47 protein-coding genes, 1 tRNA gene and 1 pseudogene are annotated in these 54,369 nt (G+C 64.5%); 15 read left to right on the top strand and 34 right to left on the bottom strand.

What is annotated here, in order from left to right:
* The coding region (locus FV223_RS00925) for a peptidoglycan-binding domain-containing protein (RefSeq protein WP_246689558.1) at positions 1-826 on the bottom strand (826 nt) is incomplete at its 3' end.
* Between the two features lie 514 nt (positions 827-1,340).
* Between FV223_RS00925 and FV223_RS00935 the strand changes: the two genes are divergently transcribed.
* On the top strand, positions 1,341-2,426 hold the full coding sequence (locus FV223_RS00935; RefSeq protein ID WP_147724833.1) for a two pore domain potassium channel family protein: 1,086 nt from the start codon (positions 1,341-1,343) through the stop codon (positions 2,424-2,426).
* Between the two features lie 80 nt (positions 2,427-2,506).
* Entirely contained in the window at positions 2,507-3,376 is an 870-nt protein-coding gene (locus FV223_RS00940) for a Crp/Fnr family transcriptional regulator (RefSeq protein WP_147724835.1), read from the top strand.
* Here the strand turns inward: FV223_RS00940 and FV223_RS00945 are convergent.
* The 5 genes from FV223_RS00945 to FV223_RS00970 form a co-directional block, all read right to left on the bottom strand.
* The gene (locus FV223_RS00945) at positions 3,367-5,502 is read right to left on the bottom strand and encodes a PAS domain S-box protein (RefSeq protein ID WP_147724836.1); all 2,136 of its coding nucleotides are present in this window, start codon (positions 5,500-5,502) and stop codon (positions 3,367-3,369) included. The two genes, FV223_RS00940 and FV223_RS00945, sit on opposite strands and share 10 nt — an antisense overlap.
* Before the next feature lie 749 nt (positions 5,503-6,251).
* Positions 6,252-8,963, bottom strand: coding sequence for an excinuclease ABC subunit UvrA (locus FV223_RS00950; protein ID WP_348644775.1), 2,712 nt, complete (start codon positions 8,961-8,963; stop codon positions 6,252-6,254).
* Between the two features lie 327 nt (positions 8,964-9,290).
* Complete coding sequence (locus tag FV223_RS00955) at positions 9,291-9,623, bottom strand: hypothetical protein (protein WP_147724838.1); 333 nt, start codon at positions 9,621-9,623, stop codon at positions 9,291-9,293.
* Between the two features lie 359 nt (positions 9,624-9,982).
* Complete coding sequence (locus FV223_RS00960) at positions 9,983-10,549, bottom strand: type 1 glutamine amidotransferase domain-containing protein (RefSeq protein ID WP_147724840.1); 567 nt, start codon at positions 10,547-10,549, stop codon at positions 9,983-9,985.
* A 462-nt stretch (positions 10,550-11,011) separates the two neighbouring features.
* Positions 11,012-12,166 (bottom strand): glutathione-independent formaldehyde dehydrogenase, encoded by a 1,155-nt coding sequence (locus tag FV223_RS00970; RefSeq protein WP_147724844.1) that lies wholly within the window; start codon positions 12,164-12,166, stop codon positions 11,012-11,014.
* Between the two features lie 450 nt (positions 12,167-12,616).
* Between FV223_RS00970 and FV223_RS29965 the strand changes: the two genes are divergently transcribed.
* Positions 12,617-12,790, top strand: coding sequence for a hypothetical protein (locus tag FV223_RS29965; RefSeq protein WP_187276002.1), 174 nt, complete (start codon positions 12,617-12,619; stop codon positions 12,788-12,790).
* A 1,933-nt stretch (positions 12,791-14,723) separates the two neighbouring features.
* Here FV223_RS29965 and FV223_RS00975 read toward each other — a convergent pair.
* The 12 genes and pseudogenes from FV223_RS00975 to FV223_RS01025 all read right to left on the bottom strand — a co-directional run bounded on the left by FV223_RS00975 (position 14,724) and on the right by FV223_RS01025 (position 24,721).
* Positions 14,724-15,587, bottom strand: a complete 864-nt coding sequence (locus FV223_RS00975; RefSeq protein WP_147724846.1) for a zincin-like metallopeptidase domain-containing protein — start codon at positions 15,585-15,587, stop codon at positions 14,724-14,726.
* A 489-nt stretch (positions 15,588-16,076) separates the two neighbouring features.
* Positions 16,077-16,691, bottom strand: a complete 615-nt coding sequence (locus FV223_RS00980) for a DUF892 family protein (protein WP_147724848.1) — start codon at positions 16,689-16,691, stop codon at positions 16,077-16,079.
* 57 nt (positions 16,692-16,748) lie between these two features.
* On the bottom strand, positions 16,749-16,946 hold the full coding sequence (locus FV223_RS00985) for a hypothetical protein (protein ID WP_147724849.1): 198 nt from the start codon (positions 16,944-16,946) through the stop codon (positions 16,749-16,751).
* Between the two features lie 89 nt (positions 16,947-17,035).
* Complete coding sequence (locus FV223_RS00990) at positions 17,036-17,824, bottom strand: alpha/beta fold hydrolase (RefSeq protein ID WP_147724851.1); 789 nt, start codon at positions 17,822-17,824, stop codon at positions 17,036-17,038.
* Positions 17,825-18,350: 526 nt separating this feature from the next.
* On the bottom strand, positions 18,351-19,433 hold the full coding sequence (locus FV223_RS00995) for a catalase family protein (protein ID WP_210247487.1): 1,083 nt from the start codon (positions 19,431-19,433) through the stop codon (positions 18,351-18,353).
* Between the two features lie 24 nt (positions 19,434-19,457).
* Positions 19,458-19,688 (bottom strand): annotated as a pseudogene (locus FV223_RS31200) (cytochrome b/b6 domain-containing protein); the annotation flags it as partial.
* A 140-nt stretch (positions 19,689-19,828) separates the two neighbouring features.
* A complete protein-coding gene (locus FV223_RS01000; RefSeq protein ID WP_246686628.1) occupies positions 19,829-20,107 on the bottom strand; it encodes a hypothetical protein in 279 nt (92 codons plus the stop codon).
* A 467-nt stretch (positions 20,108-20,574) separates the two neighbouring features.
* The gene (locus FV223_RS01005) at positions 20,575-21,003 is read right to left on the bottom strand and encodes a hypothetical protein (RefSeq protein WP_147724855.1); all 429 of its coding nucleotides are present in this window, start codon (positions 21,001-21,003) and stop codon (positions 20,575-20,577) included.
* Between the two features lie 211 nt (positions 21,004-21,214).
* On the bottom strand, positions 21,215-21,481 hold the full coding sequence (locus FV223_RS01010; protein ID WP_147724857.1) for a hypothetical protein: 267 nt from the start codon (positions 21,479-21,481) through the stop codon (positions 21,215-21,217).
* A 77-nt stretch (positions 21,482-21,558) separates the two neighbouring features.
* The gene (locus FV223_RS01015; RefSeq protein ID WP_246689559.1) at positions 21,559-22,563 is read right to left on the bottom strand and encodes an ADP-ribosylglycohydrolase family protein; all 1,005 of its coding nucleotides are present in this window, start codon (positions 22,561-22,563) and stop codon (positions 21,559-21,561) included.
* 457 nt (positions 22,564-23,020) lie between these two features.
* Positions 23,021-24,220 (bottom strand): hypothetical protein, encoded by a 1,200-nt coding sequence (locus FV223_RS01020; RefSeq protein WP_147724861.1) that lies wholly within the window; start codon positions 24,218-24,220, stop codon positions 23,021-23,023.
* A 33-nt stretch (positions 24,221-24,253) separates the two neighbouring features.
* Positions 24,254-24,721: a hypothetical protein gene (locus FV223_RS01025; RefSeq protein WP_147724863.1), complete on the bottom strand. Its 468-nt coding sequence runs from the start codon at positions 24,719-24,721 to the stop codon at positions 24,254-24,256.
* Positions 24,722-24,869: 148 nt separating this feature from the next.
* Here FV223_RS01025 and FV223_RS01030 point away from each other — a divergent pair, with 148 nt between their 5' ends.
* Entirely contained in the window at positions 24,870-25,106 is a 237-nt protein-coding gene (locus FV223_RS01030) for a helix-turn-helix domain-containing protein (protein WP_246689560.1), read from the top strand.
* Between the two features lie 1,084 nt (positions 25,107-26,190).
* On the opposite strand, the gene FV223_RS01040 is transcribed toward FV223_RS01030, so the two are convergent.
* The 5 genes from FV223_RS01040 to FV223_RS01060 all read right to left on the bottom strand — a co-directional run bounded on the left by FV223_RS01040 (position 26,191) and on the right by FV223_RS01060 (position 31,401).
* Complete coding sequence (locus FV223_RS01040) at positions 26,191-27,126, bottom strand: patatin-like phospholipase family protein (protein ID WP_147724867.1); 936 nt, start codon at positions 27,124-27,126, stop codon at positions 26,191-26,193.
* 827 nt (positions 27,127-27,953) lie between these two features.
* Positions 27,954-28,322, bottom strand: a complete 369-nt coding sequence (locus FV223_RS01045) for a mCpol domain-containing protein (RefSeq protein ID WP_147724869.1) — start codon at positions 28,320-28,322, stop codon at positions 27,954-27,956.
* Between the two features lie 310 nt (positions 28,323-28,632).
* Positions 28,633-28,983 (bottom strand): DUF2958 domain-containing protein, encoded by a 351-nt coding sequence (locus FV223_RS01050; protein ID WP_147724871.1) that lies wholly within the window; start codon positions 28,981-28,983, stop codon positions 28,633-28,635.
* Positions 28,983-30,251 (bottom strand): hypothetical protein, encoded by a 1,269-nt coding sequence (locus FV223_RS01055; RefSeq protein ID WP_147724873.1) that lies wholly within the window; start codon positions 30,249-30,251, stop codon positions 28,983-28,985. The genes FV223_RS01050 and FV223_RS01055 overlap by 1 nt, the downstream gene beginning before the upstream one ends.
* A gap of 514 nt (positions 30,252-30,765) precedes the next feature.
* Entirely contained in the window at positions 30,766-31,401 is a 636-nt protein-coding gene (locus FV223_RS01060; protein ID WP_147724875.1) for a hypothetical protein, read from the bottom strand.
* Positions 31,402-31,564: 163 nt separating this feature from the next.
* On the opposite strand from FV223_RS01060, the gene FV223_RS01065 reads away from it, so the two are divergent.
* Both FV223_RS01065 and FV223_RS01070 read left to right on the top strand, forming a co-directional pair.
* On the top strand, positions 31,565-32,344 hold the full coding sequence (locus FV223_RS01065; protein ID WP_147724877.1) for a DnaJ domain-containing protein: 780 nt from the start codon (positions 31,565-31,567) through the stop codon (positions 32,342-32,344).
* 252 nt (positions 32,345-32,596) lie between these two features.
* Positions 32,597-33,568 (top strand): hypothetical protein, encoded by a 972-nt coding sequence (locus FV223_RS01070; protein WP_147724879.1) that lies wholly within the window; start codon positions 32,597-32,599, stop codon positions 33,566-33,568.
* Between the two features lie 316 nt (positions 33,569-33,884).
* On the opposite strand, the gene FV223_RS01075 is transcribed toward FV223_RS01070, so the two are convergent.
* Complete coding sequence (locus FV223_RS01075; RefSeq protein ID WP_147724880.1) at positions 33,885-34,337, bottom strand: MarR family winged helix-turn-helix transcriptional regulator; 453 nt, start codon at positions 34,335-34,337, stop codon at positions 33,885-33,887.
* Between the two features lie 85 nt (positions 34,338-34,422).
* On the opposite strand from FV223_RS01075, the gene FV223_RS01080 reads away from it, so the two are divergent.
* The 4 genes from FV223_RS01080 to FV223_RS29975 all read left to right on the top strand — a co-directional run bounded on the left by FV223_RS01080 (position 34,423) and on the right by FV223_RS29975 (position 37,654).
* Positions 34,423-34,710, top strand: a complete 288-nt coding sequence (locus tag FV223_RS01080; protein WP_147724882.1) for a DUF3861 domain-containing protein — start codon at positions 34,423-34,425, stop codon at positions 34,708-34,710.
* Between the two features lie 36 nt (positions 34,711-34,746).
* A complete protein-coding gene (locus FV223_RS01085) occupies positions 34,747-36,288 on the top strand; it encodes an MFS transporter (protein WP_147724884.1) in 1,542 nt (513 codons plus the stop codon).
* A gap of 141 nt (positions 36,289-36,429) precedes the next feature.
* On the top strand, positions 36,430-37,476 hold the full coding sequence (locus FV223_RS01090) for an HlyD family secretion protein (protein WP_246689561.1): 1,047 nt from the start codon (positions 36,430-36,432) through the stop codon (positions 37,474-37,476).
* Positions 37,477-37,516: 40 nt separating this feature from the next.
* The gene (locus FV223_RS29975; RefSeq protein WP_187276005.1) at positions 37,517-37,654 is read left to right on the top strand and encodes a hypothetical protein; all 138 of its coding nucleotides are present in this window, start codon (positions 37,517-37,519) and stop codon (positions 37,652-37,654) included.
* A gap of 489 nt (positions 37,655-38,143) precedes the next feature.
* On the opposite strand, the gene FV223_RS01095 is transcribed toward FV223_RS29975, so the two are convergent.
* Positions 38,144-38,854 (bottom strand): TetR/AcrR family transcriptional regulator, encoded by a 711-nt coding sequence (locus FV223_RS01095; protein ID WP_147724887.1) that lies wholly within the window; start codon positions 38,852-38,854, stop codon positions 38,144-38,146.
* A 90-nt stretch (positions 38,855-38,944) separates the two neighbouring features.
* Between FV223_RS01095 and FV223_RS01100 the strand changes: the two genes are divergently transcribed.
* The 3 genes from FV223_RS01100 (at position 38,945) to FV223_RS01110 (ending at position 41,571) form a co-directional block, all read left to right on the top strand.
* Entirely contained in the window at positions 38,945-39,433 is a 489-nt protein-coding gene (locus FV223_RS01100; RefSeq protein ID WP_147724889.1) for a DUF892 family protein, read from the top strand.
* Positions 39,434-39,586: 153 nt separating this feature from the next.
* Entirely contained in the window at positions 39,587-40,033 is a 447-nt protein-coding gene (locus FV223_RS01105; protein WP_147724891.1) for a hypothetical protein, read from the top strand.
* Between the two features lie 1,061 nt (positions 40,034-41,094).
* Positions 41,095-41,571 (top strand): hypothetical protein, encoded by a 477-nt coding sequence (locus tag FV223_RS01110; protein ID WP_147724893.1) that lies wholly within the window; start codon positions 41,095-41,097, stop codon positions 41,569-41,571.
* A 152-nt stretch (positions 41,572-41,723) separates the two neighbouring features.
* Here FV223_RS01110 and FV223_RS01115 read toward each other — a convergent pair whose 3' ends face one another.
* The 9 genes from FV223_RS01115 to FV223_RS01155 all read right to left on the bottom strand — a co-directional run bounded on the left by FV223_RS01115 (position 41,724) and on the right by FV223_RS01155 (position 52,794).
* Positions 41,724-42,602, bottom strand: coding sequence for a restriction endonuclease (locus FV223_RS01115; RefSeq protein ID WP_147724895.1), 879 nt, complete (start codon positions 42,600-42,602; stop codon positions 41,724-41,726).
* A 1,009-nt stretch (positions 42,603-43,611) separates the two neighbouring features.
* A complete protein-coding gene (locus FV223_RS01120) occupies positions 43,612-45,180 on the bottom strand; it encodes a site-specific integrase (protein ID WP_147724897.1) in 1,569 nt (522 codons plus the stop codon).
* 85 nt (positions 45,181-45,265) lie between these two features.
* Positions 45,266-45,357: transfer RNA gene (locus FV223_RS01125), tRNA-Ser, on the bottom strand.
* A 13-nt stretch (positions 45,358-45,370) separates the two neighbouring features.
* Positions 45,371-46,219: a glycosyltransferase family 2 protein gene (locus FV223_RS01130; protein ID WP_246689562.1), complete on the bottom strand. Its 849-nt coding sequence runs from the start codon at positions 46,217-46,219 to the stop codon at positions 45,371-45,373.
* On the bottom strand, positions 46,216-47,751 hold the full coding sequence (locus tag FV223_RS01135; RefSeq protein ID WP_147724899.1) for an AMP-binding protein: 1,536 nt from the start codon (positions 47,749-47,751) through the stop codon (positions 46,216-46,218). Before FV223_RS01135 ends, FV223_RS01130 begins: the two co-directional genes overlap by 4 nt.
* A gap of 71 nt (positions 47,752-47,822) precedes the next feature.
* Positions 47,823-50,048 carry a xanthine dehydrogenase family protein molybdopterin-binding subunit gene (locus FV223_RS01140; RefSeq protein ID WP_147724900.1) on the bottom strand — a complete coding sequence of 742 codons (2,226 nt, stop codon included), beginning with the start codon at positions 50,046-50,048 and terminating at the stop codon, positions 47,823-47,825.
* Between the two features lie 26 nt (positions 50,049-50,074).
* Entirely contained in the window at positions 50,075-51,046 is a 972-nt protein-coding gene (locus FV223_RS01145; protein WP_147724902.1) for a xanthine dehydrogenase family protein subunit M, read from the bottom strand.
* Between the two features lie 11 nt (positions 51,047-51,057).
* Positions 51,058-51,711 carry an aldehyde dehydrogenase iron-sulfur subunit PaoA gene (gene paoA, locus FV223_RS01150; RefSeq protein WP_147724904.1) on the bottom strand — a complete coding sequence of 218 codons (654 nt, stop codon included), beginning with the start codon at positions 51,709-51,711 and terminating at the stop codon, positions 51,058-51,060.
* Positions 51,712-52,041: 330 nt separating this feature from the next.
* Entirely contained in the window at positions 52,042-52,794 is a 753-nt protein-coding gene (locus tag FV223_RS01155) for a sigma-70 family RNA polymerase sigma factor (RefSeq protein ID WP_147724908.1), read from the bottom strand.
* Between the two features lie 396 nt (positions 52,795-53,190).
* Here FV223_RS01155 and nadA point away from each other — a divergent pair, with 396 nt between their 5' ends.
* Both nadA and FV223_RS31420 read left to right on the top strand, forming a co-directional pair.
* Complete coding sequence (nadA, locus tag FV223_RS01160; RefSeq protein WP_147724910.1) at positions 53,191-54,213, top strand: quinolinate synthase NadA; 1,023 nt, start codon at positions 53,191-53,193, stop codon at positions 54,211-54,213.
* Positions 54,210-54,369, top strand: a 160-nt coding sequence (locus FV223_RS31420; protein ID WP_147724912.1) for an FAD-dependent oxidoreductase, incomplete at its 3' end; no start/stop codon positions are given. The genes nadA and FV223_RS31420, both read left to right, overlap by 4 nt.

Here is a 54,369-nt window from a genome sequence, read left to right on the forward strand (position 1 = left end):
TGCCCTGATCCGGGACGTGTCGGTGCGCTTCCGCGCCGCCGGCAACCGCGGCACGGTGGTGGCTCTGCACGTCAGCCTCGATCCGCCCGGCGGCATGCTCGGCCGGATCGCCACCCAGATGCTCGGCCGAGAAGATCGGGTCGGTCAGGCCGAGGGCGGCGATCAGGCCGACTTCGAGCCGTCCCGTCGGCTCCAGCCCCTGCGACTGCTGGTAGCTGCGCGCGGCCTGCACGGTCGCCGGCCCCCATCGGCCGTCCACCTGCCCGGTGTTCCAGCCCTGCTGGTTCAGCGCCTGCTGGATCTGCCTGACGCCGGCCGGGCTGACATGGAGCGGCGTCCCGCGGCTGTCGGCGCGCTCGACCACGATGCGCTGATTGTCGACCTGCTTGGTTCCCTGGTCGCCGGCCTGGCCGCCGCCCTGGCCGTTGCGTCCACCGGCGTTGCCGAGGATGATGTCCTGCTCCAGGCCGAGACCATAGACGAGCGGGATGGTAAGGGACCCGGTCGGCTCCATGTTCTGCGCCTGCTGGAAGCTTCGCGCCGCCGAGGCGGTCTGCGGGTTCCAACGGCCATCCACGGTGCCCGTGCTGTAGCCCTTCTGGGTCAACGCCTGCTGGACCTGCCGCACGCCCGCCGAGCTGACGTAGATCTGCGTGCCCTGACCATCCTGCTGGTCCTGGGCCACGCGCTGGTTGCTGACCGCGGATTGTTGAGCCTGAGCATGGCCGCCCGCCACGGCGGCGAGGACAGTCGTCGTGAGAAAGAGATGCTTCAGCACCATGATGAACCTCCTTTCATGGACGTAGGGACGAACCAGGGCGGCCACGCCCCGTTCCTGCGGACGATCCCCTAGGGAACCTCCGATGCTGGCAGGTTTCTCGGGATGGAGGGGTACGACGGCGGGGCACGCGAGGGCCGTGTCCGAAAGGTCCCTAAGGGAGTGCCCGGATCGTCCTGCGAGGCGAGGCACGTCACACTGCCGGCTGCAGGGGTGGCCCCGCCGCCCTCGACGCGGAGGATCGACGTGAGCGACGGGCATTTCCAAGCCGACACGGATGCCTGCGCACGCGAGGCTCGGGCGGCCATCGAGGGTGTGCTCGAGCGGCGGTGTCCCGAGCTGAAGATCGCCTTCTGGACCGCCGTCGACAGACACTATCGGCGGGACGCCCCGTCCGGCCCTCGGCAGGGGGCACCCGCAAGCCCGAGCCCCGATCTCCGGGCGCCGACGCAGCCGCGATAGGCATCGTCCTAAGGACGTATCCGCGGAACGACGCCGGCAGCCCCCGGTTCGCGATGGGAACGGCGTCCTCGCCACGCAGGGCGGCCCGAAAGGTTCGCGCATGCTCCCCGTCCTCGAAGGCACGGCCGGCGCCGTCGTGATGGGGATCGTCCTCCTCGATGTCTTCCTCACCGTTCTCTACGCCCGCATCGGCACCGGGCTGCTCGCCGAGCGGGCCGCGCATCTCGCGTGGCGCGTCCTGCGCCGCGTCGCGGAGGCGGCCGGCCCGCAACGCGGCATCGTGCTGTCCTTCTGTGGGCCGACCATCCTCGTGCTCTACGTCCTGCTCTGGGCCGGCGGCCTGACCCTCGGTGCGGGCCTCATCATCCACCCTGGGCTCGGCACTGGAGTCCAGGCGAGCAGCGGCCCGACGCCGACCAACCTCGTCGCCGCGCTCTATGCGGGGGGCAGCAGCATCGCGATCGTCGGCGCCAGCGACTTCCGGCCGACGACCGACGCCTATCGCCTCGTCTATCTGGCGAATTCCCTGGTCGGGATGTCGGTGACCTCGCTGGTCCTGACTTACGTCATGCAGGTCTACGGTGCCCTTCGAGAACGCAACGCGCTCGGGCTGCAGCTTCACCTCCTGTCGGGGGAGACGTCCGACGCGGGCGAGATGCTGGCGCGGCTCGGGCCGTGCGGGCAGATCAGCGCCGGCTACAGCCATCTCGTGGCGCTCGGCGGGGCGATGGGCGCCATGAAGGAGGCGCACCACTTCTATCCGGTGCTGTTCTACTTCCGGTTCCGGCAGCCGTACTACTCGGTCTCGGCCCGGGCCCATCTCGTGCTGGACGCGGTATCGTTGATCCGGAGCACGCTCGCGGACGAGAACGCATCTTGGCTGAAGGAGGCTGCGGCGGTCGAGGCGCTGTGGCGGGTCGCCCGGATGCTGGTCGTCACGCTCGAGACAGCCTTTCTTGCAAGCGATCTCCCCGAGGCGATCCCGACAAGCAGCGTCGAGCGTCGACGGTGGCGTGCCGATTGGGAGAGGTCGGCCGCCCGGCTCGCCAGAGGAGGCATCGCGGTCGTTCGGGACGAGACGGCTGCTGACGCCTACCTCGAACTGCGCGCACGATGGTCCCCGCACATCGCGCGGCTCGCCCTTGCGATGGCCTACCGCCCCACGGACATCGCGGCACACGGATAGGAAACGCCCTAAGGGTGTGGCCGGATGTGCCTTCGCCGAGGCAGCGGGAGGGTAGGGCCGGCCGTTCCGAAGGAAGCCCGATGAATATCCTCGCCCAAATCACCTCGTTCGATCCCGTCGTAACTCCGGCGGCTCGTGTGCCGCGGCATTCGCGCGAGGAGGAACATGACAGCGGCCCCTGCACCTTCGCCAGCAGGCTCGCGGGTCTCATCCCCCTCACGCTGCAGGATCTGGCGGCGATCGACGGGCTGATCGGTTATGCCCGGCCGGTGGAACGGCACACGATGCTGCTCGATCAGGGATGCGTCGCTGACCACGCGCTCGTCATCCTCGACGGGTTCGCATGCCGTCACAAGCGGCGCATGTCCGGCCGCCGCCAAATCGTCTCCTTTCTCCTCCCCGGCGATCACTGCGATCGCGGTGCCGTCCACGCCTATCCGCTCGACCACGCCATCGAGACCCTCACCCAATGCCGTGTCGCCAAGATCCCGCGTGCGACGTATCTCGACCTGCTCGGGCAGCATCCCCGGCTGGCACTCGCGCTGCAGCGCGCGAAGCTTGTCGAGGAGGCGATGGCGCGCGAGTGGATCGCCAGTCTCGGCATGCGCTCGAGCATCGAGCGCATGGCGCATCTCCTGTGCGAGTTGATGGAGCGGCTCGGATCGATCGGGCAGGCATCGGACGGCCACTACGACCTGCCGCTGACACAGGTCGATCTCGCGGACGCTCTCGGTCTGTCGAGCGTGCACGTCAACCGTTCGATCCAGTTCCTACGCCGGGATGGACTGATCGCGCTGAACAGGCGTCATCTGCAGATCCTTGCACCCCGACGGCTGTATGAGCTCGCGGAGTTCGAAGCCGCGTACCTTTCGCATTCGCCGCTCGTCACCGGCCGGCCCACCGGTGGCCCGGTCGCTCCATACGAGCCGGGCCATCGAGCTTATTCGTGAGGCTTGTCGGCGGGCTGCACGCCGGCGGCCGATGCGATGAGAACCGCTTCCGGCAAGGTGCGCGCGCCCAACGCCTCCATGACCCGGGCGCGATAGATCTCCACCGTCCGCGGGCTCAAGCCCATGGAGCGGGCGATGGTTTTGTTGGTGCCGCCCGCAAGCAAGCCCTCGAGCACGGCATGCTCTCGTCGCGACAGCGCTGCGATGCGAGCCCGCGCTTCGTCGCGCGCATCCGTGCGTTCCTCCGTGACGCGGATTCCGGCCAGTGCCGTCCTGACCGCGAACGAGAGCGCCTCCGGCACCCAGGGCACTTCGAGAAAATCGACGGCACCCGCCTTCATGACGCGCACCCCCAGGCCGATGTCTCCACCACTCCGGCCGATCGCCACGATGGGCAGGTGCGAACGCGAGGATCTGAGCGCGTTCGCTACGGCCAGATCGTCGACATCCGTCAGGTCGATCACGACGCAGCCCGGCAGGAGAGCGCCCGCTACGCTGAGGAAGGCTTCGCCGTTCGCAAAGGCCCGGACCTCGTATCCATCGGCTTGCAAAGTGCCGACAAGGTCGTGTCGCGTGTGGTCCTTGGGTGCAATCACGTAGACGCGCGAACCGACGTCGGCCGTGATGTCCTGGGCGATGCCGCCTGCAAACCGTATGTGCCCGTCGATGTTCGGTATGGGGAAGAAGGTATCACGGATGCGTCGGACGGCGTGGTCCGATGCGCGCACGATGCGGTACTTCAGGACCGTCATCTCCCCACCGCCGGCCCGCTCCAATCCCCGTGCTGCTCCGTCGCGATCCTCGGGATGAACGCTGGCGAGCCAGCTCGCGACATCCTTCATGCTCTCGATGGGCATGCCCCAGACTTGCGAGAAAGCCGGGCTGAGGTAGTCGAGCTGTCCGCTTTCGAGATCGGCGAGCCAGAGCACGTTCGTCGAGTGCTCGGCGAAGCGCCGGAACCGTTCCTCGCTGATCCGCAGATCGGTCTCTGCGCGCTTCTCCCGATCGACGTCCTGCACCACGACGATGGCGCCGTTGATCGCGTCATCGACATCGTTGAACGGCGCTGCGCTGACACGCGTCCAGCACTCCCGACCATCCGGGGCCGTGTAGATGAAATCGATTCCGGGAACGACGGTCTCACCGCGCAGGGCTCGGCTCCCCGGATACTCCACCGGCGTCATCCGTCGTCCATCCGGTGCGTAGGCCCGCCAACGCTCGCTCGATTTGGGATCCGCGGAGGGTATCCATTCGAGCGTGTAGCGCCCGAGTGCGCGGTTCGCCAACATGATGCTGCCGTCCTGCTTCACGAGGCCGACCCCGATCGGCAGTTGCGCCAGCGTCGCCGAAAGCCGGTGCTCGCTTTCCAGGAGTGCCGCCTCGGCACGCATCTGATCCGTGATGTCGACGACCGTACCAATGAACGACACCGGCCGACCGTGCTCGAACCCGGTCCGGCCATGCGTCGAGACCCAGCGCTCGACGCCGTCGCGGATGCCGATGACGCGATACTTGATGTGGTAGACACCGTCGCCGGTCGGGTCCGTGCAGCGCGCCACCGCCGCCTCGACGTTCAGGCGATCGTCCGGGTGGATGGCGGAGAGCCAGATCTCCTCATCGACAGGCGCATCCGGCGGCAGTCCCCACACCGCCTTGAGGCGCGCATCCCAATCGAGCGCACCGGTTCGTGGATCCCAGGAGTAGGGCGAGAGCTCGACGAGGTCGATGGCGGACTGAAGCCGTGTTTCGCTGGCGCGCAGGCGCGCTTCGGTCAGCTTCCGGGCGGAGATATCCAGGCCGGTCACCGCCGCACCGATGAAGATCCCGCGCTCGTCGTAGAGCGCGAAGGCACGGCATTGAATCGTCGTTCCGACGTCGTCGCTCAAAGGGCGAGACCGAACCTCCCCCTCCCAATCTCCGTCCCGCGCCAGCATCGGCAGCGCGACGTCTCGGATCACGGCTTGGTCGAGCGGATGGAACAGGTCGGGAATCGCGATGTTCGAAACGTCGCTGTCGGGTCGAAGGCCGACCATCTCGCGAGCGGCCTCGTTGAGAAAGGTCAGCTTCAGGTCCGTGTCGGCGATGCCGATGAACATGCGCGACTGCCGGACGAGCGCGGCGAACAAAGTATCGAGCCTCGGTGCCCCCCCCGGACGGTCCAGGTATCCATCAGCACCCGTCGGGTGCGCAGTCGGCTCGTTGGTTGCTCTATTTAGCTTCTGCTGGGCCACCCTCGCGTCAGCCTTTTCGAGGCCGGCGGGCCAAAGGGCGAGGGACTTTCCGCAATCCCCGAAAGCCACGCCGGGCAGCTCTCCATCTGAGGGGTTTCTAGGGTATATTCATCCTCCAGTAAAGAAAAAACACAACTCAATCTTGAGTGCGAATTCCTTGCGCGCAACTTAAATGCACTCCCGAGTGATCGAAGGCTACGAATCTAACTTATGTCATTTAGGATAGAATGTTTCGATATTTGTCTCTGTCCTCGCGTAACCTCTGATCGCCTTCTCGCCTTTGCGCCGATCCCGTTCATCCCTTTCCACCGGCGCAGCAGCCGTGGCGGATCGGGCTTGTCGGCTCTGGCGCCAGGAACCGGGGGCTGTCATCGAGCGAGGGTTCGCAGCTTTCGGAATGCGCGCTCGTCTGGGTTCCTGCGCCGTACCTGCGAGGCAAGCGTGGGTCCGAAACGTCGCAATGGGAAATGCGGGCGCACCAACCGTCCGCCGCCCGATGCCGGTGCTGCGTCCTTTCGTGGCGCTTCAGGCCAGCGTGCGGGCTCGATTGACGTCAGATCGATCGACCACGATCCGTGGCTTCGAGACCGCCGGTCGGCTGAGGACTGGAAGCGACGACCGGAGTGCAGGTGCATCGGGCATGCTCACTGCACGTCAAGCTCGCGCTGGAGATAAGGCCCGGTTCGACTCGCCTCGTTCGCTGCCACAACCTCGGGCGGCCCGCTCGCCACGATCATGCCGCCGTCGGCGCCCGCGCCAGGTCCCAGATCGATCACCCAATCCGCCTGCGCGACCACGCGCATGTCGTGCTCGACCACCACGACGGTGTTGCCCCCGTCGACGAGCGCGTTCAGCTGACCCAGCAGGCGGTCTACGTCGGTCGGGTGCAGGCCGGTCGTCGGCTCGTCGAGCACATAGAGCGTGGCGCCGCGCTGGCCGCGCTGAAGTTCGGTGGCCAGTTTGATGCGCTGGGCTTCGCCGCCCGAAAGCTCTGTCGCCGGCTGGCCGAGCCGCAGGTAGCCCAGACCGATGTCGTCCAGCACCGTCAGGGACCGGAGGACCGGCGCTTCCTCTGCGAAGACCTCGCATGCCCGGGCCACGGTCAGCCCCAGCACGTCGGCGATGGAGAGGCCATGCCACCGCACCTCGAGGGTCTTGGGTGCGTACCGCGCCCCATGACATGTCGGGCACGGCGCGTAGACGCTCGGCATGAACATGAGCTCCACGCTGACGAAGCCTTCGCCCTCGCAGGTGGGACATCGGCCCTTGGCGACGTTGAAGGAGAAGCGCCCCGCGTCATAGCGACGGCGGCGCGCCTCGGGCGTCGCCGCGAATAGCCGGCGCACATGATCGAACAGGCCGGTATAGGTGGCGAGGTTCGAGCGCGGCGTGCGGCCGATCGGCCGTTGGTCGACTTTGACGAGCCGGTGAACCGCCTCCATCCCCGTCGCGACGCGCCCGTTCGTCCGGGCCGGCATGTCCTCGATCGGCGACGCGTCCGCGTCTTCGGCCGTCATCGCCTGCTCAAGCCGCTCGCCGACCAGTTCGATCAGTGCTTGACTGACCAGACTCGACTTTCCCGAGCCCGAGAGGCCGGTCACGGCGGTGAAGCAGCCGAGCGGGAAGGCGGCGTCGAGATCATGCACGGTATTGCGCGTCACGCCCTCGAGGCGCAGCCAGGCCGAGGCGGCCCTCCGCGGCCGAGCGAGGGGCGTGTGGCCGCCGAACAAGTGCAGCCTCGTTCGCGACGCCTTCACGGAGGCCAGGCCGGCCGGCGGACCGCTATAGAGAATCTCGCCGCCATGCTCGCCCGCTTCGGGACCGACGTCCACCAGCCAGTCGGCGCGCCGCATCGTCTCCAGGTCGTGCTCGACGACGAACAGCGAGTTGCCCGCGGCTTTGAGGTCGTCCAGTGCCTCGACCAATGCCGCTCCGTCCGCGGGGTGGAGGCCGGCCGACGGCTCGTCGAGCACGTAGACGACCCCGAAGAGCTGCGAGCGCAACTGAGTGGCGAGGCGCAGCCGCTGCAGCTCGCCCGACGACAGTGTCGTGGTGATGCGGTCCAGCGACAGGTAGCCGAGCCCGAGCCGGGTCAGCACGCCAATTCGGTCGAGGAAGTCGGCGATGAGACGTTGCGCGGCCAGACGCTTCTCGATCGACAGGTTCGGCGTGCCTCGCACGTCCGGCGCACCGGCATGCGCCGAGCCGCCTGCCGCCACCCGCTCCGCTGCCGCCGCTCGGACGGTGGAGCGTCCCAGCCTATGGCCGGTGCAGCCAGCCTCCTCGGGGATCGTCCCAATGGAGAGGGGGTAGAGAACATCGGCGAGCCGTGTGATCGGCATCGCCGCGAGGACACCGATGTCGTGCCCCGCCACTGTGACGGACAAGGCCTCGCGCTTGAGGCGCTTCCCCTCACAGGTCAGGCACGCCTCGCTGACCAGGTACTGCGCCGCTCTTCGGCGCATGAGCGCGCTTTGGGAGTTGGCGAAGGTGTGCAGGACGTGTCGTCGAGCGCCGGTGAAGGTGCCTTGATAGTCCGGCTCCCGCTTGCGCTTCAGGGCCTGCCGCGTCTCCTCCGGGCTCAGGCCAGCGTAGACGGGCACCGTCGGATGGTCGTCGGTGAACAGGATCCAGTCACGGTCCGCGCGAGGCAGGTCGCGCCAGGGCACGTCGACGTCGTAACCCAGCGTCACCAGGATATCCCTCAGGTTCTGGCCGCCCCAGGCCTGGGGCCAGGCCGCGACCGCTCGCTCGCGGATCGTCAGCGAGGGGTCCGGCACCATCGTCGCCTCGGTGGCATCGTAGAGGCGGCCGAGCCCATGGCAGCGCGGGCAGGCGCCTTGCGGGGTGTTGGGCGAGAAGTCCTCGGCGTAGAGCATCGGCTGGCCGGGCGGGTAGCTGCCCGCGCGCGAGTAGAGCATGCGCACGAGGCTCGACAGCGTGGTCACGCTGCCGACCGAGGATCGCGAGTTCGGCGTGCCCCGCTGCTGCTGGAGCGCGACGGCGGGCGGCAGGCCCTCGATGGCGTCCACGTCCGGTACGCCGACTTGGTCGATCAGTCGCCGGGCGTAGGGAGCGACCGATTCGAAGTAGCGTCGCTGGGCCTCGGCGTAGATCGTGCCGAAGGCCAACGACGACTTGCCGGACCCCGACACCCCGGTGAACACCACCAGCGCGTCGCGTGGGATGTCGACGTCGACGTCCTTGAGGTTGTGCTCGCGTGCGCCGCGGACGGAGACGAACGGGGATGGACTTTGCGGTGCCCCGCGAGATGTCGGGGCCGCCGATGCGTCGGGCGCAGGATCCGACGTTTTCGACGAAGAGCCCAGACTTCGCGCGATGGCGTCCGTCGGCACAGTGATTCTCCTCGCGGTTCCAGGGCCGCCGTCCCTGAGACAGGCCTGAAGTCTGGGGTCGGACAACGCGTCAGGCGGATATGGGGGCTCTCACGGAGGATCCGAACCAGCTCGGCCCCTGCCGCGCCTCAGGGGCGTCCTGGTCCTGATGGACTCGCACGCTTCCGGGCCGGAACCGACTCCCTCGATGCAGGGCTCCTGCGGAGCAGCCGGCGCGTTACTGAACCTTCAAAGCTCTCACGGGGATCGTGCGCCCGCGGCCTTCGATACCCGATCGATGGGGGAGCGGCTTGTCTCTCCTGCGGGTTTCCATAGCCTCATCCTCGCTCAGTGGATCGCCGACCTCCCCGTCCATCCCAGAAGGAAAGGGTTTCCGAGCGCGCTTTCGATCAGCTGATCGCGGTCTCGCATGCCCCGTCGGGCGGCGTCCACAATCGCCAGGGCGAGTCGACGCCGCGTATCGGCCGCGACATGGTTTCTCGTGCCATCACCGTCCGTGGCAAGCATCACGGTCCAAGCCTGATCGAAGGCCTCGCTCATGGCCTGCACCATGTCAGGGGTGAAGACCGCCGGGCCGAGGGGTATCTGTCCGCTCTCAGGACCGCTCGCGGCCCGAAGGTTTCGCTTTGTCGAAGGCTCCCGGCCTGAGGTGGTGCGCATGAGTTCCTCCGCGATCACGGATTCAGAAGGATACGTTCGGTGCGGCCATCGCAATCCGGTCGCGTCCCTGGAGCTTTCACGAACGACCTCCGCCAGGATGTCGCGACAATGCGCGTCGGGCCTGGCGTTGGTCCGAAGCCGCGGCGTCCGTCTGCGGCAGCGGCGAGCTCAGAGTGGGACTGGTCCACGCCGTTAACTCGCGGCATCGCGTCGGCAGTCTCCCCGGGGCAGCGCGATGGTCTTTGTGTCCGGCAGCCCGGCCAGCGCGACAGTCCCTGCTCTCGCACGCGCCTCGGCCCACTTCAGCCGCCGGCCATGCGGGAGCGCCGAAGCGAGTCGCTGAAGGTTCTCGTCTCCGCTCACGCGGCTCGTGCGTTCCCGCGTGCGCTCGCGAACAGCTCGATCACCGCGCGGTTGAACGCCGGGATGTCGTCGGGTTTCCGGCTGGTGACCAGGTTGCCGTTCACCACGACCTGCTCATCCACCCAGTCCGCGCCTGCGTTCCTGAGATCGGTTCGGAGCGAGGGCCAGGAGGTCAGGCGCCGCCCGCGCGCAGCACCCGCCTCGATGATGGTCCATGGGCCGTGACAGATCGAGGCCACGGGCTTGCCCCCGTCGAAGAAGGCTTTCGCGAACGCGACTGCTGCGGGGATCGCCCGGAGCGTGTCGGGGTTGATGACGCCGCCCGGCAGCAGCAGCGCGTCGTAATCGTCGGGCCGGGCGCCGTTCAGGGACATTCCGACCGGGAACTCGTCGCCCCACTCCGTGAACTTCCAGGCCTTCACCTGGCCGTCCTTGGGCGAGACGATCTGGGTCTCGGCACCGGCTTGGTCGAGCGCCCGGCGCGGCTCGGTCATCTCGACCTGCTCGAAGCCGTCCGTGATCAGGATCGCGACCTTCAGGCCATCGAGTGTGTCAGAAGCCATGTTCGTACCTCCGTCGGATCGGGTTTGCGCGCGATGGGTGCAGCCTCGTGCGGGAGCGACTACCGGCTCCGCCGGATCGACCCATGCGCCGTGAAGACCCGTCCGCCCGTGGCCAGGGCGGCCGGCATTGGCATGCGGCGGACGCAACAGCCGCAGCCGACCGGATGGGCAGCCGACGCCCGGCGCGGGGAAGCCGCGTCCGGCTCGGTGGCCGCGTAGGGGACCCGGCCACCCGGGCTGCTGCTGGCGATGGCCGGTGCGCTGAGGAATGCCCGTGTCGTCCCGGTGCCGCATTCCGGGCACGGGCATGCGTCCAGGAACTGCGCCATGGGCCGCATCGCGGTGAACGGCCCGCACATCTCGCATGCGTATTCGTAGATCGGCATGGCGTCCTCACGCTCGAGCCCGTCCGGCGAGACGGCGGATAAGCCGGGCGAGCCGCTGCCCGCCCGGCCCGGCGGATCACGCGGCCGGCTTGAGGACCACCTTGGTCCAGCCGTCGTCGCGAGCGTCGAAGTGCTGATAGGCGTTCGGTGCCTCACCCAGCGGCAGCTCATGCGAGATGATGAAGGACGGCTTCGCGCGACCGGTCGAGATCAGGTCGCGCAGTTGCCGGTTATAGGCTTTCACGTTGCATTGGCCGGTCCCGATCGTCTGTCCTTTGAACCAGAACAGGCCATGGTCGAAAACGATCTCGCCCTGCTTGTAGAGCGGGTCCTGAGGGGCCGGATCCTGGGGCACAAAGACACCGACCACGCCGATGCCGCCGGTGAACTTCACCGACCTCACGAGGTCGTTCATCGTCATGTTGGGGTGCTCGTGGCCCTCTGGGTCGTGCGCTTGATAGCCGACGCACTCGCAGCCCCGGTCGGCGCCGATGCCGTTCGTCAACTGAAGGACCTGGTCGACCGCAGAGCCCTTGGAATCGTCGATGGGCAGAGCGCCGATCGAGCCTGCGAGGCGCAGGCGGTCGGGATGGCGATCGACGACCATGACCATGCAGGCGCCCTTGATCATCGCCGCGTGGGCCGCCATGAGGCCGACCGGCCCGGCCCCGTAGATGACGATCGACTCGCCCGGACGGAGTCCGGCGAGCTCGGTGGCATGCCAGCCGGTCGGGAAGATGTCGGCCAGCATCACGTAATCGTTCTGCCGCTCCTCGGCGTCCGGCGGCAGCTTCAGGCAATTGTAGTCGCCGTAGGGAACGCGCAGGAGGTCGGCTTGCCCGCCGCGATAGGGGCCCATGTCGGCGAAGCCGTACGCAGCGCCGGCCATGTTCGGTACGACGCTTCGATCCGCCGTGGTCAGGCAAAACGCGCTCAAGCCGCGTTCGCAGTTCTTGCAGAAGCCGCAGCCGATGTTGAACGGGATGGCGACCCAGTCCCCGACCTTCAACCGATCGACGGCGCCCCCCACCTCGGCCACCTGACCGAGGTTCTCGTGCCCGAACACGCCGCCGCGTGGAAAGTCAGTCCGGCCCTCATACATGTGCAGATCGGAGCCGCAGATGTTGGTGCTCGTGATCCGCACCAGCACGTCGGTCGGCCGCTCGACCTGCGCGTCAGGAACGTTCTGCACGGCAACATCGCGCGGGCCATTATAAACGACTGCTCGCATCGCGATCTCCTGACCTGAGTCTTTCGGCACGGGAGGAACAGTAGCTGCTGCCGGCCACCGGACTATCCGGTTGATGCCTACGGTGTTCTCCCTAGCGCGGCATGAGCCTCGTTCTGGGAGGCGCACCGTTGAACACAGTCGCCGCCGCTCCCGACGACGCGTGCGTCCCCGGCACAATCACCCGGTCGGCGCTGCCGCTGGCCACCGCTGGAGTCGGGTGGCAAAGGCGGTAGCAATCAGCCTCGGCCTACTTTCAGATCACTCACGATCCGAGAGGCCGCGGCATCTGATCGCCGGGCTGAACGAAAGACCTCTCCCCGGCTTACCTCTGCGTCGGTCCGAGGATCGACCGTCCACGCCCCCATGCTCAGGTTCTCCCCCGTTTCTGGGCGGGCGTGGACGACAGGATCAGTGATCGCGACAGGCGATCGGCCTCCGAGGAGGTGCGCAATGACCTCGAAGACAGTCGCGATCGCCTGCGGTGCCGGCTGCGCCTTGATCGGTCCGGCGGTGGCCAGAGCCTTCACCGACGATCCGACGGATCAGCTCACGCTATCCCTGATCATCGCAGGATCCGTGGTGGTAACGGTCCTGGTGTGCGGGCTTCGATCCTGGGACAATTGATCCGCCGCCTCGGCCTCGTGGCCAAGCGGCAATCTCGCGGAAGCAACTTCCCGATCAGCCCGATCAGCCCGACGGTCCGTCTCGGGCTCGATCGTCGGCGCGCGCCTTTGTACCGAACCCCCTGCTATTTCATCGGCGAGCGCGGACGTCATTGTCATGCGGCGCCTTGAAGTGCTGGGTCTGTAGTTCCTGGCGAGTGCACGGACCCGGGAAGAGATTTTACCGAGTGCAGGATCACTGTTGCTAGGCATGCCGAGATGAAGGAATGCTCAGTTGCTTCATCGACAGATCCTCCCGAAGCCTGAGTTGCTCCACCCGCGCCGACACCTTCGACCTTGTGGCCGATCTCGGTCTGATGCGCCTCCAAGCGCCGCGGTTCGTGAGGATCTGATGCTCGGCAGCACGCGGCGCGATTGCCCAACGTGGCTCGATCACTGTCGACATTTATCGTTTTCTTTGAGCATGGGTCGATCGCATCATCGTGCTGCCATGCTTCTACGGGATGACGCCGCGTCTCGACGTGTGGAACGGCCAGAAGGCGTGACCCCGTCGTACCCTGCGCAGCGGGTCTCCTCAACCGCATCAGCGCGCCCAGCGGGACCGCAACTCCACAACCACCTGCTGCGGGACCGCGGCGTCCTGAATGACCAAGGGGTTCTTGAGCGGCGTGAGCAAGCCGGCGAGATGGTCCGCCCAGTCGGCCCTCAGCCGGCGCGGTTTTCAAGCTAGGGCTTACGATCGTAGGCACGCTCGGTCGCGTCGTCGACCAGATGACCCAAGGCCTCCCCGGCCGACTCCACCTGGGGACGTGGCTGAGCCGGCCCAAGTCCGAAAGGCCGCGCGAAGGCCCTGGGTGGTCACGTGCACCCCCATGTGCTCGCGGCAAGGTTCGACCGGGCCGCACCGCGAGGTACAGGTTCGCCCGTTCACCGTGCAGGCCGCGGGGCAGGGTCGTGACCTGCTTGCCGGTGGGTGTGTGGATCGCGGGCAAGGTCCAGCCCGGGCATCAGTGTGCCCAAGCGGATGCCCCAAGCACGACGCGTGTCCTTGGCGGTCCTTACCGACCCCCAAATGACCACGTCGGCTGGACACACGAAGCGACCTCAACGGGTTCGACAACCCGGAGGACCACACACCACCGATCTGCGCAGGTAAATGGCGGAGACGGAGGGAGTGTCCCCGCAGCGCTGTTAAGCAAGCAAAAACAATGACTTAATGGACGCCTACAATGCCCTTTGTGTACCACCCTCGTGGACCCCCGTCTAGGGTTGTGACCGAGGTGATCCAAATCGGGCGGAGCGAAGGTTGGCGACGGCTGCGTTAAGAGCACGGCCCCACTGCCGGGACAGTTCGATCGACACTCGCCTAGTGATGGATGGTATCCGCCACCCAAGGCATTTCCACCTCTGCGTCCCCGATCCTCGGCCACAGGTGCAGCTAGCGCTTGAGCCTCCGCGCGCGCATCCTCAGCGTAATATCAACTGGCGATCAGGCTCACTAATTGCCAGTTGAACCAGCGACTGCGGGCCGGCGGTGGTCCGCCGGACGCGCTGATCCCGGCCAACGGTCGAGATCAGCGCCGCTTGGTATTATAGGTCAATTGATCTCGCGGCCTCAGCGGCGAACAGGGCCAGTGCCGCGGGCGACGTCGGCGAGCGCAATCGGAGGTAGGCCATTCGAACGACTATCGTGGCTTCCAGGCGATCGATACTGATGAGCGCTCACTCGCGGGCAGCCGCCAGCGCCTCGAACTACGCGAAGAGTTGCGGGGTCGGATCTGGGAGTAGGGCGTCCCTCGCCGCGGGAATGGTGCTCGCAGGCTAAGACGACGCTAGGGCGTGCAGCGGCAGGAGCCGCCGCCGCGTCGGGCAACGCACGTTTCGACCGTCTTCATTATTGGAATACGGGATGTCACCATCGGGGTGATCGTCGGTTATGCCACGATCTCGGAACCAATTACTTGCTGCGAGAAGGCCTCGAGGAATTGCGTGGCCCTGGAGGCGAGCGAGGCGGCGGTGATGAGCGCCCGGGGATCGTCGCGGACGAGTGGCAGCCAGCCGGCCATGTAGGCCGCGTGGTTGATATGCGGCTCGGGAGCGAGGCCTAGACCGGCAAGGATGAAGGCGGCGCCGAGTTCGGCGACCAGCTCTTCAGCGGCGTAGGCACGAGTAGCAAAGCGGGTGTTGAGCCGCCTGTCGAGGCGATGCGGAGCCCCAGTCCAATGGATGAGTTCATGAGCGAGGGTCGCACAGAAGCCCTCTGCCGAATGGAATAGCACCCGATCCGGCATCCGGACCTCGTCGCGGATGGGGAGGTAGGCAGCGGATGCTCCCCGGCGGACGTGAGCACCGGTTGCCTTGACAAAACGGTCGAACACCGGGATCGGGTCGATTGGCGTCAGGGGCCTTTCTGGAAACTCGGGTGCGCCTTCAACCTGCTCGGCGTTGAACACGCTTGAGGCGCGAGCGACAAAGCGACGGTCTGCGTTTTCGCCTTCCTCGGAGGCACCGGGCAGATCCCGGTAGAAAAGCACGGCGGTGCCGCGCTCGCCCTTGCGAACCTGGGCCCCGAGTTCGGACCACTGGCGGTACGTCGCCCAGCGGGCATCGACGAAACCGGCGGATTGACCGCCGCCCCACAGTGCGACGATGTTGATGCCGCGGTAGGTCCGGCCGGTCAGCGCGTTACAAGGTAGGCCACCGCGGGCACGGTGCCAGGGGCAGACCCAGATACCTGGGTCTGCGGCTTCGATCTGACGAAGGATGACGTCGGTAATGCGCGAGTAGGGATCGACCATGAGCCTGCCTGAGATGAAGCCGCGGTGCGGCGGACAGGCAAAGCTTCACGCATGGAAGAGGGATCTTGCTGGCGGTGTCCCTGGTCGGTTGTTGGGAATGGCCGGAAAGGTGGCGACCGTACCTCGATCCTTCATCCATAAGCGGACGTTCTGCCTCCGACCCAACCCAGCCGCCCGGACCGCCATCGGCATTTCTCCAAAGCAGCCGTTCGTCAGGCCTCCGGCAACTTCGGCTCGGGGTGGCGAACGGAAGTTGATCGGCGGCCATAAAGCGGACGTTCGACCTTGCGCGGCTAGGGGTGAACCCGGTCGGCAGCAGGTGCGTGTCACCGATCAAGGCGACGGCCAGGGCCGCGAGGGTGGCCGCGATGCTTAGACCCACCGTCACGGTCGAGGCCAGGCACTGGAGGGGACGGCGACGCGCACGCTGGGGCGGACCTTGGTTGCCGGCAGGCCCGCCGTGGGAGCCGGGCCTCGTCCACCCGTCCTTCAGCGTCGCTTGGATCGCCCCGCTTTCACGAGCGCGGCCGCGGCCAAGACACCGCCAAGCGCCAACCCGACCGTGAGGCCGGGGTGCATGGCCGCCGTGGTCGCGAGCGCAGTCTCGCCCGGGTAGCGTGACGAAGTGCGGCGTGACAGCAGGTGATCGTAAAGCTGCGTGAAGGCGCGATCGATCGCGCGGGTCTCGACGAGCGTGCGATCCAAGAGCTTGACGGCTTTGGCATGTCCGAGCGCGTGTGCGGCCCTCCGCAGCGTGCCATACCGGGCGATGTAGAAATGCGCCGCGACTTGACCGTACTCGATGTTGATGAGGTCGCGGTCGGCGGCATCCCCATGCTTGGCTATTTCCGCTTCGTTGAGATCGCAGATGCCCTGCATGGCGGGATCGTTTCTGGGGTCGGGCCTGACGCCGATCGAGTCGAAAACCTCGTCCAACCGCTCTAGCTGAACGATGTTCTGTTTCGATCCGGCCTCCAGCATCTGTTTCAGCTTCGGCAGCGTCGCCGTCTTGTTGTTGCGCGTCGCCTGCGCCGCCCCCTGCTGATGCGCTCCGTGGAGAAGGTCTAACCCTTCCTCGAAAAGTCGCCGGTTCCCTAACATCATTCCTCACCTCGTGTTCGCCGTCTTGAACTCAGAGTCTGTCTGGCAACTCTGGCCGCCCTAGTCGTTCGGTTGATGCGATCGACTGCGGTATCCAACGCAGTAAGCGCCCGGGTCGGCCTCAAGATCCGTCTCGGCCTTCTGCAGGCGGCAGGTATCTACGGGCGCCGACTGGAACTGGGGCGCCGACACAATGCTGCGCTCTAGGTTGGCTTTGAAGCGCTGCTTCATTTCCGCGGCGATGAAAGAGCGGACCATGGACCGGATCCCGAGCGGATGCGGCAAGCTCGGCCGATATGCTTGACGATCCGGGGATGACCGCAGGCTCTGGGGTGCAAGAAGCCCTTTCAAGGCGCATCCTCCCCGACCGTTTCAAGGATCACGCGCGCCGTCTCGGCAGGCTGATCCCAATGCGGGAAGTGGCTGCAGCGTTCGAACCAGTGCAGCCGGGCCGACGGGAAGGCTACCTGGGCGCGTGCAGCCTGGCGTGGCAGCAGCAGGTGGTCCTGGCGGCCCCAGCCGATGGTGACCCCGCCAGGCGTCTTTGCCGAGCCCTGCTGCAACGGTCCGCGTGCCAGCTCGCGCAGCATCGCATCGAACACCGGTGTGGCCGCCAGGCTCCGCAGCTCCTCTTCGACAAGCTGCGGTGGTAGCACCCACGGACGGGCCGACAGTTGGGCCAGCAACACCGTACGGGTGACGGCATGGCGCGACAGGCCGGGATGGAAGGGCCGCAGCAGCCGCACCAGGCGTATCGATGCCGCGAGCGTCCAGTGTAACCAGCGCGTTTCCCACCCGCGCCAGAAACCGCCGGGATCGAGCGCCACGCAGTGCCGACCGATGCCCCGCCGCGCCAGCTCCAACACCAGCCGGCCCCCCACCGAACTGCCGACAAGGTCCGCCGTCGTCAGGCCATGGGACTGCACGAAGCCGGCTAAGGCGTCTGCATAAGCCTCCACCGTCTGCCGGCCCGCGAACGGGGCCGATTTGCCATGTCCCGGCAGGTCGACCAAGATCAGTTCGCGCGAGGCGCGCAATGCGCTCAAGAGCGGATCCCAGGTGCGGAGATTGGCCCCCAGCCCATGGACCATCAGTAGCGGCCGGCCCGTGCCGAGGCGTTCGAAATGTAGGGACATGACGGCATTGTCCTTCAATTTTCGCGCTGCAATACGAACACTGGTCCGTCGCAGATTTCGTCAGGCCGAGAGTGCCAGTCAGGTCCGCGGGCCGCTCATATCGGACGCATCGAGGTCGAGTGACCCGCCGCGGCATTCGGTGAACCTGCACAGGTGATCAGAACATGAACCCATGGCCGGGTTGGCGCTTGCCGAGCCAGCATCGTCGTGCGCGGTCCGTGCGATCACGCCGGCTCCAAACGGTCGACGGACGGAAACTTGACGGCACGGAGCCATCCAGCCCCCGGGAACTTCTCACCATCGTCTTCAGTTCTTTGCGGTCGGCTCCCTGATCTGGAACCTGAGGGCTTCGATCACGACCGTCTACGTCAGGATGGCGCCGCCGCGGTCGATGTGCGTGTTGCACACCACCGCATCGTCGGTTCAATCGGAGACGGAGGGGCCCTCGAACTCACAGGCGTGCGACCGGGCGACATCAATCAGCATGTCGCCCCCCCCTGGCTGTCCGATGTCGGTCATGTCGCGCCTAGGCCGGAACGTGATCAATGCTCGCGGTATCCTCGGACGCCACGCCATTCTTGCTGTGGCGGAAATCGCTCAGCGCCTGGTAGACCCGAAGCCGTGCGCGCATCACGGAACCAAGCGGCCGGTGAGCCGTGAGACTATGGGCAGGACGGAAGGTCATCACCTCGTCGAAGTAGCGCACGCGGTCCGCGCCGTAGGCATCCTGGCGGGGCAGGCGCAGCGTCGCGACCGTACGGTAGGGGCTGATGGAGACCGGCCAGTCGACCGAGGCATCCTCGATGGGTTGGCTCTCGACGTCGGCCCAAAGCTGGGCTTTCAACTCGAACACCACCTCGTGGTCGCGGAAGAAGGCAACCGTGGCATGGCGAAAGCCGTCCTCGTCCTGATGCGGATCGAGCCGCCACTCGGATAGGGCACGCTGGCTGTCCGTCGCCGGAACGACCCCGAGCTTGGCCACGTAATCGCCGTAGCGGACCGGCGCCTGGCTGAAGTAGCTGTCGGCGAGGGGGTGGCTGTAGGGATGGCCGAAGAAGTCGGCCAGCGCGCTCTCCGTCCCGAAGGCGTGCAGCGCGCGATTGAGGTTGCGCATCGTCGACGAGACCGCGCTCTTCACCCCTTCCGGCAACCCCGTGGACTTCCCGATGACGGTGCCGTCCCGCAGGAAGCCGGCCGCTGTGCCCGAGGGAAACGTGGTGCCCGTCGCGAGTACGAAGTCCTGGGTGTTGACGGCGTGGCCGGGCAGCTTCTCGCCGGGCACGTCGAACACCTTGATGGACATGCCGCGGTGGGTCGAGACCCGGTCGCCCAGGGTCTCGCCCGGCCCCTGAGCGAAGCGAACCGCCACGGGGTGGGTGCCGGGCGTGGCGAACAGCCCTTGGGCCAGTTCGGGCGGCAGGCCGGCGGCAATCGTCAACTCGCCGGTGACGCACGCAGAGCTCTTCGCGTGGCTGGCACGCACGGCATGGTGCTCGCGTGCCTCGACGGTCTCCGATTGCTGCGTCATGCCGTTGATGATGCCGTCAATCGTCTTCTGCTCGTCCGGATCGGGCTTCTCGACGTCGGGTGCGTATCGAAGGTAGGTCATGTTCTTCCTCACGGGGATCGGGGAGCCGAGCCAGCCCGTCGTGTCGAAGCCGTGACCGAATACCGTCGTCACGCCCTTGGGCGGGTCGGCCTCGGTCGAGGACATCGCCATCAGCGGCGTGTCGAAGGTCGAGACGCTGCCCCAGTAAAGGGCCGGGTGGGCGTTGAAGATTTGCAGGCCACTCATCACCAGGACCAGGAGGCAGACCGCGTTCACCCAGTGCGTGATGCGGATGACGACGGGATGCCGGAACATCCATTGGCGACGCTCGACCTAATCAGTCTCTGGCGCTGATCGGGTGAGATAGGTTCGGGCCAAGCGGTCTTCCTTGAAATCGTGGCCTGCAGGGCGGAGATCCCTTCATCGGGACCTCCGGGACTGTCAGGCGCTTGAAATCACATACCGCGGTTCATCATCCGCTTCTTCATCATGCGGCGCTTCATCATTTGCTTCCGCATCATGCGCTTCTTCATCATCATCCGGTCGCTCTGCATCATGCGGACCTGGGTGACGCCGCTCTCGGACTGGAGGCCGTTGACGGACATCGGGGCGGCGCTGGCCGAACCGGTCACGAATGCGATGCCGCCAAGGGCGGTCAATGCGGTGAGGGCGAGTGTGAACTTCTTCATGCAAGATCTCCTGTAGTGCTGAATGCCATATTCAACCTTCGTCACAACAGAAATTTTCCGGCATTGTTCCGATATATAAAATCTCGTCAATTGATGGTTATTTGCCTTTCGGCCAAGCGGTAGCGTGTACCTAAGCAGAGCCTTCGGCACGAACGTTCTTGGGTCGTCTGTAAGCGGTACGACATCCGCTGATTTTAAGTTTCAGATTTTCACACCGGCGGTCAGGATGCCGCGCATTCTCACCCGCCCCGGCCATCGGGGAATGCCATACCAAGTAGCTGCAAGCGGACCTTCCGCATTGGGTCGGGAGCACGCGGCGCGAGGACTTCCGCTTCTTACGACCGCCGTCCAGAAGCGGACCGGCGGGAAACCACCCAACCCGGTCGTAGGACATCGTTTATCAAACTGCTGGGACTGGACATTCCGGAATGCTGAAAAGGGTCGTGAGCCGAAATCAGACGGGTCCGTGAAACGAGACCGGCCAAGTCGGCGACCGTCGGGAATGACCAGGTTTAGCTCCGGTAGTGGCTGTCGCCGCGCACGACGAATTGCGCTTCGGTTAGGCCGAAGGCGGAGACGATGCGCTGGATGAAGTCAGGGACTTGGATGCGACGGTCGGCGTAGATCGTGAAGACGCAGGTGGCGGTGTCGTAGACGATGCGCCCACGTGGATGAGTTTCGTACTCGCTCCAGGCGATCGCGGCGGGCAATCCGCGCCGTTTAAGCCCGGCGGGACCTAACGCTTGCCAAGCTTCCCAAACGTCGTAGTGCCCACGCGCATGGGTCAGGGCGGCGCCGTAGGGCTCGGCGTGATTTAGCGGGGTCGCGTCAATGACCAGCACGCGGTTCGAGGGGGCGCCGTCGGGTACACCCCAGAAGATGCCGACGCTCGGCAGCGACGGGTCGTTGTCGGGGATCAAGGTGGTGGGCATCGCGGCCATGGCTGTTTTAGCTTCCGCCGGAGGACGGAGGATTGAGGGTGACGAGCTGATCCGCCTGCACGGAGTTGGCGTTGCGCCAGGCGAGGGGATGAAGCCAGCGTTCGGGGATGGCGGAGGCGCCGTAGAGGGCGCCGGCGAATCGGCCGATGGCGGCATCGTTTCTCAGATGAATTGCATTCAAGGCTGAGAGCGGTCCAGCGTGAACGTAAATTTAGCCGAGCGGTCGCCGGCCCTTGTCATAGAGGTAAACGGTCACGGCGAAAGTCCATTCCCGTTCCGCGCGCAACACCGCCACACGGATTGTGGTGTTATAAAGTTCGGTGACGTGGAACCCGTTAGATGCCGTTTCGACATCGGCCATTTCGAAATAAAACGTGCCGTCCGGCCATTGAGCGTTGTCGTGCCCGGACGGCTCGAACACCGCGTCGATTTCTGGGCAGGTGCGGTCGTTGCGGTGATCGATGACGTTGCCAAGCATGAAGGCGTCCTCCAGCGGGAGAAATGTGGTTCGGCGGAGCCTTTGCGCAGCTGGCAGTGGCGTGGCGGCTGGCGGGGTTAGGAAGGCGCCGAGGCCTTTGCCGTGAGGAGCGCGTCGGCGAGTTGGGAGATGCGCTCACGCCAGGCGAGGGGATGAAGCCAGCGTTCGGGGATGGCGGACGCGCCGTAGAGGGCGCCGGCGAGCTGGCCCGTGACGGCGCCGACCGTGTCGGCGTCATCACCGAGGTTGACGGCGAGAGTTACGGCTTCCTCGAAGGTAGTGGTAGTACCGACAGCCCAAAGGGCCGCTTCGAGCGTGTGGATGACGTAGCCGGAGGAGCGGATCTGAGCGCGTGACTTGCCGCGCCAAGAGCCCTGAGCGATTTTATGGATGGCTGCCTCGCCGGTGCGAGATAGCGGGGTGAGATCGTCATCCACGCCGCTGATGAAGTGCCGGGGACGTAGGCCGTCGGTGTCGATGCCGACCCAGGGGCGCGGACGGAGCACGTCGGGTTGGCCGAGGACCGCTTCGCGGAGGAGCTGGACGAAGTAGGCACAGGCCTCGACCGCCTGAGGAGCGCCGTGGGTCGTTCGGCTTTGTGCCTCAGCGATCCGTTCAGCTTCGCCCGGGTCATGAAGTGTGACCAAGGCGACGGGCGCGAGCCGCATCAGGGAGCCATTGCCGGCGGTGTCGGGATCGGTGGAGCCGACGTAGGGGTCGGCCGTCCGGAGGAACTTAGCCAGCGACTCCCGAGTGGTGATTCCGATGTCGAAGCAGGCGCCGGTGCAGGAGTAGGCGCCCTCGCGGTACCAGGCGACGAAGCGGGCCATGAGATCGGCTGGATCAAAGCCGGGGGCCTGAAGGAGGCTATCAGCGAGCGCCAGGCTCATCGAGGTGTCGTCGGTCCATTGACCGGGCGAGAGCTGGAAGGGGCCGCCGCCGGTCACCTCGGTTTGGTGGGGGAGGGTATCCCGGCGGCTGAACTCGAGGGTGGTGCCGAGCGCGTCACCGACCGCGAGACCGAGTAGGGCGCCACGGGCGCGGTCGAGTACGGCCGGGTCCGCATGAAGGGTCTGGGTCACGATGAAGCTCCACGTATCACCGGCTGGATGAGGCCGGATAGGGAACTTTTGGTTCATGAAGACGCCGAGTTTCTTGATAGGTGGTTTGGCCTCATAAACGGAATGGAGTGTAGAGGTAACGGAATTACCTTTTACTAAGGCCCTGACATAAAAAGCGAAATTAGGTATGCCGGGGACTGCCGGCTAGAAACGAACTATGCGGCGGACACCGGCTACTGCCCAGCGGTAGTGCCTGGGAGCAACCGGCTTGGGTGGGGCGGCCGAAGCTACGGCTGGGAGACCAGGTGTAGGGGTACATACGTACGCAGGGAGGTAGGGGGCGGTCGGGCGGTACGTTGGATGGTTCTCATGGCCTGCCATCCAAGGTGATAACTGGATGTAGGCGCTAGATAGCTGATCCAACAGTGCGACGCGCACGAAGAGGATGGTGAAGGGACGTCCTGCCGGATAGCCAAAGTCAGCGAGTGAAATCTGCTACCCCGGTTGAGAGATTGAGCGCCTGCGCACACGCCCGACGCATGAGAATGATGTTGGCGCGCAAACTGTCGGCGGCACCACTGGTCGCCCAGGCCTGCCGTCGCTCTTTGGCACCCGCGGCGAGATCAGCAGCCGTGACGCCGTGGTAGCTGAGCAGGACTTGCTGCACGAGCCCGTAGCGGCGTTGCGATTCTGTCCAGTCGGACTGGTACCCTTCGAGCGACCCACGACAAGTATCGAGATCGTAGCCGACGGCGTCCAGCACGGTGAGAAGCTGGAGAAGATCCTCGCGGGCAGTCACGAGCTTGAACTGCGGGTTCTTTTCGAGAAATGACCGGACCGGTGCCGGTAGGCTGGATGCCTTCTGCGCGTAGGCCTGATCGGCCTTGACCCGTTCGGCTTCCTCTCGGGCTTCGATTTCGGCCTGTTGGCGTTGCGCGGCCGCTTCTTGGCGTTGAGCATCGGCTTGGCGTTGGGCGGCCTGCTGCAGAGCGAGCTTGCGCTGTTCCTCCGCACGGCTGGCCGCTTCAGTACGTTGCTGAGCGAGAGCTGCCGCACTGGCCGCGGCGTTCTTTGCGTCCTGCTCAGCGATGGCCGAACGGATTGGATCGAGACGGGCGCGCAGATCGAGTTCGAGGGCGGAAGGGATGCCACCGCGAGCAAGACGTCGATCGATGTCGGCGACACGGTTTCGGCGGCTCAAAAGGTCGGGGTCGGATTCAGCGACCCGCACGGCTTCACGAAGCTCGACCTCGCGATCGACGGCAACGGTCTGTTTCGCTCGCAACGTCTCGACCTGTCCGGTGACCTGCGCCTGCCGACCATAGGGCTGATCGTCGATGTATCGGAGCATCATGACAGTGCGGCGCCGATTGGCATCGGTGGCACAGGCCGTCATGCGCCGCTTCAGTGCCTCGAAGGTTGTCCGGTCCCATTCGATGAACGGGATACCGTAGGGTGCGTCACGCTCCGACCAGGCCTGACGGGTGAACAGCTCGGGATCGACCTGAGCACAGGCGTAGCCCTCGAGCGCCGCCACCCCCTGTGGCGTCGCCAGAGCGGTGGTCGTCACCCCATTACCGATACCGAGAAGGGCGATACCGGTTAGCATGAAACGGCGGATGGAGAAGGCAGGATCGGACCTGAGCATCGCGTCACCGGAAAGAGGCGGGAGAATCATCGAAGCGGATCGAGGCGGTGTGTGAGGCATGGCTCAGAACGGCGGTTCGGCCTCGATCCACAGCTCGTCCTTGGCCGACGATGTCCATTCGAGCGTGAATGGTACGTCGTGGCGTCCGACGTTGAGGAACGCGTCCGCCTGACACAGACGAATTTCTAGACCCTTGGCCCCGACGGGGACGTAGCCGGTCTCCTGGATCACTCCGAGCCGCTGCACCGTGGCGCCGGCCTGCTTGGCGGTCGATGCTCGGTCGAGAACCTGCCGAAGGAGCCGACGTGCAGGGATGCTGTCACAGACTGGCATCACGCCGACCGTGAAGGAGATCGCGTTCGGGTCGTGACGGTTCAGGAGGCGGTACCCTCCGACCAAGCAGAGCGCGAGCGCACCACCGATCAGGCCCATCCGGCGAGCGTTCGGCATGTCCTGGTTCGAGACGTTCCTGGCGTAGCGGGCTTTCAACCGGGCGACCAGGCCGGGTTGGGCGTCCTTGGCGTCGGGCATGAAACTCCTCCTGTGTGGCAGGGGAGGTTCACCGAAGCCTACCCGAAGTTGCGGCCGGCATAGCGATACCCGGTGGCTATTGCGAGTGGTTTCCTGGCCCCCACCGAGGCTCGTTATGCCTCGTGATGACGGGACGAGCCTTATTGGCGTGAACCTGAGCCGGGTTCGTGTTGCTGCCGGTGTCAGCCAAGAACGGCTGGCTCACGATGCCGGCGTGGACCGCGCGTATCCCGGTGGTCTGGAACTGCAGACCGAGAATCCGACGGTGGACCTACTCGACCGAGTGGCGGTCACGTTGCAGGTGCCACTATCAGAGCTGTTCCGCCAGCCGGCGGAATGGGACACGCCGCCAAAACCCAGGCGCGGCGGGCGGCGTCACAGCTGATCGACAAACTGCAACCAACGAGGTGAAACCGAAGGCTAGCCTACTCACCATAAGGTGACACTGGGTGGTCTCTGGGAAGCAAAATCCGGGCGTGCTGCCACTACAACAACAGCAAGCAACACGGTTCCGGGAGACAACGAGCGAACGAGCGCCGCGATGGTGGTTGCCAGTTAGCCGCCCCCGGGAAATTTTTGCCAGTATAAAGGTAATGCTGCCATAAAGGTATTAAAGTTGTTAAGAGACCAGCACACTTCTTGGCTATCCCGCACGAGCCAGTGAATACCGTTGGCGCACATCATCTTATCTCGGTCCGCGTGAGACAAGTAGTGGATGCACTGCAGGAATGTACGCTCGAAGCTGTGGCCAAAACAACTGTCGGCCGCATTTGAGAGTAGGCCTTCGATGTAGTAAGAGGGGGCGACGCCCTTAGATAGAATATTGTCTTGTATCATCCTGTTCCGCATATTCTTGAAAACTCGCACGGTGGGCTTAAACCAGGAGGCCGTTCTCTGATGCTTCGCCGTGCAATTATCAGAATGTTGTTTTGGAAAATTTACTATTTTAGCGCCACTTGAATTCCAAAAAACAATTCCCTTTGCATAACGCTCATCGGAAGTGCCCTCAAAAGACCAGTAATGCCTAAATTCCGCCGCGGGCAACACATCGCTATCCCTTCGGCTGCCGTTCCCCGCAACATAAATTGCTTTGCTACCTGGCCTTACGGCATCGCCATACCTGCGGCGAAGCCAATCTGCAACTTCCCGTTTAAATTCGCCGTAAGTATAATTCGCAGTCCCAGGGTGCCTCTCCTCGAAGCGACTCTTACCTACTGTATCTAAGTTACTCACGTCATAGTAAAACATTGAACTTGTACAGATGACAATATCTACGTCACTGTCGGACCGAATGTTAGTATCGTTTCCATAGGATCCCTGTAGAAACGTCGAAAATGAGCGCTTGCGGTAGGGTGCGTTTCCGTCTTCCAAGAGATCTTTTATAGATTGGTATGTTGCTGCAGACTGCTGCACTGAACCGAGGTGGGACCAGTTGACCAAGGTTGCTTCAGGTATAGGCATGGTCACTCCTACCGGAGAAGTTCGCTGATCTCGTGTTCAAAGCTCGCAAAGGACTCTCGCCCGCGTTGGCGAAGCTTGTTGAGTTTAACCAAGTCATGCTCTAAAAGATCGGTCGCCATTTCAGGCTGCGAGAACGTTTGATTGATTCTGATCGACGAGATTTTCCCAAATAGCACTGCGTGCAACTGAGCCATTGACTGTGTGTTTATTTCGAGGGTCTTTTGTAAAAGCTTTACGGACGGCAGCTTCCCTAGCCACCAGCCAAAATTCCAGAAGTGGCTTTTGGGCGTCGGGTAGACGCCGACACCGATGCTAAGGAGCGCAATGTTGGTCTCGGAAATTTTGAATGCCCGTGTCGCATCAGCGACGGCGTAAAGGGCGGGGTTGTTAGCGCAGAATCCGCCATCCCCAAGTTCTATCAGGTCTCCGGAAGACGTCGTGACCATCTTTCGTTTGAAGAATGGATAGGCTGAGCAGGATGCTTGCACGGCGTCGGCAATGGTGCAGCCAAACCCTGGAACGAATGTTGCAACACGTCCGTGCGCCTGACCAGCATCGGACTTAAAGATCATAGGTTTCTCATTAAGCCAATTCGTGGCCACCACACCGACGCCCGTTTTTACCGCCTCGAACTTGGTATCTTCAAATATCGTGTTCGCAAGCGCAGCCAGCTTGGCGGTTTTTGTGCCAGGCAGCCACGGTTTCATCACTTTCGGAACGTGTTCTTCATACAGCCTGTGGATTTCCTCGACCGACATGCCAAGCGCCAGCATTGCACCAATGATGGAACCTGTGCTGGTTCCGTAAATCAAGTCAAAAACTTCATATAACCGCCGGCCAGCCTGTGCCTCGACTTCATGAAGCACCCCCAGTGTGTAGAATCCTTTTGCTCCGCCGCCATCTAAGCTCAATATTCGAAACTTACCGCAACTCACGTCCGCCATGCCGTCCTCACAAAGGAGATCGATAACTAAAACACGGCGCTTGAACGGCTAAAGCCAGCTAATCTAACACCTATCTCGTGGGCCTGTACGGTGAGTGCGCCGTAGCCTGAAATCAGCTAACGCAGATTCCGATATGATAAGTTCGTCTATGTGGCGTTAGAGTCTTCGAATTATATTCACTCCAATTTTAAGGCTAAGCAAACAGCGGCTAATAGAAAGATACATCAACGTTACTGTCGCTGCTGATGTGCCTAAGCCATGTTCGGCCACGTGTAGCCCGGTCCGTGTAGTAATATCCAGATAACTCGAAGTGTTTTTTATCGCCGTTGCCTATTAGGCGAATGTCAAAGATAGTCGAGCCAGTGTATGCTCCGAACCCTGGCTCTTTAGGCTTGGCGCTATAGGTATAGTAAAGCTTGAACTGCCCGCTATTTATAATCGGCGTCGCCTCAAGAGTCCAAGACCGAGCTGTTTTTGTATGCATATCAATTTCTGTGTTCAGCAAAAATTGCCTAATTACAGCACGCGCCGGAAGCTTCCCCTTCCCATCTTCAAATTCGATCTCACCCTCCCACACCCCGTTCAGGTCTGGGTAAAGCGATCCGTTAAAGAGTCTTGCAATCTTCCAGATCCGCCGGGAAATCCATGTGGACGTTAGCAAAAACGTTAGGACGAGCGCGATGGTAGACGCGAGCGTAGATGGCCGCGCCATGGTTAGAACCTGTGGAAAGTAGCGCTCAATTACTGCGTAGATTACCAGAGTCAAGCTTGTGGTTCCGACAGCCACGAGGCGAATTAAAACGACAAAGTTAATAACTCGGAACATGTTATAGCATCTCCGAGAAGATGCAAATGCGGTCCTTGCCATTGCTCTTCGCGGCGAGCAGGGCAATATAAGCTTCTCTCAACGACCAGCCGACGCCCGCGGAGAAGGTCAAATCTCTCCCGCCAATAGCTTGGATCGAAACGTAAAGTTCGGCTAAGCTCGCTGTATCGGTCTCAGCAATTTGGGCCACGACCCCATCTGCAGCACAAAAAATAATTCTGTACCCAGACTCTATTAAAAGCCGCTCGATTAATATTACCTTTTCCTGAACTTGCTTCACGAAGGAGCTTAGCCCGTCGGAATCGTTGGCAAGGTGCTTTGCAGCTACTCGCTGGCCGATATCGTCGCCGTCGATGGAGACGTAAGTCACGTACGCAACAACCCCCGGCACGCCATTATATGCATCCTCAGATGTTGTAGATGAAATTCCGCACCATTGGCAACTCGCCTTCTTAGGCGCCTGACGCTCATTTATGCCTAGCACGGGTCGTTTTAGCTAGGGTAACTAGCCTACCTGAAAGCAGGCAGTGCAAACGTCTGCAAAGGTCAGAACCGGAATAGCCCAACAAGCTAACGGAATTTCCATGAGCCAAGTTTCTGTTATTTAATAGCTTTCTGGCGTGCAGAGGGCTGGTGACCGTTCGAGGGTGATAGAAGATGAAAGCGGTAGGCAGGGCGCTTCATACCGTTATCTTGCCGGCGGCGATGGCATCGGCGGCGTAGGCGGATAGCTTCCTATCTGGCTGGAAGTAGACGTCTCGTGAGACTGGCAGCCCGATGTAGCCTCGCAGCTGCGCAAGTTCGTTGAGGTCGACGTAGCCAAGCTCGGGCGACCCCAGCCCAAGATCGCAGAGGCCGAAAGCGCGGGTGGGATCGGTGGGATCGAGTTCGGAGAGCAGCCACGTAGCAGCACCGTCCGGGAGGAACAGTTTGACTACCGGGAGCGGGTCGATGTCTTTGCCCGCGGCGGAGCGTTGACCGTTGAGCAGCAGCTGACGGCGCTGCGCCTTGGTGAAACAGGCAAGAGCCATCAGCGGCCTCCCCGCCCAGCAGCCTTGCCGGCGGATGAACCGGTCGCTTGGGTGGGGCGTGGCTTCGGTTGCCGCTGTGCGCCTGGCGTTGTCCTCAGGGACGGCAGTGAGCGCCGGCGACGTCTCGCTGGTTTGGTTGGGTTGTCTGCTTCAGAGTTGGGCGTGAGCACCGTCGCTGGCTCGATGTCGGGCTCAGCCGTGATCGATGAAGGAGCGGGAAGCGCCAGAGGCGAAGGCGCTGTTGGAGGCGGGTTCGAGGGGTCATCCGACATTCCGTCGGGGTGAAGAAGGACCAGGTCGAACACCGGCTGCAGGTCTAGGTAGCGGTGATTGAGGTAGCCTGCCTGCTCTTCGGCGCCGGCTTCAAGAAGGGCGGAAACGAAGGCTTCCAGCGGCAGGGCGGTAAAGCCTACGGTTTTGGGAGCGGAGCCCGCCGGATCAATAAGTTCGTTGGCGTAGAGCTGGGACGCGACGGCGACCCGCCGGTTGAGGGAAGGACTGAGGACGAGGAGGTGAGCGCGGGGGGTGATACCCTGCCGGACGCAGCAGCCTGCCAAAAGATGGAGACGCCAGAACTGCTCAAGAGCGACGGAGCGCAGGACCTTGGCCTCAGGATCGTGATGAAGGGCCAGCTCTCGGCTGACCGTGTCGTAGCGGGGACGAAGCGTGGCGGCCGGACCTGAAGCGCCCTCCGAGAGCTTGGTTTCCACGAAAACGGTGGCTGATTCGCCATCCATACTGATGACGTTCACGGCAGCGTCGTATGCCGTCCGATCTGCCAAAAACCGGGGATCACTGCGGTCGCGGGAAGGCGCGGTCTCGAATCGAATGCCCTCGACGAGATGGACGAAGTTCGGCAGCAGCCTGCGAAAGACGGCAGTGGCGAGGTCAAGATTCAGGGCCAGCGGCGCCAGAAGATTGAAGCATAGCGGCTCGGAGGAGAGCAGATTCCGGTGCAGGCGCTCGTAGTTGATGCATGCCCCTTCCTCGCGCAGCACGAGGGAGCGACGCACGAAGGCATGGACGGCCGGGCTAAGGAAGTTGCAGCCCCTTCCGGCGTCTGCGGGCAGCAGGGTCGAGCCAAGGGTGATGGCAGGCAGATCTCGCCGGCCACCAGGTCGATGAAAGCCAGGAGCGAGGCCCTGCTCCTCGCGCCAGAGAGATTGCTTGAGGCGGGCGGCAGCACGGTACCGAGTGTCACCGACGATCAGGCAATCGTGGGCACGAAGCAAGGGCTCGGGGACAAGAGGGGCGCGCGTAAGGGGCATGGTTGATCCTGGATGAAGCCGCGGGCTATGCGGGTAGATCCAGGTTCAGGTTGGGGTCGTATTTTTTGCGAGACAGAGATCGTTTCGCGAACAGATCAAAGGATCAGGTCTACAAAATATTCGACCAGTCGGGGAGAGCGACTGTTTCGGTTTTGATTTTTGATAGCTATATAGTTTTTAAATAGAATTTAGACAGCGTTTCAGATAGCGCTTAAGATGCATAGGATTGTATCTGGCTTTAAACATTATAATCGACTTAAGGAACACGGCTAGCAGGTGTGTATTTAACACGGTTCGATCGGCCGATTGCACTCATAGTGCGCATGAGGAGATTGAGCTGTCGCATCGTGGTAGTAGCTGGGCTTTTCCGTGGGGGGTGTAGGAGGTGATATCATATCGGAATTGATCAGCTCATCGCACAGCGGTAACTGAGCCGATTTTGGCTTCCTCTGCTCAGCGCTGCGGATGCGATCGTCTATATTTCGCCTCGGCCCTCCTTTATCGACCGAAGGGCTCAATCCGAGGAGCCGTGCCGATCGTTAGTCCGGCGCACTCCCTCAGCGGTCCACTCTCGACCCGTCGTTGTCTTGATGCCGCGTGCGTTCAGTTCGTTCGCTGCGGCCTGCCAGCGCCCGCGCTGAGCTGGAAGGTCCTCTAGCACCGCCTGAACTTCCTGCCGGGCCTGCATGCGCATCGCGTGAGCCTCCGTACGTTGTCGGTTTTCCCACTGCGAGAAGTGCTTGCGGGGATCGAACTCCCAGTCATCTTGCGTGAGCTTGTCTGCAGGTAAGGGTAAGGGTTCCACCCCGTGATCCTTCAGGTAGCTCATCATATATGGATGGGGGCGCCACTGAAGGTCGCGTGCGAAATCCACATAGAGAAGCGTGGCCGAATGCGTCGCACAGAGCGCCACAACTTTGGCAAGTGCGTCCGCAATGTGCTTTGTGCCGCGATCCGCTGCCAGCTCGACGAAGGCTGCTTCGCCGACGAGCACGCCCTTATCCTCACGTACGTAGCGCCGAATAACTTCGAGCTGGTAGCGGATCGTGCGAGACCGGCGGGCGGCCTCTTCGACGTCGGTCGTACCTTTTCGGAACGGCCGGCGTGCCACTGGCAGCGTCCAGTAGAACCCCACATACGCCTGCCTCATGCCGTTCCCTCTTCCTGCGCTGGCCATGCAGGGCTCAATCCGAACAATTCCGCTCGCGAGCCGTCGGACGCCTTTGACCAGCTATCCCTAACCCATCGCCTCGCGGACAAGTCCGGACACCCAGTCCGGACCCTGCCAAGTGGTTGAACGGACAGGGAACTCTATGACCATCGAAGAAGCCTACATCGAACTTGGCCTTGCACAGAATGCGACACCGAACGCGATCAAAGCTGCCTATCGGGCACGCGCCAAGGCTACGCATCCGGACATCAATGGTAGAGGTGTTAACGCGGGTGAAGAATTTCGCCGCGTTCAAACGGCGTATGAAGTGTTGAGACTGCATCGCCGTGACACGCCCCTCAATCAAATCTCTGAAGATATCTTTGCTGATAAATATGACTACCTATTTGACGAAATTATGGCATCATGCAATGCCGAAGAAACAATTGTCACTTTTCGTAAAGAAGATAATGGCAAACAACATAAAGACGAATTAGTCACTCCATCTAAATCATATCATTTCGAAAATTCATTAGATGAGCGTCTAGATTTAGACTCAGTTCGAATATTAATCGAAGCTGAGTCAAAGAAGATTATATTTGGAATGTCGATCGATATGATACAAAAAATTAAGAACCCGCATCTTCGCGCGGCTGCCTTATTGATGACGGACATGGGTGAGCTTTGTCGTCAGGGCTACGGCGGTGATATTGCTGCCTTGGCCGTGGGGGTGAACGTGCCTATTGCCGGCCGCATGGGGCAACTCGCCTTCGACACATACGGGCTGGCCGCCAACGCAAATACTCCCGCGAAGCAGAGAGCTTACGCAAAGAAGCTAAAGGCACACACTCGCGACCTGATCGGATTCGGTCAACTAGCGATGGCTGAGCAAGCCTTCGAGCTACTGCAACAGCATAGCGACGACAAGCATCAAATGGCTTGAAGTTTGTTAACTATTAGGCGCGTGCGGGGCCGACACTCCGCGCGTCGCTGAAGTGTAGACGACTTCACACCCTAAACTTATAAAAATTCGCATCCTTGACTTTTTCTCAGGAGCACCTCTGTGTCTAATTCTCTACCTCCAACCGGTGATCGTCCCGCCAATCCCTTCATGGGCAGCATTACAGCCGAAGGGGCTACGTCTCGTCGCAAACGCTCTCAGTCCGCCGAATACGAGCCACCCTACGACCGAACCATGCTCGATGAACTGCCGACTTTGGGCGAGAAGATCCGCTTCCTACGCGAGAGCGGCTTAGAGTTCGCCGACTTCGGCTTGCCGAACTGGGTCGGGGGCACCAGTGCCGACGCCGCCGTGCAGCTGCATCAGGCGGTGTTCGGTAGCAATCGACAGGCTAATGGGCGCGCGTGGGCCGGGCACGGAGCGTCCGAGTATCTGACCTCGTCGCAGTTCCGAAAGGGCTACAATGCCATCGCCTATGCGAACTGCGTCGGCGAGGTGATGAACGCCTTCATCTCGATCTCCTGGTCGACGGCGGGGATCGTCGCCCCCGACGCCGTGATGGCGGCGCAGATTCGATATCTGGAGCTTCTGCGGAAGTGGCTGCTGCACCGCGGAGTGCAGCCAGCCTGGGTCTGGGTGATCGAGAACGGCAAGACCTACGGGCTGCACTCGCACATCCTCCTGCGCGTGCCGCACCACATGAGGGAAGCGGTGAAGTTTCAGGCCGAGACGGCGGTGGCGACGATCGCAGCACGTCCTCTGAAGAAGCCGCGTCGCGGCACCAAGGGGGACCAAACGGTCCACGTCATCTGCCGACGTGACAACAACATACGGGCACAGTGGCGGCTTTACAGATACATATCCAAGGGCCTGAAGCCGACAACGCGAGAGCTTAACCCCGAACTTCGGGCCAAGCAGATTCGTATCGAGAAAGTCGGTGGCCTAAAGTTACGCCGTCAGGGGCTTGTCGTGCGTCAGCGATTAGGCGTCGCGCGGGGACTAAGCACGCAGAGCCGGCAGAGCAACAGCACCATTCCGGATTTCCTAGATTATGCGCTGGAGCACTTCGGAACGGCGCCGGGGGCAATCTTCACTGATGCCTATTTCCAGGAGTGGTGCGCGCAGCAGTGGTCGGAGACGGCGGATCAGAGAGCCGCCGCGAATGCCGCAATGATGAAAGAGTTGACGTCGACGCTGAATATTTAGGAGCTTCCGTCCTGGCGGCGCTTAAAAACGGAGCCGCTCCGGATTGAACCGGAGCGGCGACAAATAATGCATCATAAGAGATTGATTTAATTGTACTTTCGGCGATTGCTGATTGCGTGATGAGACTGAAGGCTCGGCATCATCGGCAGAAACAGCGCCCCCCGGCGTCAACGGTGTGGGAGGCATCCGCGAAACAGCACGGCAGCGGCAGAAATCGACCCGAGCCGGTCGTCGCAGTCGTTCGCGGCCTTACCCGGAAGCAGTCGTTCGCAATCTGGGCATTACGCAAACCCAGCCGCGCATGGCCCTTCGGAATTCAGGAGCCTCGAAGGGCCGAGGGACCGCCGCCGCCATCAAGCCGCGCCTTCATCTTCGACAGGATGCGACGTAGGACCTCCCGTTCGTCGGGACTCACGTCCTCCAGCATCGCGGCACCCGCTTCAATGCGCTGGCGGCTTAGTTGCCGAGATGCCTGATCGCCTTCGGCGGTCACGTTGAGACTTTGGGTGCGCCAGTCCGACGGATGCGCCCGACGCGTGACGAGCCCACGCGCCTCAAGCTCCTTGATGGTGCGCGCCAGCTGAGCCTTGTCGCGGCCGGTCCAGGTCGACAGCATCAGCTGCGAGCAATCGGCGTTGCGGGCGATCAGCGACAGCGTACGGGCCTGGAACGGGGCGAGGCCCCAGCGTTCTATCGCTGCAAGACCCTGCAGCTGCGCCTGGAAGCCATTCGCGACGGCGCCGAAGAGGTCGAGGAGATCATCATCCATGAGCGCATCATACCTTATCGGTTGACATAATCAACTCATACTTGTAAGTTGATGCCATCAACCGACGGATACCCCTGCCAACGCCATGCGACACACCTACCGCTTGTCCCTTGAGGCGCTCGGCGACGATGCCGCCACCCCGGGGGAAACGCTGACGTTCCGCGTCACCAACCACGACGATCTCTTCCAGATCCTGTCCCGCATCCGGGCGGGGACGGCCGTACCCGAGGCGGAGGCGGCCGAGTTCACGGTCGGCCTCAAACTCTTCGGCGAAATCCTGCTCCGGCATCGCGGCGAGCCGCCGTTCGCCGAGCTGTTCCCACACTTCGGCGCCTTCGTCAGGAAGCTGAAAAGCCATGTCGCGACGGCGTGAAGCCGGCCGCACGTCCGTCCCCCCGGATTTTTCACCATGCCACTCAAACCGCTGATCGGCCTGCTCGGCGTGCTCGTTGCCGCCCTCAGTGCGGAGTTCAACGAACTCGTCCTGGCCACGGCCCTGGTGGACGTGCGCGGAGCCCTCGGCATCAGCCATGACCCCGGGCTCTGGATCGAGAGCCTCTACGCTTCCGGCGTCGCGTTCGGGATGGCCCTGGCGCCCTGGCTCTCCGTCACGTTCACCCTGCGCCGCTTCACCCTGTTCGCCATCGCGCTGGCCGGCGGCGCGACGCTGCTCATCCCGTTCGCCCCGGACCTGTCCGTCTTGCTGGGCCTGCGCCTGGTCCAGGGTTTGGGCGGCGGGTTCACGATCCCCCTCCTGATGACCACGGCCCTGCGCGTGCTCGCGCCACCGATCCGTCTTTACGGGCTGGCGGTCTACGCGCTCACCGCAACCTTCTCGCCGGCCATCAGCAGTTCCATCGCGGCGTTCTGGACCGACGTGGTCGACTGGCGCTTCGTGTTCTTCGAGGCGCTGCCGCTAGGAGCCGTCGCGGCCGTCCTCGTCTGGCACGGCATGCCGCAGGACCCCCCACGCTACGAGCGCCTGCGCCAGTTCGACTGGAAGGGCGCCCTGCTCCTCGCCGTCGGCACGGGCTCCTTCACCACGCTGATGTACCACGGCAACCACCAGGACTGGTTCAACTCGCACGAGGTCTGGATCCTCGTTTCGCTCTGCGTGGTCGCCTTCCCGCTGCTCGCCCTGAACGAGTGGTATCACCCGCTGCCCCTGCTCAAGCTTCAGATGCTCGCGCGCCGAAACTTCGCCTACGGCGTCCTTGGGCTGTTCCTGTTCCTCGTCCTCAGCCTGTCCTCCTCGCTGCTGCCGCAGACCTACCTCGTCGAGATCCAGGGCTACCGGGCGCTCCAGGGGCATTGGATCACGCTCGTCATCGCGCTCGGACAATTCCTGATGCTGCCGGCGGTGGCGTACCTCCTCGACCATAGCTGGGCCGACGCGCGAGGCGTGACGCTTTGCGGCCTGACGCTGATCCTGACTGCCTGCGTCGGCAGCTCCCTCGTCGACGCCTCGTGGAACCGGGAGCAGTTCTACGTCTGGCAGGTGCTGCAGATGGTCGGCCAGCCGATGGTCGTCCTGCCCCTGCTGATGATCGCCACGAACGCCGTGCAGGGTCCCGCCGAAGGTCCGTACGCCTCGGCGCTGGTCAACACGACCCGCAGCCTCGCCGCCCCGGTCGGCACCTGCGTCCTCGAACTCATCGAGCGCTGGCGCGGCGCGCTCCACTCAGAACGCCTCGTCGATCAGGTCGGGCAGATGCGCTTCAATCCCGCGCATGCCGCGACCCTCCTGCCGGGCAGCGTCGCCGCCCTTCCGTCCGACGATGTCGGCGGCCATGCGGAGCGGCTCGCGCATGCCGTCGAGACCCAGGCGAGCGTGCTGACCACCGCCGACTCCTTCCTGATCCTGTCCGGCTTCGGCGTCGCCCTCGCGGTGCTCGTCGTCCTTCTCCCGCTCCGCACCTACCCGCCGCGCATCCTGTTCGCGAAGCACTGAGTACCCATGTCCGCCACCCCTACTCCGAACGCACAACCACCCGCCGCCCCAACGGCGCCCGCACAACCCACCCCGGCCCCGACTGCGCCGGAGAGGGGATGGTTCGCCAGGGTCTGGCCTTGGACCCTCGGCACCCTCGTCGTGCTCTGCTTCGCTGGAGCGGTCGCCTGGCACACCCTGGCGCCGCATCCGGACGTCCGGACCGACAACGCCTACGTACGCGTGCACTACGCCGCCATCGCGCCGCGGGTCGCGGGGCAGGTTACAGACGTCCGCGTCCAGAACAACGACATGGTCAAGGTCGGACAGGTGCTGGTCGAACTCGACGACCGGGACTACCGCGCCGTCGTCGCCTCGGCGGACGCGAACCTCGCGCGCGACCGCGCCATGGTCGTCAACGCGGCGGCATCCCTCACTCGCCAGGGTCCGGTGATCGAGCAGGCCAGGGCACAGGTGAAGACCGCCGAGGCGCAGCTGACCTTCTCGGAATCCGACGCCAAGCGCTACGAGTACCTCGCCACAACCGGGTCGGGCACGATCAAGACCCATCAGCAGGCCGACAGCACCCTGCTGCAGAGCCGGGCTGCCCTCGACGGGGCGAAGGCCTCCCTGGAAGCCGCGCAGGCGCAGTTGAAGATCCTGCAGGCCCAGGAAGTCTCGGCCCGCGCGAGCGTCCGCGCCAGCGAGGCGCAGCTCGAACAGGCGCATCTCAACCTTTCCTACACGAGGATCGTGGCCCCGGTGGACGGCATGGTCGCCCAGCGCGGCGTGCAGGTAGGCAACTACATCGGCGCAGGCACGGGGCTGATGGCCGTCGTGCCGCTGTCCGAGGTCTACGTCGAGGCGAACTACCGGGAGGTCGAGCTCAGGCACGTCCAGGCCGGACAGCGCGCCCGCATCCACGTCGATGCCTACGACGTCGACCTAGAAGGCACGGTGGTCGGCGTCCCGGCCGCCACCGGGGCGACCTTCGCGACCATCCAGCCCGACAACGCCACCGGCAATTTCACCAAGATCGTGCAGCGCCTGCCGGTGCAGATCGTCATCGCGCCGAACCAGCCGCTCGCCCGGCTGCTGCGGGTCGGCCTCTCGGTCGAGACGACCATCGAGACGAACCTTGCCGATGTCGTCGGGGAGCATCGCAAAGCCGTCCAGCCGGCCGTCGCCAGCCTGTTCCCGCCGCGCTGAGCCCAATCGAGCGCGCCTTCAATCCAGGAGAGTACCAGCCATGACACCCCGCGGTCGCTTCATCACCATCACCCTCATGGCCGTCCTGATGCCATTCGCCGGGCCAGGTACAAGCGTCTGGGCGCAGAGCTATACGGCCCCCGCGGGCATCCCCCCCGAGACCGCCCCGGCGGGCTGACCGGCGTTCACGGTTCTCAGGAGATGCGAGAGGGAGCAGCCTCATTCGGGAGTAGGATGACGACACTCCGTCCGGGCAAGGCACCTTCGCACGGTAGGGTCCACCGGCGCGCCAAGTTAGTTCGCGATTGATTGGGTGCCAGCATCCACGGCTCGAAATTAGGGTGCGGACCTTGCCGAACTGTGCAAGCGGGCGACCGTGGACATGCCCGAGGTCGCCGAGATCCTGCCGAACCGACGATGTTGACGTCCGTTTAGTTCCCACGCCGGAAATCCAGGCGGTCACGACGGAGCCGTGCTCGGCCGGTCGAGCCGCCTCGTTGCGCATGACCGAGTTTAGGAGGCTCTCGCGCATCGTGTCGATGCCCTGGCGAATGCCGAGGCGAGCGGCTTCCGGTACGCTGGGGCCGGCCGTGCATTCCCGAACGAAATGGAGGGGGAAGCCCCCGATTGTGAAAGGCATATTGGGGGCGTCGCGTCGATCCCGCGATCAGCGTTCGCCCGGCCAACCCCGATCGGACATCTCATCCGGACCCGTTTCCCCGAACGGGATCAGGCCGTCCGCCACCATGTCGACGACGCTTGCGACGTCACGGCGGGCACGCTCGCGCAGTGCGGCCAGATCGACGCCGTAGAGCGCGTGGATCTGGAGCGGCAGCAACGCCATCTCCACGATCCGGGTGGCGATGGGGATGGCCGCAGAAATCCGGTCCGGCGCATGGACGCCCCCGGCGATGGCTTCGGCGATGCATCCGACGCATCCCCCGAACCCGATATCGTAGGAGGCCCGGGCCATGTCGGGGAAACGCTCCGTCTCGACGATGGTGATACGCATCAGCGCGATGACGTCCGGAACAAAGGTCTCGTCGGCGAGCATGATGCACGCCCGCAGGATCCTATCCCTGACGGCGCCGCCGGCGCCCCCGGCCGAGATCCGCGCGAGCGAGAGCGCTACCCTGCGCCGGACCACCTCCTTGAACAGCGCTTCCTTGGTCGGGTAGCGGGCGTACAGAGTCGCCTTGCCGGCATGGGCCAGCTCGGCGATTCCCTCGTACGTCGTTCGGTCGAAGCCCTGTTGGAGGAAGAGACGGGTCGCGATGTCGAGCACCCTCCCCTCGACCTCGCCCGTTTGGTCGGCGCGAGGCCGCCCCCGTCGGCGGACCGGCATGATGCCGGTCGGCTCTTCGATCCGCTCGCTCACAATTATCTCCCTGGCCCCGGAACAAGCGGGCACCCCAGACGCTTCATTAAATGAACGCTACCGTTCATTTAATGAAGCGGGATATTCGACATGGCAGAGAACGCATACGCCGACTGGTACGTCACGGGCCTGCAGGCAATCAAAAGCGCCGACGAGCAGGGCAAGGAAGCCGCGCAGGCGGTCACTAAGGACCTGAGCGATCCTGAGCTTCGGAAAATCGCCGAGGAAGGCGCCGCCGCCGCCGAACGGCACTCCGAGACGATCTCGCGCCTCCTGAAGGACGCCGGAGGCCAGCCGGGCGGCATGCCCAACATTATCATGGAAGGCATCCGGGCCGGTACCATCCAGACGATGGATGCCGCCAAGGACCCCGAGGTGAAGGACGCCAGCGGCGTCGCTGCGGCCCAGATATCGATCCACTACTACATCGCCGTCTACGGCACCCTTGCGTCCACCGCCAAGCATCTCGGTCGCGACAAGGACGCCGCGGAGCTCAAGCGCATGACCGACGAGATGATCGCATTCGACAGGCGCTACACCGAAATCTCCGAGGCGCGGACCAACAAGCGCGCCAGCTAGCCGCTTCCTCGTCCCGAAAATCGATCCGACGGCCGGCATATTCCCATCCGGGGTGTGCCGGTCACACCTCTCGACGATGTCGACATGTCCGCCGTCCGGCGGGCCTCGTTGCGAACCACCTGAGGGGGTGAGACGCATCAGGGTACCCTCAAGATGATCATCAAGTTCTCGACCTCGGTTTTCCTTCTGACCTGCCTTGCAGGTCCCGCGCTGGCCCAATCGGCGTCGTCGCCAAGCCCGATGCTTCATGGGAATTACTGCGGACCGGGTAACAACGCTCCGCTGGGGCCCATCGATGCACTCGACGCCGCATGTGCCCGTCACGACGCCTGCACGCCGAACGGCGCTTTGGCATCCAAGTCCTGCAACCTTCGCCTTCAGCAGGAAGCGGCATTGATCGCACGGGATCCTCGCCAGCCCCAGGACGTCAAGGCGACGGCCGGCTTCGTCTCGGTAGGTGCGGCCATGATGCCGTCCGACGAGTCGACGCAAACCGAAACGGTCGCGATGCCGCCTTCGGAGGATCAGGTTCGTCGGCCGCAAGCGACCCGTCGGACGGAACACCGAGTGGCGTTCCGCCACTCGGCGACACGCGACTGAGGCGTCGGTCGGTCGACCGCCGACCCGGTGAACCGACCGTCGGGTTCAGTGACCTTCATCCCGGCGGGCAGGTCCAGGAACATGACAACGACTAGGGCGAAGCGACGCTCGATTTCCCCGGGCGTTGGTGCCGAAGGCTCGACCAGGAACGGGACGTCGATAGCGACGTGGCCGGTGAGTGCGCCGAGGAAAATGTTGGCAGCGCGTTTAGGTCGGCTTCGAGGTTTACCCCTCCAGAAGCGGACAGTCACAGAACCACCCAAACGAGACGTCCGGCGCATGGCGATCGCGGTGGAAAGGTAGGGACGTCCGGCCGCCGGTGTGAATATGACTGCTCGTTCCACAGAATGGTCGTGAACGGTGGCCGGACTAGGATTACGAAGGGAGTGCCCCCCCCGGGGTGGACGCGGTGCCGTACATCTGGACGACCAAAACTGGAACCGAGGTAGAAGGTTTCGGAATGGGGGCCGGGCAGGGCGGCCTTAGGTCATTGATCTTGTGGCGGGTTCAGGCGTCGATGAAGTACCACCGTGACTGCAAGATTTAGAACGGCTGATTGCTTTTGAGGCTTGGCTTCAGGGTGTGGTGGGCCGGTGATTAAGCAACAGTGCCTTTGAGGTCGGCGATGAAATTCGCTGGCCGATGGCGGCGGCGATGACAGCCTTCAAGGGTGCCCTGACATGGCCGGTGCTTTGAGATGCCCGGCGATGAAAGCCTAGCTGGCGGATGAAGGCCGCCATTGATGAGGGGAGGGGTAATCGGCTGAGAGAACGTGAGTGGAAGCTCGCGCGATCTGGATCGGCTTTCGAGATACCACCTAGAGTTTTATCTCAGCCCCTTTGGGAAAGGGGCGACCGAATTGTAGTGTATCTCGACATTCACAACTTATGGATGATTTATTTGGTAAGCTTGCTATCTCAAGTCGAATTTCTGGCGGTTTCCGGGGGCACGTAGCCTTCCAACTAATCATTTCGCCTCGCCAACTCTATATACGGAGTCAGTCGCGTTCTCCGGTGGTTGGAGGGCGGTGAACTGGCATCTCGAACTGAAAAGAGATGTCCATGAACACCCTATCGTACAACCCTAACGATTTCTGCCTCGATCTCAACGAAGGCTTGGATACCGTTGAACTGCTAGCTGGCGACAGCGTCAGCCGCCTTCACGCCGAGGCTGCCATCAGAGCCGAGGCCGCGACGCTGAAGCCCAACATGTCACTTGACCAAATCGCCGCCGTCGAGAATCTCTGCCTGCGCGCCGCAGCGTTGCTGATGACCGACATGGGAGCGATGATCCGGCGTGGGAACCGCTTCGGACTCAAGTTGCTGATCCGGACCGTCATGTCGCCGAAGGCCGGCCGGTTGGGTGAGCTAGCCGTTGAGGCTTATGACCGTGCTTACGGCGGCCGTAATCCCGTGAAACGAGCGATGTCTGCTGATCATATGGCAGCCGTCACCCGCGTCCTGTTGCGGAACGGGCGTGCGTACACGGGGGGCGGCCGTTGCGCCTTGGCCGACAGAGCTATCGAGTTAATTCATTAATACGTATAGTGACGGCGGCGACGTCGTCTTCGCTATCGTAAACAGAACGACTGGGGCGAGGGAGTAATTCTGCTTCGCCCTATTTATATATCAGTTTTCTTAAAGACAGATCAAAAGCAAGTTTTTACGATTTGATATAAAGAACTAGCGTTTTAAATGGCCGAGAGTGCTTGATGGTCAAGAGTGATCTCTTCGACCATTTTTACGGTTAGCCCGATGCGATGAAGTTTTAGAAGGTCGCACAGAGCTTCGCCGTCGACGAGATCGATCGCCGGAGCACCGTCCCGTGTTGCCTCTCGCCGGGCATCAGCAGTGAAGGCCGCGGTGGTGAGGATCAGGCCCTTGTCGGCACGGCCGACCATGGCTCCCCGGAAGTCACGCACAGTCGCGGCGCCGACCGATCCCTTCCATCGTTTGCACTGGAAAATGACCTGGAAGGAGAGCAGGTTCATACGCAGGACGCCTGTGCCGTCGATGCCGCCGTCACCGGTCTTGCCCGTGACCTCCACGCGCGTGAACCCAGCCTCGCGCAGCAGTCGCTGGCACAGCCGTTCGAAGGCCGCAGGATGAATCTGCCCCAGGGTTTCAAGGAGCTGTTCTCTCCACCCCATTTCGGGCTGTAGCGAGACGGTCAGCTCACCTTCGGTTGGGGGTGGCGCATCCTCAGTAAGGGACATGCCCTTGCGCAAGGCGTAGTTTGCCTGCCGCACCCGTTTTACGAGTTCCGCCTCGTTGTATTGTATTAGGGCAGAGCGTCCGAGAGCCGTGAGAGACCAGACTCCGCGCCCACTGTTTTCTACGAACCCCGCATTTTTGAGCCAGCTTCGAGCCCAGGCGCAACGATAATTCACTTTCGGTAGGGGGCCGGCCTTGTGGATAAAGCTGCGGACCTCGGCCGACAGAGCGAGCAGATCACCAACGCGATCATCTATTTCGTCGTTTGAAGCCGAGCCACCGAGGCCGTCGAGGGCTTTGATGGTGGCGCCGAAGAGATCAGGAACCTTCGGGATTTCAGGGAGATCGATGACCATGAAGGATGGTTTAGCAGAGGGGCCGCCTGACGCGCACCGTTCGATTTGAGGGTTCTCTGAAGAACGATCGGATCGTAACAGAGCTAAAAACGGAGCCGCATATCGCGGAAACGGAATGAGCCGACTCAGCCGTCATGCAAGTCGTTGATTTTACTTCGTTAAAATCGGCGCTCTTGCGCGAGTAGTGACTGCGAGTTTGAGACATGTGGGCACCACCCGGTGATCAAGGGAGCGAGCGGATAGACGGGCTACGCGCCTATGAGTTCACGGGAAGGGTGCTGCTGATTTAGAAGTCCGTGGTGGAGAAGCCATCGTAGGCGTCGCCGTGCCGGGTGCGAGGGGCTGGGCGGACAGGCGGATGAAGGAGACCAGCCCGTCTTGATCGAGGGCGCCGGCATCGCCGTATCGGAAGATGGTCTCCCGGCGGAACGCAAACCGCGATAACCCACGCCGAATTTATCGAGGTCGGCCGGCGTCATATATCCTTCTCCTAGGGTTCCAGGGTTATCGCAGCCCTCTTTATGGAGGGCTCTTATCTGTCTTCCTGGGGGAGGCCGAGGGAGGCCGTCTTGCTCGAAGAGCAAAGCTTCGCCTGGACGGCGGCGAAGCCAGCCGTCCAGATCGAACTCGCAATCTGCGAGGCGTCGGTCGGCCGTTGGATCGGAAGTGCAACCTTGTGATAGGTAGGCCAGGGTTGGGCTGTTGGCCTTTGCGCACTGCTTCCCACCATCCCGGTGGCCAGCGCAGATATGATGTCACCCTCCGATCCATCGGGGTGGGACATCGTCTTTGGGGGATGGCTGCGAAGCCTTGTACCCCATCCTGAGCATGCTCGTTGCCGAGCTTACCCTTCTCTCCGATGCCCTTCGGAGTTTTACCCGGCGGTCCCCATCTCGCCTGGTTAGCGATGGAGGCTCGGGGCCCTTAAGGGGCGTGGCGTGTCGCGGATGGGGCGACATGACCTGCGCGCTAGAAGTTATGCCCCCCGCCAGCTCGCAGCGCGGTGACGTCAAGGGATCCTGGACATCTGCTCGAGCAGCATTTTAAGGCCGTAGCCGCCGTAGGCCCCGCTCACAGTCTTCTGCCGTCCGAGTATGTAGATCGTTACGTCCTCGCGTAAGCCGTGATCGCGCGAGAGGGTCGAAAAGCGGTGCCGCCAGCCATGGTTGGGCTGCATGCGTGGGTCTTTCATTCCTAGCGATCGAACCCAACGGCTCAGAACCTTGGAGCCATTGCCGCCGCGGCTGCCGAAGCGGTCAGGTGGCAGGTCCGGAAACAGCGGCCCGGACTTGGCACCTTCGACGAATTCAAGAAAACCCTTCTCAATCAGGCGGAGATGGACAGGGATGGTCCGCTCCGAATTCTCGTTCTTGAGCGACCCGGCCTCCGGCCGGATCGCCAGGACGTGGATATCCCCGTCGTTGTAGACATCTTCCTTGCGCAACTGGCAGATTTCGGCGACGCGAGCGCCAGAATAGGCGCACAGCCACGGCACCCACCGACGCACACTGTCCTCCGCCGCAGAGGCTGCCGCGAGGATGATCGCCACTTCGGCCTCGGTGGGGTCGCGCTTGCGGTCCTGAGCACGCGCTTTGGTCGTCACCTTGATGCCGCGCGCGACGTTCGTCGACAGCTTCTTGTTGTCGACCCCCCACTGCAGGATCGTGCGTACCGGACCGATCTTACCGTTGCGGATGGTCGAGCCACGCAGTTCCTTGCCGAGGAGCGCGTCCTTCCAGCGGATCAGATCGTCTTCTCCGACCGCTGCCGCATCGTCGTGGCCAACGAAAGCGATGAACTCGCGCACTGTTCGGGGGAAGACGTAGGCGGTTTTAAGCGAAGGCTGCCGCTCGCGTAGCCATCCCGTGATCAGCGTTTCAAACGAAATGGCAGCCGCCTGCTCAGCGCGGTCTAATGCCGCCCGTACCACCGGTACTCGCGTGCTTCGAATTTCGGTCATCGGCAGCGGTGCCGTTGCGGTACGTCCCACAAACGCACGACGAGCACCTTGGCTAAGCTCGCGCAGGCTCAGCGCCGCGGCCTGCGTCGCATCGGCGATCGCCCAGACGAAGTCGCTCCGACTGCCTGCGTCGACGCGCAACCCGTTCTGCGCGAGATAGCGATCGGCAATGTCTTCACACCAAGTGCGCATTTCCGCGCGTTTGAACGCGTGGCGATCGAAGCCCTCCGTGATCAGGTCGACGGCGGGCCTCGTCAGATCGAGCTCTGTCGCTGACTGCTTGAACAGGTCCTCACCGAGGTCGACCGACCACTGCGTCTGCTGGCTCGGCGCCTCCCGGTGGTGCGCGAGAAATTCTTCACCGATACGAACCGCCATCTCGATGCACGCCCGCTCACTCAAAGCCTGAGGACCGTCGCGCAGGTTGGCCCACTGTTCCTCGAGAGCCGCGAGCGCTGCGGGGAACAAACGTTTGGCTTCCTTGGGATCGCGCGTGCCGAGGCTGCGGCGGATCTCGCCGCTGCCGACGAGCGCCTTCAGCTCGTCCGGGACACGCCGGCGCAGGTAGTAGAAGCCAGATCGCGGATGCAGCCAGGGAGTCGCCATCGCCAGGGCCATGTGTACCACCCGTGTGTACCACCGGGCGTCCAGAAAGCCATTGTCCGAAAGCAAGCTACGGCGAATTCACCACAATTTAGTGTGGTGGCGGAGACGGAGGGATTCGAACCCTCGATACCCATTTCTGGGTATGCTCATTTAGCAAACGAGTGCCTTCAGCCGCTCGGCCACGTCTCCAGCGTCGTCGGCTCTAAGAGGTCGGGCCGGGGCGGTCAAGCGGGTCGCGGGCTTGGCGCGTGGCGGAGGCCCTTCGGCGTTCGTAGTGCTTGGCGATGCGCAGGTGGCGCGAGATCGCGTAGTTCATCGCCGTGAGGAAGCCGTAGACGCCGCGGACGCAGTGGCGGCGGCCGAAATAGGCCTTCAGGAAATTGCCGGGCAGCTCTACGAACACGCGCCAGCTCGGGATCGCGACGCCGCGGGCTTCGAGGTCGTCGGCCTGCTGGTCGGAGTAGCGGTTGAGCTTGTCGAGCTGGTCGCCGAGCGAGCGCACCGAGAAGTGATGGATCACCCCCTTGAGCCGTCCGGGCTCGACGCCGGGCTCAAGCGCCACGCGGTCGTGGACCGGGGAGGGCGAGTAGCGCCCGCGATCCTTGCGGTAGAGCCGCACCGGCGTCAGGGCGTAGGCCCAGCGATGCGGGCGGCTCTCGCCGGGGAAGATCTCGGCGATGGCGATGCGCCAGGCGGGCGTTTCGGGCTCGCCGGCGGCGAACAAGGCGCGGATGTTGGCGGCGAGATCGGGCGGCACCACCTCGTCGGCGTCGAGGTTCAGGAGCCAGGCGTGGCGGCACTGGTCCTCGGCGAAGCGCTTCTGCGGGCCGTAGCCCGGCCAGTCGTTGTGGATCACCCGCGCGCCGAGGGAGGCTGCCAGCGCCTGCGTCCCGTCGGTCGAGCCGGAATCGACCACCACCAGGTCGTCGGTCAGGTCGCGCACCGCACGGATCGTCGCGCCGATGCGGTCCGCCTCGTTGCGGGCGATGATGAAGACGGAGATCGGCAGGGTGCGCGTGCCGTTCGGCGGGATCGCGGACACGCGGCTCAAGCCCCGGCCGCCGCGGCGAGCCGCTTGCGCTGGACCTTGCCGTTGGCGGTGCGGGGGAGGGCGTCGAGGAAGCGGATCTCCCGCGGGCGCTTGTAGGCCGCGAGGCGCTCGGCGCACCACGCGATCAGCGCGTCCGCGTCGGGCTGGGCGCCCGGCTGCAGCACGACGAAGCCGCAGATCACCGAGACGTCGGCCCGCACGGCCAGCTCGGCGACCCCGGCTTCGGCGACGGACGGATGCGCGATCAGCGCGCCCTCGACCTCGTTCGGGGAGACGCGGTAGCCCATCGCGTTCATCAGGTCGTCGTTGCGGCCCTCGAACCAGAGATAGCCGTCGGCATCGAGCCGGGCGAGGTCGCCGCCGGCGAACCAGTCGCCGCGCAGCACCTGCGCCTCCTCGTCGGGCCTGTTCCAGTATCCCAGCATCAGGCCGGGCTCGGAGCGGTGGACCGCGAGCAGGCCGGTCTCGCCGGCCGGCACCGGCTCGGGTGCGCCCTCGACCGGCAGGATCGCCACGCGCCGTCCCGGCTGGGGCTTGCCCGGCGAGCCGCGGCGCTGCGCGATCGTCGGCCCGGTCGAGACGTAGGTCGAGATCTCGCTCATGCCGAGCGCCTCGTAGAGCGGCTTGTCCGTGGCAGCCGTCCAGGCGTCGAGCACGTCCGCGGGAAGCGCCTCGCCGGCGGTGCAGCCGTGGCGCAGGCTCGACAGGTCGTGGCTGCCCGGGTCGCCGTACTTGAGGATCTGGCGATACAGGCTCGGCACGGCGGCGAAGATCGTGGCGCGATGGCGCGCGATCAGCCGGGGCCAGACGGACGGGTCGCGCGGCCCGTTGTACAGCACGGCGGTCGCGCCGACGGACCACGGATCGGTGATGCCGACGCCGAGCGTGTAGGTCCAGTTCATCGTGCCGGCGTGCAGCATCGTGTCGGATTCCGAAAGGCCGAGCCAGTGCTCGAGCATCGGCCGGCGGCCGTAGACCGCGCGGTGGGCGTGCAGCACGCCCTTCGGTCGGCTGGTGGTGCCGGAGGTGTAGACCAGGGTCGCCGGGTCGTCGGCGGAGGTGTCCGCGTAGTCGGCGAGCGGCGCTTCGGTCTTTATCGCGGCGATGGCCGCTGCATCGAGGAGGATGCAGTCGCCGAGAGCCGCCGGATCGACCACGCAGCCGCCGCCGACGGCGACCGCCGCCGCACCCGAGTTCTCCATCAGGAAGGCTGCCTCGGCCGGCGTCAGCTGCGGCGACGATGGGAGGGCGACGAGGCCGGCGGCGAGCGCGGCGAAGTAGACGAGGACGTAGTCGGCCTCGTTGCCCATGCGGATCATCACCCGGTCGCCGCGGCGCAATCCGCGGGCCAGGAGCCCGGCCGCGATCCCGCGGACGGCGCGGTCGGCCTCGGCGAAGGTGAGGGTCTCGACCGCCTCGCCCGCGCCGACGAGGATCAGCGCGGTCTTGTCCGGCCGTGCCCGCACGTTCTCGCCGAGGCAGTAGCGCGCCGCGTTGAAGCGGCTCGGGGGATGGCGGTCGGCGGACACCATGGCGTGGCTCCCGGATGTTGGCACATCGCGGGATGTCCATGGGCGAGGCCGCCGTCAACCACTCCCTGGCGTCATGCCCTGCGCGGCGCGCGGCCTTCCTGCTCCTCGAAGCCCTTCAGCACCTTGTCCAGCGTCAGCGGATAGTCGCGGATGCGGATGCCGGTGGCGTTGTAGACGGCGTTGGCCAAAGCCGCGCCGGCGCCGCAGATGCCGAGCTCGCCCAGCCCCTTGCTCTTGAGCGGGTTGGCCTTGTCGTCGCGCTCCGGCAGGAACACCGCGTCCATCGCAGGAATGTCGGCGTGGACCGGCACGTGATACTCGGCGAGATCGTGGTTGACGTAGGTGGCGGTGCGCGGGTCGATCACCGCATCCTCCATCAGCGCCGCGCCGACGCCGAAGGTCATCCCGCCGATCGCCTGGCTGCGGGCGGTCTTGGCGTTGAGGATGCGGCCGCCGGTGAAGACGCCGAGCATGCGCCTCAGGCGGATCTCGCCGGTGTCGCGGTCGACGCCGACCTCGGCGAAGTGCGCACCGAACGAGTAGTGCGAGAACTTCTCCTTCAGCGCGCCGGGCTTGATCTCGCCCTCCGCCGCGACGCCGCTCGACCCGGCGAGGTCGATCAGGGCTTCGGAGCGGTTGCCCGAGGTGACGCGCCCGTCCGCGAAGACGACGCCGTCCGGGTTGAGGTCGGTCGCCGCCACGAGCTTGTTGCGCAGGTTGTCGCAGGCGACGTAGAGCGCCGAGCCGGCCGAGCCCGCGCCGAACGATCCGCCGGAGCCGGCCGCCGCGGGATAGGCGGTGTCGCCGATCTCGACGCGGATGCGCTCGACCGGGAGCCCCATCATCTCGCCGGCGATCTGGGCGAGGATGGTGTAGGTGCCGGTGCCGATGTCGGTCATCGCCATCCGCACGGTCAGGTATCCGTCGGCGCCGAGCTTCACCGACGCCGAGGACGGCATCAGCGGGTTGAGGCGGGCCGCCGCCGACATGCCCATGCCGACCATCCAATTGCCGTCGCGCACCGTGCCGGCCGCCTTGCGGCGGTCCCATCCGAACAGCTTGGCACCCTCGCGCATGCACGGCACGAGCTGGCGCACGGTGAACGGCACCTGCTTCTCCGGGTCCTGCGTCGGCTCGTTGCGGATTCGCAGCTCGATCGGGTCGAGGCCGATCTGCTCGGCGAGCTCGTCCATGGCGCATTCGAAGGCGAGCATGCCGACGGCCTCGCCGGGCGCACGCATCGAGGACGCGATCGGCAGGTCGAGCTTGGCCAGGCGATGGCGCGTGATGCGGTTCGGCGCGGCATAGAGCGAGCGCGTGACGTTGGCCGAGGTCTCGTAGAACTCGTCACCCTGTGCCGTGTCGGACCAGGATTCGTGGGACAGGGCCGTCAGCCTTCCGTCGCGGTCGGAGGCCAGCCGGATGCGCTGGATCGTGTCGGTGCGGTGGGTCGCGACGTGGAATTCCTGCTGCCGGGTCAGGGCCACCTTCACGGGGCGCTGGATTGCTTTGGAGGCCAGCGCGGCGAGCGTCGCCTCCGGCATTGGCTGCAGCTTCGAGCCGAAGCCGCCGCCGATGTAATGGCTCACCAGACGCACGTTCTCGACCGGCAGCTTCAGCACCGAAGCGAGCGACTTCTGCCCGCGGTTCAGCATCTGGTTGGCGGTGTAGAGCACGACCTTGTCGCCCTCCCACGAGGCGATCGTCGCGTGCGGCTCCATCTGCGCGTGGATCTGCGTCGGCGTCGTGTACTCGACGTCGAGCTTGACCGGGGCCGCGGCGAAGGCACCGTCGAAGTCGCCGAGCTTCGAATCCGGGTCGGTCTGCTGCTTCTTCGGCTCGACCGCCTGGGGCAGCGCCGCCCGCAGCGAGGCTTTCGGGGCCCGGACGTCGTAGGCGACCTTCACCAGCTTGGCCGCGGCGCGCGCCTGCTCGAAGGTCTCGGCCACGACGAAGGCCACCGGCTGATCGAAGAACCCGATGTTCGTCCCGGAGAGCTGCGGCCAGACCTGCTCCTTCTTCTCCCCTTGCTCGGGCACGTTCTCGTGGGTCATCACATGGATGACGCCGGGTGCCTTCGCGGCGGCGGCGGTATCGATCGAGCGGATCGTGCCGGCGGCGATCGTCGCGCCGACGATGAAGCCGTAGGCTGGGTTCTTCACCTCTCGGGTCTCGTAGGCATAGGGCGCGCGGCCCATCACCTTGAGGCGGCCGTCGATGCGGTCGATCGGCCGTCCGACGAGGCCGTCGGGCCTGTCGTCGAGCGGCGTCTTCCCGACCGGTTGATTCATCTCCATGGCATTCATCCTGAAAGCGTGGACGGTCAGGTCCGGGTGGCGTCAGTCACCACCGCGCGGAGCGTCCGCCGGGTCAGCGGGATCTTGAAGTCGTTGGTGCCGTAGCCGCGGGCGCCGTCCAGAACCGCATCAGCGGCGTCGTCGGCGCTACCGCCCTTGGCGAGCACGGCCTCGGCCGCCTCGACCCGCCACGGCTTGTGCGCGAGGCCGCCGAAGGCCATCCGCGCCTGCGTGATCTTGCCGTCCGCCTTGCCGATGACGGCCGCGATCGAGACCGTGGCGAAGGCGTAGGAGGCGCGGTCGCGCACCTTGCGATACACGTGCAGGCCCTCGACGGGCTTCGGCAGCGTCACGGCCGTGATGATCTCGCCCGGCTGCAGGGCGGTCTCGATCTGCGGGGTGTCGCCCGGCAGGCGGTGGAACTGTGCCATCGGGATCGCGCGGGTCGCGCCGTTCGGCGACAGCGTCTCGACGCTGGCATCGAGGACCCGCATCGCGACATTCATGTCGGAGGGGTTGGTGGCGATGCAGGCATCGCTGGTGCCGAGCACCGCCATGATGCGGTTGAACCCGCCGATCGCCGAGCAGCCCGAGCCGGGCTCGCGCTTGTTGCAGGGTTTCGACGTGTCGTAGAAATAGTAGCACCGCGTGCGCTGGAGCAGGTTTCCAGCGGTCGTGGCCTTGTTGCGCAGCTGCCCCGAAGCGCCCGCGAGCAGGGCCTTGCTCAGCACCGCGTAATCCTTCCGCACCCGCGGGTCGGCGGCGAGATCGGAGTTGCGCACGAGCGCGCCGATGCGCAGGCCGCCCTCCGGCATGGCCTCGACCTTGTCGAGGGGCAGCCGGTTGACGTCGATCAGGGTCGCCGGCGTCTCGACCTGGAGCTTCATCAGGTCGAGCAGGTTGGTGCCGCCGGCGATGAACTTGGCATTCGGCCGGTCCGCCGCGAGCCGCGCCGCGTCGCGGACGGTGGAAGGCCGCTCGTAGGTGAAGGCTTTCATCGCGCGCGCCTCTAGAGTTCGGTGCCGGCGACGTCGCGGATCGCCGCGACGATGTTCGGGTAGGCGCTGCAGCGGCACAGGTTGCCGCTCATCCGCTCGCGGATCTCGGCATCGGTGAACGCAGCCTTGCCGACGAGGTCTTCGGTGACGTGGCTCGGCCAGCCCGCCTTGACTTCCGCCAGCATGCCGACGCTGGAGCAGATCTGGCCCGGCGTGCAGTATCCGCACTGGAACCCGTCATGCTGAAGGAACGCCGCCTGGATCGGGTGGAGCTGCTCCTCGGTGCCCAAGCCTTCGATCGTGGTGATCGCGTCGCCATCGTGCATCGCGGCGAGCGTCAGGCAGGAATTGATCCGGCGCCCATCCACCAGCACCGTGCACGCGCCGCATTGGCCGTGGTCGCAGCCCTTCTTCGAGCCGTTGAGGTCGAGATGCTCGCGCAGCGCGTCGAGCAGGGTGGTGCGCGTGTCGAGGGTGAGGTCGTGCTCGGTGCCGTTCACCGTCAGGCGGACCGACAGCATCTGCGGCGCCGGATCGCCCGGTGCGTCCGCGAAGGCCGGCTTTGCCGGCAGGCCGAAGCCGGTGGCGGCCGCCGCGACGGCGCAGCTCTCCATCAGCGTCCGCCGCGTCAGCGCGAAGGCGCCGTCTCGTGTCTTGTCCGTCATGCTCGCTGTCCCGTGCGACCGGTGGTGCCGGCGGCTGTGGTGCGGGCGAAGTGCGTGCCCGCAGGGCGGTATCGCAACGGGAACGCCAGACGGATTGATTCGATCCGTTCCAGACTGCGCCGGATCGGCGCGGTGGGATAAAGAATGTGATCGCGATCGGCGCGCGGTGCGGCGGCATGGTTCGACGACCCGGACGCAGCGCGCTGCCGGCTTCAGGGATCGCTCTCGACCTTGGGGCTGCCGCTCGCGCTCGACGACGTAGGTCGCGCCCGCGAAGGGGCAGGTCGCGCCCGCGAAGGGGCAGGTCGCGCCCGCGAAGGGACGGTCCGCTCAGGCGCCGGCGGCGAGGCCGCCTTCGCCGATCGCCGAGAGCGTGAGGTGGTCGGCGCCGACCTCGGCGCCGGTATAGCCGAGCATGTGCGCGAGTTGGTCGCGGGCGCGCCACACGCGGCTCTTCACGGTGCCGATCCGGCACTTGAGGATCGTCGCCGCCTCTTCGTACGACACGTTCTCGACGGCGACGAGGATCAGCGCCTCGCGCATCGGCGGCGACAGGCGCCCGAGCGCGGCCTGCACGTCCTGAAGATCGAGGTGGCCGCCCTGCTCGGGCAGGCTCGTCAGGCGCGCGGCGTGATCGCCGTCGCTGTCGGCGACCTCGCGGGCGTGCTTGCGGTGGACGCTGTAGAAGGCGTTGCGCATGATGGTGAACAGCCAGGCGCCGAGGTTGGTCCCGACCTTGAAGCTGCCGCGGCTGCGCCAGGCGCGCAGCATCGTGTCCTGCACGAGGTCGTCGGCCGCCGAGGGGTTGCGGGTCAGCGAGATGGCGAAGCTGTGCAGGCTGGTGGCGGCTTCGAGCAGGCCGGCCTTGAACGCCGCGTCGTCGCGCCCCTGCGCGTCGGCAAGAACAACTTCGAGGCGCGCCAGCAGATCGCCGAGATGGGACGGCGGCGGGGCCTGCATCGAGGCGGCATACGTGGTTCGAAGATGCTCACCCAGATGGATGCGGATCGCATCGGACAGTTTCGGCGCCGCGACGGACAGGGAGTCCGAGGAGCCATTGCTGTCTTCCGTGGTGATGAGCATCGTGCCCCGCGCAGCTGGAGTTCCGATGGCGCCTCGGCACCGGCTCGCGATGTCGCGCAATCGATCGGGTGCCGCAGCAACATAGGTTATCTTTGGGCGGTTTCGGCCTGCGGCGATCTAGGCATTGCTGCCTCATCGCGGCGAGGCGTCGGTCCTCCCACGGCCCGCGTCCTGGTCAAAAATTCCGCATCCCGGACAGGACGACCAACCTGTCCTGCACGAGCCCATCACGCCGGAAGCGCGCGAGCCTCGGACCGGGGCGACGGCGTTGTGCGACGCATCGCGCCGGGTGCGTCGCAAAACCGTTATGCTCAGTCTCAGCATATCTAGACACGGCGATCCGGCGCGCCTAACTTAGGCGGCACAATGCTCAAACTGAGCATAATGGAGGGCGCCATGGCGTCGACCGCGTTTCCCGTCTCCGCCCCCCGCGCCGTTCCGGCAGGGATGCCGCTGCCCGAGATCTACGCCCGGGTCAGCCGCCACATCCCGGCGATCGAATGGCCGGCGCTCGCCCCCGACATCGAGGCGATCCTCCGCCTCAAGCGCGAGCGCAACGCCGTGATCCTGGCGCACAACTATCAGGCGCCGGAGATCTTCCACACGGTGGCCGACATCGTCGGCGACAGCCTGGCGCTCGCCCGCGAGGCGGTGACGGTGAAGGCCGACGTGATCGTGCTCGCCGGCGTGCACTTCATGGCCGAGACGGCCAAGCTGCTGAACCCGGGCAAGACTGTCCTGATCCCGGATCTCGGCGCCGGCTGCTCGCTCGCCGACTCGATCACCGCCGCCGACGTGCGCGGCCTGCGTGCCAAGTATCCCGGCGTGCCGATCGTGACCTACGTCAACACCTCCGCGGCGGTGAAGGCCGAGTCCGACCTGTGCTGCACCTCCGGCAACGCCGTCGAGGTGATCCGCTCGCTCGGCGTGAAGCGCGTGCTGATGATCCCCGACGAGTTCCTGGCGCAGAACGTCCAGGCGGTGCTGCCCGAGATCGAGATCCTCACCTGGGCCGGGCATTGCGAGGTGCACGAGCGCTTCACCCCAGCCGACATCCGCGAGGTGCGCGAGAGCTATCCCGGCGTCACCGTCATCGCCCACCCGGAATGCCCGCCGGACGTCGTCGCCGAATCCGACTTCTCGGGCTCGACCGCGATGATGATGAACTTCGTCACCGAGAAGCGCCCGGCGCAGGTCGTGCTCGTGACCGAGTGCTCGATGGCCGACAACATCGCAGCCGCGAACCCGGACATCGAGTTCATCAAGCCGTGCAACATGTGCCCGCACATGAAGCGGATGAGCCTGTCGAACATCCGGCACGCCCTGGAGACCCTGACCCACGAGGTCGTCGTCGACCCGGCCTTGGCCGACCGGGCGCGCGCCGCGGTGGAGCGCATGCTCGCGGTGGGTGCGCGATGAACGCGTTCTCGCGCAACCCCGCCGACCGCGTCGTCGTCGTCGGTGCCGGCGTCGCCGGCCTGAGCGTCGCCCTGCGGCTCGCGCCGCGGCCGGTGACGCTGGTCAGCGCTGCGCCGCTCGGGCTCGGCACCGCCACCGGCTGGGCGCAGGGCGGCA

Source organism: Methylobacterium sp. WL116 (assembly GCF_008039455.1).
Lineage (GTDB): Bacteria > Pseudomonadota > Alphaproteobacteria > Rhizobiales > Beijerinckiaceae > Methylobacterium.

Bases quoted from the DNA above. Each gene is read 5' to 3' on its own strand.
- FV223_RS00935 (WP_147724833.1), top strand. From the start codon at position 1,341: ATGCTCCCCGTCCTCGAAGGCACGGCCGGCGCCGTCGTGATGGGGATC.
- FV223_RS00940 (WP_147724835.1), top strand. From the start codon at position 2,507: ATGAATATCCTCGCCCAAATCACCTCGTTCGATCCCGTCGTAACTCCG.
- FV223_RS00955 (WP_147724838.1), bottom strand. From the start codon at position 9,623: ATGCGCACCACCTCAGGCCGGGAGCCTTCGACAAAGCGAAACCTTCGG.
- FV223_RS00960 (WP_147724840.1), bottom strand. From the start codon at position 10,549: ATGGCTTCTGACACACTCGATGGCCTGAAGGTCGCGATCCTGATCACG.
- FV223_RS00970 (WP_147724844.1), bottom strand. From the start codon at position 12,166: ATGCGAGCAGTCGTTTATAATGGCCCGCGCGATGTTGCCGTGCAGAAC.
- FV223_RS29965 (WP_187276002.1), top strand. From the start codon at position 12,617: ATGACCTCGAAGACAGTCGCGATCGCCTGCGGTGCCGGCTGCGCCTTG.
- FV223_RS00975 (WP_147724846.1), bottom strand. From the start codon at position 15,587: ATGGTCGATCCCTACTCGCGCATTACCGACGTCATCCTTCGTCAGATC.
- FV223_RS00980 (WP_147724848.1), bottom strand. From the start codon at position 16,691: ATGATGTTAGGGAACCGGCGACTTTTCGAGGAAGGGTTAGACCTTCTC.
- FV223_RS00985 (WP_147724849.1), bottom strand. From the start codon at position 16,946: ATGGTCCGCTCTTTCATCGCCGCGGAAATGAAGCAGCGCTTCAAAGCC.
- FV223_RS00990 (WP_147724851.1), bottom strand. From the start codon at position 17,824: ATGTCCCTACATTTCGAACGCCTCGGCACGGGCCGGCCGCTACTGATG.
- FV223_RS00995 (WP_210247487.1), bottom strand. From the start codon at position 19,433: ATGACCTACCTTCGATACGCACCCGACGTCGAGAAGCCCGATCCGGAC.
- FV223_RS01005 (WP_147724855.1), bottom strand. From the start codon at position 21,003: ATGGCCGCGATGCCCACCACCTTGATCCCCGACAACGACCCGTCGCTG.
- FV223_RS01010 (WP_147724857.1), bottom strand. From the start codon at position 21,481: ATGCTTGGCAACGTCATCGATCACCGCAACGACCGCACCTGCCCAGAA.
- FV223_RS01020 (WP_147724861.1), bottom strand. From the start codon at position 24,220: ATGATTCTCCCGCCTCTTTCCGGTGACGCGATGCTCAGGTCCGATCCT.
- FV223_RS01025 (WP_147724863.1), bottom strand. From the start codon at position 24,721: ATGCCCGACGCCAAGGACGCCCAACCCGGCCTGGTCGCCCGGTTGAAA.
- FV223_RS01040 (WP_147724867.1), bottom strand. From the start codon at position 27,126: ATGGCGGACGTGAGTTGCGGTAAGTTTCGAATATTGAGCTTAGATGGC.
- FV223_RS01050 (WP_147724871.1), bottom strand. From the start codon at position 28,983: ATGGCTCTTGCCTGTTTCACCAAGGCGCAGCGCCGTCAGCTGCTGCTC.
- FV223_RS01055 (WP_147724873.1), bottom strand. From the start codon at position 30,251: ATGCCCCTTACGCGCGCCCCTCTTGTCCCCGAGCCCTTGCTTCGTGCC.
- FV223_RS01060 (WP_147724875.1), bottom strand. From the start codon at position 31,401: ATGAGGCAGGCGTATGTGGGGTTCTACTGGACGCTGCCAGTGGCACGC.
- FV223_RS01065 (WP_147724877.1), top strand. From the start codon at position 31,565: ATGACCATCGAAGAAGCCTACATCGAACTTGGCCTTGCACAGAATGCG.
- FV223_RS01070 (WP_147724879.1), top strand. From the start codon at position 32,597: ATGCTCGATGAACTGCCGACTTTGGGCGAGAAGATCCGCTTCCTACGC.
- FV223_RS01075 (WP_147724880.1), bottom strand. From the start codon at position 34,337: ATGGATGATGATCTCCTCGACCTCTTCGGCGCCGTCGCGAATGGCTTC.
- FV223_RS01080 (WP_147724882.1), top strand. From the start codon at position 34,423: ATGCGACACACCTACCGCTTGTCCCTTGAGGCGCTCGGCGACGATGCC.
- FV223_RS01085 (WP_147724884.1), top strand. From the start codon at position 34,747: ATGCCACTCAAACCGCTGATCGGCCTGCTCGGCGTGCTCGTTGCCGCC.
- FV223_RS29975 (WP_187276005.1), top strand. From the start codon at position 37,517: ATGACACCCCGCGGTCGCTTCATCACCATCACCCTCATGGCCGTCCTG.
- FV223_RS01100 (WP_147724889.1), top strand. From the start codon at position 38,945: ATGGCAGAGAACGCATACGCCGACTGGTACGTCACGGGCCTGCAGGCA.
- FV223_RS01105 (WP_147724891.1), top strand. From the start codon at position 39,587: ATGATCATCAAGTTCTCGACCTCGGTTTTCCTTCTGACCTGCCTTGCA.
- FV223_RS01110 (WP_147724893.1), top strand. From the start codon at position 41,095: ATGAACACCCTATCGTACAACCCTAACGATTTCTGCCTCGATCTCAAC.
- FV223_RS01115 (WP_147724895.1), bottom strand. From the start codon at position 42,602: ATGGTCATCGATCTCCCTGAAATCCCGAAGGTTCCTGATCTCTTCGGC.
- FV223_RS01120 (WP_147724897.1), bottom strand. From the start codon at position 45,180: ATGGCCCTGGCGATGGCGACTCCCTGGCTGCATCCGCGATCTGGCTTC.
- FV223_RS01135 (WP_147724899.1), bottom strand. From the start codon at position 47,751: ATGGTGTCCGCCGACCGCCATCCCCCGAGCCGCTTCAACGCGGCGCGC.
- FV223_RS01140 (WP_147724900.1), bottom strand. From the start codon at position 50,048: ATGGAGATGAATCAACCGGTCGGGAAGACGCCGCTCGACGACAGGCCC.
- FV223_RS01145 (WP_147724902.1), bottom strand. From the start codon at position 51,046: ATGAAAGCCTTCACCTACGAGCGGCCTTCCACCGTCCGCGACGCGGCG.
- paoA (WP_147724904.1), bottom strand. From the start codon at position 51,711: ATGACGGACAAGACACGAGACGGCGCCTTCGCGCTGACGCGGCGGACG.
- FV223_RS01155 (WP_147724908.1), bottom strand. From the start codon at position 52,794: ATGCTCATCACCACGGAAGACAGCAATGGCTCCTCGGACTCCCTGTCC.
- nadA (WP_147724910.1), top strand. From the start codon at position 53,191: ATGGCGTCGACCGCGTTTCCCGTCTCCGCCCCCCGCGCCGTTCCGGCA.